The organism is Acidihalobacter sp. (assembly GCF_037381185.1).
Lineage (GTDB): Bacteria > Pseudomonadota > Gammaproteobacteria > DSM-5130 > Acidihalobacteraceae > Acidihalobacter_A.
Map to the genome: position 1 here is coordinate 1 of NZ_JARRQY010000028.1, position 57,671 is coordinate 57,671.

Annotated in this window: 49 protein-coding genes and 3 pseudogenes; 14 read left to right on the forward strand and 38 right to left on the reverse strand. The window is 63.2% G+C overall.

Annotated elements, in window-relative coordinates:
- The 3 genes from P8014_RS10625 to P8014_RS10635 form a co-directional block, all read right to left on the reverse strand.
- On the reverse strand, positions 1–1,616 hold a 1,616-nt coding region (locus P8014_RS10625), incomplete at its 3' end, for an efflux RND transporter permease subunit (protein ID WP_337817299.1).
- Positions 1,613–2,680 (reverse strand): efflux RND transporter periplasmic adaptor subunit, encoded by a 1,068-nt coding sequence (locus P8014_RS10630; protein ID WP_337817300.1) that lies wholly within the window; start codon positions 2,678–2,680, stop codon positions 1,613–1,615. The genes P8014_RS10625 and P8014_RS10630, both read right to left, overlap by 4 nt.
- A 59-nt stretch (positions 2,681–2,739) precedes the next feature.
- Positions 2,740–4,167: a TolC family protein gene (locus P8014_RS10635; RefSeq protein ID WP_337817301.1), complete on the reverse strand. Its 1,428-nt coding sequence runs from the start codon at positions 4,165–4,167 to the stop codon at positions 2,740–2,742.
- Between the two features lie 260 nt (positions 4,168–4,427).
- Here P8014_RS10635 and P8014_RS10640 point away from each other — a divergent pair, with 260 nt between their 5' ends.
- The 3 genes from P8014_RS10640 to P8014_RS10650 are packed head-to-tail and all read left to right on the forward strand — an operon-like array spanning position 4,428 to position 7,010.
- Positions 4,428–4,874, forward strand: a complete 447-nt coding sequence (locus P8014_RS10640) for a DUF4124 domain-containing protein (RefSeq protein WP_337817302.1) — start codon at positions 4,428–4,430, stop codon at positions 4,872–4,874.
- A gap of 30 nt (positions 4,875–4,904) precedes the next feature.
- The gene (locus P8014_RS10645) at positions 4,905–5,249 is read left to right on the forward strand and encodes a phenylpyruvate tautomerase MIF-related protein (protein WP_337817303.1); all 345 of its coding nucleotides are present in this window, start codon (positions 4,905–4,907) and stop codon (positions 5,247–5,249) included.
- 42 nt (positions 5,250–5,291) lie between these two features.
- Entirely contained in the window at positions 5,292–7,010 is a 1,719-nt protein-coding gene (locus P8014_RS10650; protein ID WP_337817304.1) for a proline--tRNA ligase, read from the forward strand.
- An 18-nt stretch (positions 7,011–7,028) separates the two neighbouring features.
- Here the strand turns inward: P8014_RS10650 and P8014_RS10655 are convergent, their stop codons facing one another.
- The 4 genes from P8014_RS10655 to P8014_RS10670 form a co-directional block, all read right to left on the reverse strand.
- Positions 7,029–7,301 (reverse strand): acylphosphatase, encoded by a 273-nt coding sequence (locus tag P8014_RS10655; RefSeq protein WP_337817305.1) that lies wholly within the window; start codon positions 7,299–7,301, stop codon positions 7,029–7,031.
- Positions 7,294–8,556 carry a YihY family inner membrane protein gene (locus P8014_RS10660; RefSeq protein WP_337817306.1) on the reverse strand — a complete coding sequence of 421 codons (1,263 nt, stop codon included), beginning with the start codon at positions 8,554–8,556 and terminating at the stop codon, positions 7,294–7,296. The genes P8014_RS10655 and P8014_RS10660 overlap by 8 nt, the downstream gene beginning before the upstream one ends.
- 85 nt (positions 8,557–8,641) lie before the next feature.
- On the reverse strand, positions 8,642–9,418 hold the full coding sequence (locus P8014_RS10665) for a LysM peptidoglycan-binding domain-containing protein (RefSeq protein ID WP_337817307.1): 777 nt from the start codon (positions 9,416–9,418) through the stop codon (positions 8,642–8,644).
- Between the two features lie 193 nt (positions 9,419–9,611).
- Positions 9,612–9,908 carry a DUF4398 domain-containing protein gene (locus tag P8014_RS10670; RefSeq protein WP_337817308.1) on the reverse strand — a complete coding sequence of 99 codons (297 nt, stop codon included), beginning with the start codon at positions 9,906–9,908 and terminating at the stop codon, positions 9,612–9,614.
- 154 nt (positions 9,909–10,062) lie between these two features.
- On the opposite strand from P8014_RS10670, the gene arsC reads away from it, so the two are divergent.
- Positions 10,063–10,425, forward strand: a complete 363-nt coding sequence (gene arsC / locus P8014_RS10675) for an arsenate reductase (glutaredoxin) (protein WP_337817309.1) — start codon at positions 10,063–10,065, stop codon at positions 10,423–10,425.
- Entirely contained in the window at positions 10,422–11,015 is a 594-nt protein-coding gene (gene wrbA, locus P8014_RS10680; protein WP_337817310.1) for an NAD(P)H:quinone oxidoreductase, read from the forward strand. Before arsC ends, wrbA begins: the two co-directional genes overlap by 4 nt.
- On the opposite strand, the gene hda is transcribed toward wrbA, so the two are convergent.
- The 3 genes from hda to P8014_RS10695 all read right to left on the reverse strand — a co-directional run bounded on the left by hda (position 10,999) and on the right by P8014_RS10695 (position 14,017).
- Positions 10,999–11,742 carry a DnaA regulatory inactivator Hda gene (gene hda, locus P8014_RS10685; RefSeq protein ID WP_337817311.1) on the reverse strand — a complete coding sequence of 248 codons (744 nt, stop codon included), beginning with the start codon at positions 11,740–11,742 and terminating at the stop codon, positions 10,999–11,001. The two genes, wrbA and hda, sit on opposite strands and share 17 nt — an antisense overlap.
- Entirely contained in the window at positions 11,735–12,802 is a 1,068-nt protein-coding gene (locus P8014_RS10690) for an AI-2E family transporter (RefSeq protein ID WP_337817312.1), read from the reverse strand. The genes hda and P8014_RS10690 overlap by 8 nt, the downstream gene beginning before the upstream one ends.
- Before the next feature lie 66 nt (positions 12,803–12,868).
- Positions 12,869–14,017 carry a DUF2066 domain-containing protein gene (locus P8014_RS10695; protein ID WP_337817313.1) on the reverse strand — a complete coding sequence of 383 codons (1,149 nt, stop codon included), beginning with the start codon at positions 14,015–14,017 and terminating at the stop codon, positions 12,869–12,871.
- 156 nt (positions 14,018–14,173) lie between these two features.
- Between P8014_RS10695 and purM the strand changes: the two genes are divergently transcribed.
- The 5 genes from purM (at position 14,174) to P8014_RS10720 (ending at position 18,585) form a co-directional block, all read left to right on the forward strand.
- Positions 14,174–15,229 (forward strand): phosphoribosylformylglycinamidine cyclo-ligase, encoded by a 1,056-nt coding sequence (purM, locus tag P8014_RS10700; protein WP_337817314.1) that lies wholly within the window; start codon positions 14,174–14,176, stop codon positions 15,227–15,229.
- Positions 15,226–15,915, forward strand: a complete 690-nt coding sequence (gene purN, locus P8014_RS10705; protein WP_337817315.1) for a phosphoribosylglycinamide formyltransferase — start codon at positions 15,226–15,228, stop codon at positions 15,913–15,915. The genes purM and purN overlap by 4 nt, the downstream gene beginning before the upstream one ends.
- Positions 15,890–16,648: a DUF3108 domain-containing protein gene (locus tag P8014_RS10710; RefSeq protein ID WP_337817316.1), complete on the forward strand. Its 759-nt coding sequence runs from the start codon at positions 15,890–15,892 to the stop codon at positions 16,646–16,648. Before purN ends, P8014_RS10710 begins: the two co-directional genes overlap by 26 nt.
- Positions 16,649–16,661: 13 nt before the next feature.
- Complete coding sequence (locus P8014_RS10715; RefSeq protein ID WP_337817317.1) at positions 16,662–18,068, forward strand: NAD(P)/FAD-dependent oxidoreductase; 1,407 nt, start codon at positions 16,662–16,664, stop codon at positions 18,066–18,068.
- Between the two features lie 88 nt (positions 18,069–18,156).
- Positions 18,157–18,585 carry a rhodanese-like domain-containing protein gene (locus tag P8014_RS10720; RefSeq protein WP_337817318.1) on the forward strand — a complete coding sequence of 143 codons (429 nt, stop codon included), beginning with the start codon at positions 18,157–18,159 and terminating at the stop codon, positions 18,583–18,585.
- 1,001 nt (positions 18,586–19,586) lie between these two features.
- On the opposite strand, the gene P8014_RS10725 is transcribed toward P8014_RS10720, so the two are convergent.
- From P8014_RS10725 to P8014_RS10780, 12 genes and pseudogenes are all read right to left on the reverse strand, one after another.
- A complete protein-coding gene (locus P8014_RS10725; protein WP_337817319.1) occupies positions 19,587–19,883 on the reverse strand; it encodes a hypothetical protein in 297 nt (98 codons plus the stop codon).
- 8 nt (positions 19,884–19,891) lie between these two features.
- Positions 19,892–21,235: a metalloprotease PmbA gene (gene pmbA, locus P8014_RS10730; protein ID WP_337817320.1), complete on the reverse strand. Its 1,344-nt coding sequence runs from the start codon at positions 21,233–21,235 to the stop codon at positions 19,892–19,894.
- Between the two features lie 43 nt (positions 21,236–21,278).
- Positions 21,279–21,466 (reverse strand): annotated as a pseudogene (locus P8014_RS10735) (hypothetical protein); the annotation flags it as partial.
- A 139-nt stretch (positions 21,467–21,605) separates the two neighbouring features.
- A complete protein-coding gene (tldD, locus tag P8014_RS10740; RefSeq protein ID WP_337817321.1) occupies positions 21,606–23,051 on the reverse strand; it encodes a metalloprotease TldD in 1,446 nt (481 codons plus the stop codon).
- Positions 23,048–23,884 (reverse strand): carbon-nitrogen hydrolase family protein, encoded by an 837-nt coding sequence (locus P8014_RS10745; RefSeq protein WP_337817322.1) that lies wholly within the window; start codon positions 23,882–23,884, stop codon positions 23,048–23,050. Before P8014_RS10745 ends, tldD begins: the two co-directional genes overlap by 4 nt.
- Positions 23,881–24,261 carry a hypothetical protein gene (locus P8014_RS10750; RefSeq protein WP_337817323.1) on the reverse strand — a complete coding sequence of 127 codons (381 nt, stop codon included), beginning with the start codon at positions 24,259–24,261 and terminating at the stop codon, positions 23,881–23,883. The genes P8014_RS10745 and P8014_RS10750 overlap by 4 nt, the downstream gene beginning before the upstream one ends.
- Before the next feature lie 69 nt (positions 24,262–24,330).
- Positions 24,331–27,801, reverse strand: coding sequence for a YhdP family protein (locus tag P8014_RS10755; protein ID WP_337817394.1), 3,471 nt, complete (start codon positions 27,799–27,801; stop codon positions 24,331–24,333).
- A gap of 51 nt (positions 27,802–27,852) precedes the next feature.
- A complete protein-coding gene (locus P8014_RS10760) occupies positions 27,853–28,053 on the reverse strand; it encodes a hypothetical protein (RefSeq protein ID WP_337817324.1) in 201 nt (66 codons plus the stop codon).
- A gap of 166 nt (positions 28,054–28,219) precedes the next feature.
- Positions 28,220–29,701 (reverse strand): ribonuclease G, encoded by a 1,482-nt coding sequence (rng, locus tag P8014_RS10765; RefSeq protein WP_337817325.1) that lies wholly within the window; start codon positions 29,699–29,701, stop codon positions 28,220–28,222.
- Entirely contained in the window at positions 29,698–30,324 is a 627-nt protein-coding gene (locus P8014_RS10770) for a Maf family protein (protein WP_337817326.1), read from the reverse strand. The genes rng and P8014_RS10770 overlap by 4 nt, the downstream gene beginning before the upstream one ends.
- Before the next feature lie 31 nt (positions 30,325–30,355).
- A complete protein-coding gene (gene rlmH, locus P8014_RS10775; protein WP_337817327.1) occupies positions 30,356–30,826 on the reverse strand; it encodes a 23S rRNA (pseudouridine(1915)-N(3))-methyltransferase RlmH in 471 nt (156 codons plus the stop codon).
- 419 nt (positions 30,827–31,245) lie between these two features.
- Positions 31,246–32,037 (reverse strand): IclR family transcriptional regulator, encoded by a 792-nt coding sequence (locus tag P8014_RS10780; protein ID WP_337817328.1) that lies wholly within the window; start codon positions 32,035–32,037, stop codon positions 31,246–31,248.
- Between the two features lie 231 nt (positions 32,038–32,268).
- On the opposite strand from P8014_RS10780, the gene P8014_RS10785 reads away from it, so the two are divergent.
- Entirely contained in the window at positions 32,269–34,494 is a 2,226-nt protein-coding gene (locus P8014_RS10785; protein ID WP_337817329.1) for a phosphoketolase, read from the forward strand.
- A gap of 833 nt (positions 34,495–35,327) precedes the next feature.
- Complete coding sequence (locus tag P8014_RS10790; protein WP_337817330.1) at positions 35,328–36,656, forward strand: four-carbon acid sugar kinase family protein; 1,329 nt, start codon at positions 35,328–35,330, stop codon at positions 36,654–36,656.
- 3 nt (positions 36,657–36,659) lie between these two features.
- Here the strand turns inward: P8014_RS10790 and ptsP are convergent, their stop codons facing one another.
- The 6 genes from ptsP to glpD form a co-directional block, all read right to left on the reverse strand.
- Positions 36,660–39,101 (reverse strand): phosphoenolpyruvate--protein phosphotransferase, encoded by a 2,442-nt coding sequence (gene ptsP, locus P8014_RS10795; RefSeq protein WP_337817331.1) that lies wholly within the window; start codon positions 39,099–39,101, stop codon positions 36,660–36,662.
- Positions 39,098–39,727 carry a dihydroxyacetone kinase subunit DhaL gene (gene dhaL, locus P8014_RS10800; RefSeq protein ID WP_337817332.1) on the reverse strand — a complete coding sequence of 210 codons (630 nt, stop codon included), beginning with the start codon at positions 39,725–39,727 and terminating at the stop codon, positions 39,098–39,100. Before dhaL ends, ptsP begins: the two co-directional genes overlap by 4 nt.
- A 3-nt stretch (positions 39,728–39,730) precedes the next feature.
- The gene (gene dhaK / locus P8014_RS10805) at positions 39,731–40,732 is read right to left on the reverse strand and encodes a dihydroxyacetone kinase subunit DhaK (protein ID WP_337817333.1); all 1,002 of its coding nucleotides are present in this window, start codon (positions 40,730–40,732) and stop codon (positions 39,731–39,733) included.
- Positions 40,733–40,800: 68 nt separating this feature from the next.
- A complete protein-coding gene (locus P8014_RS10810) occupies positions 40,801–41,718 on the reverse strand; it encodes an MIP/aquaporin family protein (protein ID WP_337817334.1) in 918 nt (305 codons plus the stop codon).
- Positions 41,719–41,788: 70 nt separating this feature from the next.
- A complete protein-coding gene (gene glpK, locus P8014_RS10815) occupies positions 41,789–43,288 on the reverse strand; it encodes a glycerol kinase GlpK (RefSeq protein WP_337817335.1) in 1,500 nt (499 codons plus the stop codon).
- 73 nt (positions 43,289–43,361) lie between these two features.
- Complete coding sequence (gene glpD / locus P8014_RS10820) at positions 43,362–44,885, reverse strand: glycerol-3-phosphate dehydrogenase (RefSeq protein WP_337817336.1); 1,524 nt, start codon at positions 44,883–44,885, stop codon at positions 43,362–43,364.
- Positions 44,886–45,219: 334 nt separating this feature from the next.
- Here glpD and P8014_RS10825 point away from each other — a divergent pair.
- Positions 45,220–45,972 (forward strand): annotated as a pseudogene (locus tag P8014_RS10825) (DeoR/GlpR family DNA-binding transcription regulator); the annotation flags it as partial.
- A 260-nt stretch (positions 45,973–46,232) separates the two neighbouring features.
- Here the strand turns inward: P8014_RS10825 and rsfS are convergent.
- The 7 genes and pseudogenes from rsfS to P8014_RS10860 form a co-directional block, all read right to left on the reverse strand.
- Positions 46,233–46,598, reverse strand: coding sequence for a ribosome silencing factor (gene rsfS / locus P8014_RS10830; RefSeq protein ID WP_337817337.1), 366 nt, complete (start codon positions 46,596–46,598; stop codon positions 46,233–46,235).
- Positions 46,595–47,266: a nicotinate-nucleotide adenylyltransferase gene (gene nadD / locus P8014_RS10835; RefSeq protein WP_337817338.1), complete on the reverse strand. Its 672-nt coding sequence runs from the start codon at positions 47,264–47,266 to the stop codon at positions 46,595–46,597. Before nadD ends, rsfS begins: the two co-directional genes overlap by 4 nt.
- A gap of 44 nt (positions 47,267–47,310) precedes the next feature.
- The gene (locus tag P8014_RS10840; protein ID WP_337817339.1) at positions 47,311–48,591 is read right to left on the reverse strand and encodes a glutamate-5-semialdehyde dehydrogenase; all 1,281 of its coding nucleotides are present in this window, start codon (positions 48,589–48,591) and stop codon (positions 47,311–47,313) included.
- 130 nt (positions 48,592–48,721) lie between these two features.
- Positions 48,722–49,762: a DNA polymerase III subunit delta gene (gene holA, locus P8014_RS10845; protein WP_337817340.1), complete on the reverse strand. Its 1,041-nt coding sequence runs from the start codon at positions 49,760–49,762 to the stop codon at positions 48,722–48,724.
- A gap of 12 nt (positions 49,763–49,774) precedes the next feature.
- Positions 49,775–50,302 (reverse strand): LPS assembly lipoprotein LptE, encoded by a 528-nt coding sequence (gene lptE / locus P8014_RS10850; protein WP_337817341.1) that lies wholly within the window; start codon positions 50,300–50,302, stop codon positions 49,775–49,777.
- A 74-nt stretch (positions 50,303–50,376) separates the two neighbouring features.
- Positions 50,377–52,761, reverse strand: a pseudogene (leuS, locus tag P8014_RS10855) (leucine--tRNA ligase); the annotation flags it as partial.
- A 149-nt stretch (positions 52,762–52,910) separates the two neighbouring features.
- A complete protein-coding gene (locus P8014_RS10860) occupies positions 52,911–53,384 on the reverse strand; it encodes a hypothetical protein (RefSeq protein ID WP_337817342.1) in 474 nt (157 codons plus the stop codon).
- A 150-nt stretch (positions 53,385–53,534) separates the two neighbouring features.
- Between P8014_RS10860 and P8014_RS10865 the strand changes: the two genes are divergently transcribed.
- Entirely contained in the window at positions 53,535–54,047 is a 513-nt protein-coding gene (locus P8014_RS10865) for a zinc ribbon-containing protein (protein ID WP_337817343.1), read from the forward strand.
- A gap of 152 nt (positions 54,048–54,199) precedes the next feature.
- On the opposite strand, the gene P8014_RS10870 is transcribed toward P8014_RS10865, so the two are convergent.
- The 3 genes from P8014_RS10870 to ugpC all read right to left on the reverse strand — a co-directional run bounded on the left by P8014_RS10870 (position 54,200) and on the right by ugpC (position 57,486).
- Positions 54,200–55,096, reverse strand: coding sequence for a sugar phosphate isomerase/epimerase family protein (locus P8014_RS10870; protein WP_337817344.1), 897 nt, complete (start codon positions 55,094–55,096; stop codon positions 54,200–54,202).
- Positions 55,097–55,098: 2 nt separating this feature from the next.
- On the reverse strand, positions 55,099–56,070 hold the full coding sequence (locus P8014_RS10875; protein WP_337817345.1) for a sugar-binding transcriptional regulator: 972 nt from the start codon (positions 56,068–56,070) through the stop codon (positions 55,099–55,101).
- A 306-nt stretch (positions 56,071–56,376) separates the two neighbouring features.
- A complete protein-coding gene (gene ugpC, locus P8014_RS10880) occupies positions 56,377–57,486 on the reverse strand; it encodes a sn-glycerol-3-phosphate ABC transporter ATP-binding protein UgpC (RefSeq protein ID WP_337817346.1) in 1,110 nt (369 codons plus the stop codon).
- Positions 57,487–57,671: the final 185 nt, after the last annotated feature.

Below are 57,671 nucleotides of genomic sequence, written 5' to 3' on the forward strand. Positions count from 1 at the left end.
AACCAGTCCTTGGCCTGCGGCTCGTCGTCCAGCGTCGGTACGGCAGCCAGCGACTTGAGCGCCTTGCCCTTGAGCCAGCGGTACGCAGTCCACGGCACGACGATGTAGGCCAGCACCAGCGAAGCGACCATCGCCACCGGCACGTTGATCGGGATCGGGCGCATGAACGGCCCCATCATCCCCGACACGAAAGCCATAGGGACGAAAGCCAGGATGACCGCGATGGTCGCGATATTGGTCGGATTGCCGATCTCGTTGGTGGCGTTGACCAGCAGCGCGCCGAAATCCTTATTGCCCTCGCCGTGATGCAAATGACGGTGAATGTTCTCGATCACCACGATCGCCGCGTCCACCAGCAGGCCCAGCGACAGGATCAGCGCGAACAGGGAAATGCGATTGATGGTCTGCCCCACCATCCAGCCGACGCCCAGCACCACGAACAGCGTCAGCGGGACCGTGAGGGTGACGATGATCGCCTCGCGCCAGCCGAGGAAAAACAGCAGGATGAAGGCCACCACGGCGATGGCGATCGCCAGATGCTCCATCAGCGTGTTCACCGCATCGTCGGCGCGGCTGCCGTAGTCGCGTGTGACGGTCACGTGCACGCCCTGCGGCAGGGCCTCGCGCTCGAGCTGGTGCAGCTTATCCAACACGCCGTTGGCGACGGTGACCGCATTGGCCCCGGAGCGCTTGCCGATCGCCAGGGTCACCGCGGGTCGCGGATCGCCTGCGCGTACCCCCTGGGTCGCCGGCCCGAAAGCCAGGGAGGCGTACTGGGTATCGTGAAGCGGACCCATCCTAATCGTCGCGACGTCCTTGAGGAACACCGGCTTGCGATTGGCCTGCCCGACGATGACGTCGCCTAGTTGCTCGACGCCGCTGAACGCAGAGTTCACGCGCAGCTCATACTGGCGGTTGTTGTTCACCAAATCGCCTGCAGGCATAACCACGTTGGACGCCTTGAGCAACTTGATCACCTGATCCAGGCTCAGCCCGGCGTTGGCCAGGCGGCGCGGATCGATATCGATCCGGACCGCGCGCTGCTGGCCGCCGATCACCGAGCTGTTACCCACATTGGGCACGCTGCGCAGCTGTTCCAGGAAACGCAGTCCCAGTTCGCGCAACTGCATGCCGTTGAGCTTGCCCGAACTCAGCGTGACCGTGGTCACCGGCACGTCGGTGATGCCGATGCTCTTGACCAGCGGCTGCATGGTACCCGCCGGCAGGCTGTCCATATTGCGCATCAGCTGGTTGTAAAGCAGCAGCAGGCTCTGCTCCTCGTTGGCTCCGACCTGGAACTGCACGGTGACCACACCCATGTCGTTCACGGCATAGCCGTAGGTGTGCTCCACGCCCTTCAGGCCGGCCATCAGCGACTCGAGCGGCTTGACTACCGTGTTCTGGATTTCCTCCGGCGTGTTGCCCGGCCGCATGACGAAGATCGACGCCGCAGGCACCACGATCTCGGGGTTGTAGAGACGCGGCGTCACGCTGATCGCCAGGGCGCCGAACAGCGTCAGCGCCAGCATGATCAGGGCAGTAATCTTGGAGCTAAGGAAACCTTTGGCGAGCCGCCCGGCAAGATTGAGCGGCGTTGCGTTGTCCTCCGCGCTCATGCTCCGTCACCCTTGATCTGGACGCCGTTGTACAACTCGCCCTGGCTGCTCACCACGACCCGATCGCCCGGCACCAGGCCGGCCAGCACCACGACGCCGCCGTCCATGGATTCGCCGGCCTGCACCATGCGGAATTCGGCGCTGCCGTTCTTGTCCACGACGAACACCCCCTGGATGCCGGCACGTCGCTGCATCGCCGATGCCGGCACCACGATACCGGGCTGATCGCCGAGCGGAACCTGCACGCGTGCGTAGTCGCCGCTGGCCGCACCACTACTGTCGCTCAAACCAATCTTCACGGTGTGGGAGTGCGTCATCGGATCAGCCGCGTTGACCAAACGCTCGACCACGCCCTGAACCGTATGTCGCTTGAAATCGCTGCCATCGAAGGTAACCCCGACCTTCTGACCGAAGCGCAGATGATCGAAAGCGCGCGAGTCGATCTGCACCTGCACCTGCAGATGGCCCGAACTCTGCAAGGTCAGCAACGGCTGACCAGGCGTGGCCAATTGTCCGGCATCAATAAACTTGCCGACCACGGTTCCGGCGAAAGGCGCACGCACATCCGAGTAACTCAACTGCGACCGTGCCGTACGCAAAACCGACTGGGCCGCGACATAGTTGCCCTGCGCGACCTTGTAGGCCATCTCGATCTGCTGGAAGCGCTGCTGCGGCACCGCATGTTGCTCATACAGCGCCTGATAGCGTTCATAGTTCGCCTTGGCGTCGGCCAGCGCGGCCTCGGCCTTGCTCACCGCCGCGCGGGCCTGCTCGATACCGCCCTTGACGTCGGTCGGATCGACAGACAGCAGGAGTTGCCCCTTCTTGACCGTCTGCCCCTCGTGCACATACAGCTTGCGCACATAGCCGGTCAGACGCGAGGCCACCTGCACCTGGTCCGCCGACACCACGCTGCCCGGGAAGGTCGCATACACCGGCAGCGCCTGCTGCCGAACAGTCTCCACCTCGGCCGCGACCTCTCCAGCGCTCGCCTGCGCATGCTCGGGGGGCGAAGAATGGCCGCAACCGCCCAACAGCGCGGCGAGGCCCGTGGCGATGAACACTCCGTGAATCCTTTTAAACATTGTCTTATTTTCCAGCCAATTATGATGAATACCGTTATTTAGGGCGTCTGTACGCCGCCGGCGCTGGCAACGATCGCATCCGGCGTCAGGCGTCCGAGTCCCAGCAGCAAACCCGCGCGCTGCATGACCTCCTGATAGCGTGCCGCGACCAACTCGCTGCGTGCCTTGTCCAGTTCGGCCTGTGCGGCAAGCAGCTCAGTCATGGTCGCCACGCCCTTTTCGTAACGCAGGCGCTCCAGGCGTCTGGCCTCCTCGGCCTGTGTGATCGCCAGTTCACGTACCTGCACCCGCTGCTGCGCGAGGCGCACGTCACGCCATGCCGAATCGATCTTCAGACGCAACTGGTCGCGCGCCTGACGCAGCTGCGCGATCTGCTGCGTGACCTGGGCATTGGCCTGATCCAGGCCCCCGCTACGCGCGCCGAAGTCGAACAGATTCCACGACAGCACGCCGGCCACGGTATTGGATGGCCGCCCTCCCATACCGAAAGAAGGATCGTTCCACTCCCGGCTGACCACGACATTGAAATGCGGCAGATAGTCGGCGCGGGCCACGGTCACGCCGGCCCGCGCGCCCTGCAACTGAAGCTCCAGCGCTCTGAGCCCCGGATTGTCGGCTTGCGCCTGACGCTGCAGATCCACCAGCGACGCATCGGGCAGTTTCACGCTGAGCGACTGCGCAACCTTCAACGGCTTGCCCTCGGGCATTCCCACCAGCACGCGAAGCTGCTCCACGGCTTTGCCCAAATGCGCCTGCGCCTGGCTGCGGCGCAGTTGCACATCACCCAGATTCAGCTGCGCCCGGAGCTGGTCGTTACGCGAAACTACTCCGCGGGAATACAGCTTGTCGGTAATATCCACGTACGACTGTGCCGCCGCTTCGGCCTTTGCGGCCACACCTACGAAGGCCTGCGCCGCACGCACGCCTTCGTAGGCCCCCAGCACCTGCAGCGTCAACTTCTGACGCGCAAACTGATCGCCCTGGCGAGCCGCGCGCAGATACGCCCGAGCCTTGTCCAGATAACCCCAGACCTTGCCGCCGTTGAATACCGGAATCTGTAGTTCCAGCTTACTCTGGTAGTTCCGGTACCAACCCGGGTTGTTCAGATTGTCCGGGGCAATGAAGAGGCTTGAAGGGTTCGTCGGATTGAACTGCCCTGCCCCGAAGTCATTGAATGTGGCCACGCCCTGGTTGAGCTTCATGCCGAACACGTTGAGCCCGCCGTTCGAGCCACTGCCCGTCAGCGAGGCCTGCAACCTGGGCAGTAGATGCCCGCGCGCAGCCTTCACGGCGCCCTGCGCCTCGGCGACCTGCGCCCGCGACTTGAGCAATTCCGGCGTCTGCTGCAAGGCCTGCTGCCAAGCCTGACCGAAGCTCAAAGCCGTTACCTGCTGCTGCGCGAAAGCCGCACTGCTCCATCCCAGCAGCGCCAGCAGACCGATCAATGCTAACGTTCGCTGGCTCATTGCCGTATCCCGCATATGCTTCAAACCTCTGGAGAAACGTTTTCTTGTTGGTGTTTTCCCGTCTGCCGATATCGCCACGGTAAAGTCTAGATTAGCTCGACAGAGAACATATTAGAAATTAATAATATTCTTATAGTCAAGTCCGGAGCCGAAACCCACGACTTTCGCCAGGTAACTACAGGCAGTGCCAGAACCCGGACTTTGCTACACTCGCCAGAATATTCGATCCACGCTCGGAATCGCATCAGGTGACTCAGAGAATGAGACCAAGTTCAATTGTTGCGAGCCTGCTCGGCCTCACCCTCGGTGCATGCCTCGTCAGTTCTCATGCGGCGGCCTATCGCTGGACCGACGCCGACGGCGTCGTCCATTTCTCGCAGTTTCCGCCATCTGATCAGAAAAACGCTCAGAAGGTCACGGACTCGCCGATCAGCACGGTGTCGGGCGCCAGCGCCACTTCTGCAAACAGCTCGGCCAAACCAGCATCAGGGGCGGCTCCCGGTAAAGCTCCGCAGCCTATCAAGCAAGAGGTTCCTCCGGCCAGCAAGCAGGATTGCAATACCGCACGCACCAATCTGGCGGCGCTGAAATCCGGCCAGAGGATCAGGGTGAAAATGCCCGGCGGCAGCACACATTGGCTAAACGATGCCGAACGCGGCAAATGGCTCAAGCAAACCCAGGACTTCCTGGCCCAGCGCTGCAAATAGGGCCTGTCCGCACTACTCAGGCCCCAGACCATGCCGCTGCTCAGCATCGAAACCAATCAGGCGCTCGCTCCGGAAAGCGCCCAGGCGCTTCTCGACGATGCCTCTGGCACCGTCGCCGAACTGCTGGGCAAACCCGAGCACTACGTCATGCTCCGTCTGACGCATAACCCACACATGCGTTTCGGCGGCACCGCGGCGGCACTCGCCTATGTCGAGTTCAAGAGTTTGGGGCTGCCCGAAGAACGTACCGCCGAATTCTCGGCCGCGCTGACCGAGCTGCTCGGGCGGCACACCGACATACCGCCCGGACGCATATATATCGAATTCGCCTCGCCGCAACGCCATCTCTGGGGTTACGACGGCGGTACGTTCTAACAGCCTGCCTCCCTCAACTACAGGATCTGAAGGACCCTAACGATGCGCGTATCCGCATTCCCGCTCTGGACACTCAAGGAAGTTCCGGCCGAAGCCGAGATCGTCAGTCATCAACTCATGCTGCGCGCCGGCCTGATCCAGCGCCTCGCCTCCGGCTTGTATACCTGGCTTCCGCTGGGCCTGCGCGTATTGCGCAAAGTCGAACACATCGTACGTGAAGAGATGGATGCCGCCGGCGCGCTTGAGCTGATGATGCCGTGCGTGCAGCCCGCCGAGTTGTGGCAGGAGTCCGAACGCTGGGTCAAATACGGCCCCGAACTCCTGCGCCTGAAGGACCGCCACGAGCGCGATTTCTGCTTCGGCCCGACGCATGAAGAGGTCATCACGGACATCGCGCGGCGCGAGCTGCGCAGCTACAAGCAGTTACCGCTGAATTTCTACCAGATCCAGACCAAGTTCCGCGATGAGATCCGTCCACGCTTCGGCGTCATGCGTGCCCGCGAGTTCATCATGAAGGACGCCTACTCCTTCCATCTGGACGACGCCTCTCTGGACGAGACCTACCAGCGCATGTACCAGGCCTACACCAACATCTTCAGCCGCCTGGGGCTCGACTTCCGCGCCGTGGAAGCCGACAACGGCTCCATCGGCGGCAATGCCTCGCATGAATTCCATGTCCTCGCCGACACTGGTGAAGACCCCATCGCCTACTGCGATGAAAGCGGCTACGCAGCCAACATCGAACAGGCTGAAGCCATCCCAGACGAGGCCCAACGCCCCGCCCCGAACGAAGAATTGCGCAAGGTCGACACCCCTAACGCCAAAACTATCCAAGCGCTGGTCGAGCAGTTTGACCTGCCTGTCGAACGCACGCTCAAAACCTTGATCGTCCAAGCCAGCGAAGCAGTAGGCGGCGGACTTATCGCCCTGATATTGCGCGGCGACCACGAACTCAATGAAATCAAGGCGGAAAAACTGCCTGAGGTCGCCAGTCCGCTGCGCTTCGGCGAGGAAGACGAAATTCGCGCCGCTATCGGCGCCGGTCCCGGTTCGCTAGGTCCGCTGGGTTTGCCACTGCCCTGCATCGTGGATCGCAGCGCCGCATTGGCAGCCGATTTTGCCGGTGGCGCCAACATCGACCACGTGCACTATTTCGGCATCAACTGGGAGCGCGATCTGCCGCTGCCGGCTGTCGCCGACATCCGCAACGTACGCGAAGGCGATACCAGCCCCGACGGCGCCGGCAAGCTGCGCATCGTACGCGGCATTGAGGTCGGACACATCTTCAAACTCGGCCGCAACTACAGCGAAAAGCTTCAGGCCAGCGTACTCGACGAACAGGGCCAACCCGCTTCCATGACCATGGGCTGCTACGGCATAGGCGTCTCGCGAGTAGTGGCTGCTGCCATCGAGCAGAATCACGACGAGCGGGGCATTATCTGGCCGGAGCCTATATCACCCTTTCAGGTTGCCCTTGCGCCGATCAATCTGCACAAGTCGCAGCGCCTGCGCGAGGCGGCCGAGGCACTTTACGCCCAACTCGCGGACGCCGGTTTCGAAGTGCTGTTCGACGATCGCGAAATACGTCCCGGCGTGATGTTCGCCGATCTTGAACTAATCGGCATCCCGCATCGCATCGTGCTCGGCGAGCGCGGCCTCGATGCCGGTCAGGCGGAGTACAAGGGACGCCACGACGAAAAGGCTCAGAACGTCAGCCTGGACGGCCTGATCGAGTTTCTGCGCGAACGCTGTGGACGCTGAGCGCACGATCCCGACCTGTCAATAGCGAATCGAAAAACCGCTGACGGACTCGGGCTGCGCCTCGGCGCATTCGAGTCCGTCCACCCGGGCCAATGCAGGTCCTTCCGTCAGCCAGCGGCGCAACGCCACCAAGGCCTCGGCCGCACCCTGCGCATAGACCTCCACTCCACCATCAGACAGATTACGCGCGTAACCCCGCAGGCCAAGCTCTTCAGCTCTGGCACAAGTCGCGGCGCGAAACGCAACGCCCTGCACCCTGCCGCGCACCACGCAGCGCATAGCCTCATGCATCGCCAGCCTCTCCACCGTCACCACTACGCTCCTCAGCCGCAAGCATTTCACTCAGAGGCACGTCGAGACGGCTGGCCACATCGGCCTGCACCTCGCCCAGCCGCGCCTCGAGCCAGGAATCCCAGGCCTCACTCTCGTGACCTCGCGCACCCTGCGGATTGAGATCGAAATCACCCAGACGGTAAAGCTCGTTCAGACTCAGCGAATGCAGGTCACGTGCCAGCACCCAATCGCCCCCAACCACCTGACGCACCACATGCGCTGTCGCCAAACGCTGCAGCATGCCTTCGACCTGCCCCTCGCTGAAGATCGGCTCCGCAGCTCGCAACTGCGCCAATCGCAGCGTAGCGCCTCGGCGCTGCGCCGCACCGAGGCGCACGACCAAGCGCGCCGCCAACCACAGCGAACGCCGGGCCCGCGTATCGGCAATATTCCTTCGATGGCAATTGCCGCCGAGGCAGGCCGTGACTTCAGCCCCGACCAGCACGATCAGCCACGACAGATACAACCAGATCAGAAAGATCGGTATGGCGGAAAATGCGCCGTAGACCAGCTCGTAGTTCTTGAACTGGGACACGTACATCGCAAATCCGCGTTTTGCGATCTCGAACAGTACGGCCGTCAGCAGCGCGCCGATCAACGCATCACGCACGCGCACACGCACACGCGGCACCAGCACGAACAGCATGAAGAAAACCACTGTTTCCAGCAGCAGAGGAATCATGCGCAGCAACAACCAGTCGGAGTAGTGCGCCACTCCCTCGTAGACATGCGCCTTGTAGACCGCATACAGATAGGTCGAACCGGCGATCGCCGCGCCCAGCAGCAAAGGCCCCAGCGTAAGCAGCGCCCAGTACACCATGAACACCATCACCGTATTGCGATGGCGCCGCGTACGCCAGATGCCGTTGAGCGCACGATCGATGGTCGCCAGCGTCATTACGGCCGTCACCAGCAGCCACAAGGATCCGAACAGGGTCAGGCGTGAGGCCTTTTCGCTGAACTGCAGCAGATAGCGCTGCACCAGCTCCCCGGAAGTCGGCATCAACTGCCCCATGAGCAGGTTGCGCAGATCCCCGGTCAACTCCTGGAAGGCCGGAAACAGGCTGAGCACACTGAGCGTAACCGCCACCAGCGGTACCAGCGACAGCAGCGTAGTGAAGGTCAGGCTGCCGGCGGTCTGCATGCAACGGTCCTCGACGAAACGCCGCATGACCGCAAACGGCAGGTCCGCGATGGCTCGCAGCCATGGCACGAATCGCTGCGCAAAGAAAAAGGGAGCCTTTCGGCTCCCTTTTTCCCGGGTGCTACCCCAGCCCTGCATCAACGGAACCGCGTGTCTACTGGGCGGGGCCGCTCATCAGGTAATCCAGATCGCTGGAGGTCGGTTCACCGAGCTTCCAGGCACCGCGGGTCTTGGCGTGATGAATCGCAGCATCGATCTGGGCCTGGCTGGCCTGACGGTTGATGGTGAAATCCTGACCGGGATAGATCAGATCCGGGTCGTGGATCTTGGCGGCATTCGCCTTGTAGATCAGCGGCCACTCGAAGGGATTGCCGTAGATATCGGTCTTGCCGGCGATGCCCCACAAGGTGTCGCCCTTGACCACGCTATAGCTGCTCATCTTGGCGCCCTTCATTTCCGCCAGCAGCTTTTCGGTCAGGTCGTACAGAGGCTTGCCCTTCGACTCGCTGTAATACTGCTCGGCCTGTTTGAGCTGAGCCAGTTGATCGGAGTTCATCATGCTCTTCATCTTCTGCAACTGCTGCAGATTGGCCAACCCCTTGGCAAGGTAATACTGATTGATGCTGGCCTCGGCCTCGGCCTTGGCCTTGTTCGCCAGCTCCGTAGCCTTCTGATAGTCACCGGCCTTGAATGCCTTCTCGGCCTTGGCGATAAGCGGCCCCGTCGTAGTCCAGGCATAACCCTTGGCCTCGGCTTCAGCGTAGGCCGCCTTGGCATCTGCGATTGCTTGGGCGGCGGCATCCTTGGCGGCGGTGTTCTGCTCGGCAGCCGGGGGCGCAGACTGTTGAGAGGTGGTCGCGCAACCGCTGGCAAGGCCAAGCGAGAGTACGGCACCCGTAAGAAGAATCACGCGGGTCATACCGAGCTTCATAGTGATACTCCAAAGGATTGTTTTTTCATTGAGATTTATGGAGCTTCAGCGCCTTCGGAAAGGCAGCCGTCACACCTGCTAGGCATCTATCCATAGTCCCGGCGAAACTAGCATTCGGCCCAGGGAGTGTCAAGAAAGCCCGCGGCGCATAGCGGGCGAATCAGCCTCCGCCCCAGCCCCTGGCACTGCGGCCTCAGGGCGTTTTATTTTCCTTCTTCAAAGCCCAGTCTCGAGCCTGCTGTGCAGCGCTCTTGGCCTGTTCGGCCAGCTTGCGCGCACTCTGATACCCTCCGACGCCAAGCTGATCCTCTGCACTCTGCATCAGAGCTTTCGCCCGAGCGAATTCCTGTGGTGCGTCCTGCTGCGCTCCGGCCTGCTGCGCGGCCTGCAAGGCCTGCCTGGCATCGCTCATCTCCTGCACGGGCGCGGTCGCACACCCGGCCAGCAGCGTCAGCAACAGCGAAACGGCAGCGATCCGATATTTTCTCATCGGCAACCCAAATCGTTATGCTTGTGCCTGTGCGGCATATCGCGGCGATACACGACGACTCCAGCATCGCATCGTTAGCCCTACACTATGTACCGCACACCGCCGCGAAGCAAGCATTCGATCACCCACCGATTACCAGAGGCCCGAAAAACCCATGAGCGCTGCCGACGAAGTCGTCATCTATCACAATCCCCGTTGTTCGAAGTCCCGCGCCACCCTCGAACTGCTGCGCGAGAACGGCATCGAGCCCAGAGTCGTGGAATACCTCAAGACTCCGCCGACCAAGGAGGAGCTTGAGCGCATTCTCGAACTGCTCGGCAAGGAACCGCGTGAACTCATGCGCCGCCAGGAGGACGAGTACACAGAAGCCGCGCTGGACGACCCGGGCCTGACACGCGACACCCTCGTTCTGGCCATGATCCAGCGCCCGAAACTGATCGAACGTCCTATCGTGATAACCGCCAGCGGCGCCGCCATCGGACGCCCGCCGGAAAGCGTACTGGAGCTTATCCAGTGAAGAACGAAGTCCTGATTCTCTATTACAGCCGACGTGGCGCCACCTCCGAGATGGCCCGCCGCATCGCGCGCGGCGTGGAGGAAGTCGCAGGTGTCGACGCCAAACTGCGCACGGTACCGCCGGTATCGGCCACCTGTGAAGCGGTCGCAGACAGCATCCCGGACAGCGGCTCACCCTATGCCTCGCTGGAAGACCTTCGCGAATGCTCGGCGCTGATCCTGGGCAGCCCCACGCGTTTCGGCAACATGGCAGCCCCCCTGAAATACTTCCTCGACCAGACTTCGCCCCTATGGCTCAGCGGAGCACTGGAAGGCAAACCTGGGGCGGTGTTTACTTCCACCGGGAGCCTGCACGGCGGTCAGGAAAGCACGCTGCTCAGCATGATGCTGCCGCTGCTGCACCATGGCATGATGTTGCTCGGTCTGCCATTCACGGAACCAGCCCTGCTCGGCACCCGTAGCGGAGGTACTCCCTACGGCCCCAGCCACCAGGCGGGCGCCGACGGATCGCTGCCGCTCAGCGAAGACGAAGCACATCTATGCCGCGCACTCGGACGCCGCGTGGCGGAGGCCGTCAAACGTCTGTCTTGACCCGTTCCGGCGCCATAGGCGCAGGAGGAGGGCCGTCGGCGACCAGCACCGAGCGGATGAAAGGTACGGTCACCCGCCGCTTGGCCCGCAGGCTGGCCTGATCGATCCGCTCCAGCAACTCGATCAGTGCACGCGGCTCGCGCGGCCCGTGGCGCAGCAAGTATTGCACTTCGTTGACGCCGAGCGCGAAGCCGCGCGCGGCCGCCGCCCGTCCCGCAAGCACCTGCAAGCCATCGTCTTCCAGACGCTGCAACTGGTAGACGGGGCCCCACAGCAGCCGTGAACGCAAATCCGGCAAAAGCGCCTGCGCTGGCCGTTCGGCCGCGGTGAAGAGCAGCCTCCCGCCGTGCTCCCGCACCGCGTTGACCAGGCCGAAAAGACTTCTGGCCCATTCCGAATCCAGCCACACCCGGTCGACGTCGTCGATTACCAGTAGGTCCAACCGGTCCATGCCCTCGAGCAAACCGGCGCCATGCGCACCGAGTTCCGCCAGAGGCAGATAGGCAACCGCGCCCCCGGCATCACCCGCAGCATGGCAGGCGGCCTGCGCGAGATGCGTCTTACCGGTCTGCGGCGCGCCCCACAGATACCACTGCTGCTCGCTGCCTTGCGCACAGGCAAAAGCCTGCAGCGCGCCGCCGAGTTCCTGCTGCGACGGCGCCGGCACGAATGTCTCGAAAGTCGCGTCGGCACGCAGACTCACGTTCAGCGCCAACTGGTCAGACATCCTCATCATGCTCCCGGTAAAACGCGCTGCCCCGGTAGCGCCGATGAAGATGACGCAGAAACACCGCCAGCACCGCCGCCACCGGCAGCGCCAGCAACACGCCGATGAATCCGAACAACTGGCCACCTGCCAACACGGCGAAGATCACGGAGACCGGATGCAGACCGATGCGGTCGCCCACCAGCAGTGGCGTGAACACCGCGCTCTCCAGCACCTGCCCGACCCCGAAAACCACCAGCACCGGCCACAGCGCGAGCAGCTCGTGGGTCTGGAAAAACATCGCGGCCACGGCGGCGACGATGCCCAGCGTGAAGCCCAGATAAGGGACGAAACTGACCACGCCGGCAATCACGCCGATCAGGATGCCGAGCTTGAGGCCGATCAGCCACAGACCCACCGCATAAACCACCCCGAGCGCCAACATCACGGACAACTGGCCTCGCAGAAACGCCCCGAGCACTTCGTCGGCCTCGCGCGCCAGCGCGACAGCGGAAGACTGTACACGGGTCGGCAGCAATTCCCCTATATAGGCCACCAGACGATCCCAATCGCGCAGCAAATAGAACGTTACGATGGGGATCAGTACCAGATTCGCCAACCACCCGAACAGCACCAGCCCCGAACGGCTTAATGTATCCGCCAGGTGCGCGGCGAAGCCCCCGGCCTGCTGCCAGTGCTGTGACAGCAGATGGGCCATCGAGTTGAGATCCAGATAGCGGGGATCGATACCCAGACGCGACTGCAGCCAGGGCAGCACGTGCGCGTTCAACCAGGCCAGGTATCCGGGCAAGGCCTGGATCAACGCCGCGACCTGGCCTTCGAGCAACGGCAGCAACAACAACACGCTGCCCAGCAGAATCAGCCCCATGACCACGAACACCACAATCACAGCCAGCGTTCTGGGCAGGCGCCAAGCTTCCAGCCTGTCGGCCAGAGGATCGCCCAGATAGGCCAGCAGGGCCGCCACCAGAAAAGGTGTCAGGATCGGCGACAGGAGATAGATCAGAAATCCAGCCAGCGCCAACGCCGCCAGACCGAACCAGAGCATGCCCAGGCGCATGTCAATCACTCCGCACGAAGTGACACACAAAACCCGCAACGCGAACCACAGTGGAAGTCGTCGGCATCATGGATTGTAGCGGAAGTACAGCGTCTTGGCCGAGTTCCCAACCGGCTGCGCGACCGTCGCCGCCTGCATGGACTGCAGCCATTTGATCAAGCCCAGGTTGCGCGCAACGTCGTCCGCCTGGCCACGCGGCACCACGCGAAAAACCAGCTCGCCGCTGTCGGCGGACACCAATTGTGCAGACTTGACCGGCGCCAGTTTGTCCAGCAGATGCTCGATGCGAGCGAAGGCGGCCACCTGCTGCACACCATCGATCCGCACGAACACGACCTGCCGCCGACCGCCACTCGGCAAACCTGAAACCGCCAACATCGCGGCCAGGCGATCCGCCGCACCGCCGATACCGCCGGCCAGCGCCTGTGCTTCGCTGGCGCCATCGGAACCCCATTCCTGCCGCTGATTGCGGAATTCCAGCTGCCATTGTCCACGCCATTGCCCGCCGCTCGGGCGCACCGCCCCGGCGAGCACCGCATTCGCATCGTAACGCGCCGAAGCCTGCAACACCGGCCCCATGAAGCCGCCGCTCAGGTCTGAAAAACGCACCGCGCTCTGATCCTGAAGATCCATCAGCGGCAGGAAGATCGGCAGGCCACGTATCCGAGCCGCCTGCTCCACCGCCTGACTGGCGGCCGGATGCGGCGAGTCGCTTTCGCTGCCGAGAATGAAGCGCCGGCCGTTGCCCCGGCTGACACCGATCCAGAGAATGACCAACGGACGCTCGCGCCCCCACAGCGGCAGGCCATTCGAACTCAGCAAACGGTCGATCGCGACCGGGTCGAAGCGCACCTGCAAGTCGAGCTTACCGGATGGGGCATCCGCTGCAGCAGCGCCCACCGCACCGGACGTGGGCTGGGTTTCGTGGTAGGCAAACTGCTGGACATAGTTCGCCGAATTCTTCATCGCCTCCTGAACCGGCGGCTGGGCAACTACTTGAGAGTTACCGGAGACCTTGATCAAAACCTGGCCCAACGCCTGCTGGAAAGCCGCATCGCGCGTCTCCGGACTGCGGTCGGCGACCGGCAGCGTAATGCGGTAAAGCCCGGCCGCCTCCACCGCCGCGGCCGGGCGCGTGAACAGCGCCGCCGCAAAACCGGTCAGCAACAGAATAAACAGGACCGGGGCACGCAGCCCGGTCATCGACGAGTTCACTGCCGGAGGCCCCTGCATGCGTATGCCCATCGGGAATATGACGAGGCGCAACGATAGCACAGATCGCCTCTTTCCCGGGGCCGCGAGACGCGTTTCGGTTTACACGGGAGCCCCCTGCCCATACCATTCTGTCCTCGCACGTCCCCGGGCCACACCATGACCGACACCCCCCCTGCTTCCGGCTTGAGTTACCGCGACGCCGGCGTCGACATCGACGCGGGCAACGCCCTGATTGAACGCATCAAGCCGCTTGCCGCCCGCACCCGCCGTCCCGAAGTGATAGCCGGCCTGGGCGGTTTCGGCGCACTCTTCGAACTGCCGCTGGAACGCTACCGCCGCCCCGTTCTGGTATCAGGCACCGACGGCGTCGGCACCAAGCTGCGCCTGGCGCTGGAACTCGGCCGCCACGACCAGATCGGCATCGATCTGGTCGGCATGTGCGTCAACGACATCGTCGTGCAGGGTGCCGAACCGCTGTTCTTCCTCGACTACTACGCCACCGGCCGCCTCGACGTGGACATCGCCGCTACCGTGGTCGGCGGCATCGCCGAAGGCTGCGCGCTCGCCGGCTGCGCCCTGATCGGCGGCGAGACCGCCGAAATGCCCGGCATGTACCAGGGCAGCGAATACGATCTGGCCGGTTTCGCGGTCGGCATCGTCGAACGCGAGCGCCTGCTCGACGGCAGCCGGGTCGCACCCGGCGACGTGGTCATCGGCCTCGGCTCCTCGGGCCCGCATTCCAACGGCTACTCGCTGGTCCGCAAGATCATCGAGCGCAGCGGCGCGAACCTGAACGAATACCTCAAGTCCTATCCGCTCGCCGAGCACCTGCTCGCGCCGACGCGCATCTACGTCAAACCGCTGCTGGCTCTGATCGAGGCCGAGCCCGTACATGCCCTCGCGCACATCACCGGCGGCGGCCTGACCGAAAACCTGCCGCGCGTGCTGCCGCAGGGCACCCAGGCGGTACTCGACACCACGACCTGGCCGCGCCCGGACATCTTCCAGTGGCTGCAGACTCAGGGCGACGTCGCCGAGAGCGAAATGTTGCGCACCTTCAACTGCGGCGTGGGCATGACGATCGTGGTTCCGGCCGAACGCGCCGAGGCGGTCATCGAGCACTGCTACGACCACGATCTCGCCGCCTGGGACATCGGACGCATCGAAAGCAGCGACGAGCCCGCCCCGCGGGTTGTCTACCAGTCGCGATGACCGGGGCAGCAACGGCGCGCATCGTCGTCCTCGTTTCCGGCCGGGGCAGCAATCTCGAAGCGCTGATCGCCGCCACCGAAAACGGCTCGGTCGACGGACGCGTGGTCGCCGTGATCAGCAACCGCCCCGACGTCTTCGCCCTTGGGCGCGCACGCCGCCACGGCATCGCTGCGCAGACCGTCGACCACACCACATTCGCCGATCGTGGCGACTTCGACCGTGCCCTGATGGAGGCGATCGACGCACACGAACCGACACTGGTCGTGCTGGCCGGCTTCATGCGCATCCTCACCCCGGAATTCGTCGCGCACTACGCCGGGCGCATGCTCAACATCCACCCCTCACTGCTGCCGGCCTACCCCGGCCTGCGCACCCATGCCCGCGCACTGACCGACGGCGTTGCCCGCCACGGCGCCAGCGTACACTTCGTCACCAATGAACTCGACGGCGGCCCGATCGTGCTGCAGGGCGAAGTGCCGGTATGCGAAGGCGATGACCCCGAGCGCCTGGCGACGCGCGTGCAGCGCATCGAACACCTCATCTATCCGCAGACCGTGGCCTGGTACGCAGCCGGTCGCCTGCGACTGACCGGCGACCACGTCGAACTGGACGGCCGCCGCCTCGACGCTCCACCACGCATGCGCCTGGAGGACACAGTCCATGACACTGAGATCACCACCGAATAGACGCGCCAGCGGCATAGCCACCGCCGCACTCGGGCTCGGCCTGCTCCTGCTCGCGCCTCTTGCCCACGCTGAGGCCTTCGGCATCCCGTTCTTTACCGCCGAGTACTCACTGAAGAAATTCGACATGACGGTCGCGCACGTCACCATCAGCTTCCAGCCGCGCGGCAACCGCCTGATCTACAAGCAGGTCACCGAAGCCGCCGGCATCGTGCGCCTGTTCCGCAAGGACGTGATCACCGAGGAGAGCATACTTCCGCGCAACACCCTCGTACCGCTGCCCATCGAGTATCGCTACAACCATACCGGCGGCGACCACGATCAACACGCCGTGCTGCACTTCGACCGCAAGATTCTGCGCGCCAGCGGCCAGACTCCCAAGGGCGACGCCGTGCACGTGGCGATCGAACCCGACACGCTCGACCGCCTGTCGCTGCAGCTCGCCCTGATGCAGGCCGTCAGTCAGGGCCGCAAGCAGCTCGAATTCACCACCGTGGAAACGGCTGACAAGCTCAGCCACTACGACTTCCACGACCTCGGACACACCCGCATCGACACCGCTTTGGGCAAGCTCAACGTCGTGCATATCCAGCGTCTGTGGAAACGCAAGCAGATCCGCTTCGACTTCTGGCTCGCGCCCACGCTGCACGAAGTGCCGGTCAAGCTCGAACAGACCGAACTGAAGAACGGCTCCACGCTCAGCCTCTACCTGGAATCCATTCACTGGAACAAATAGCCGAGGAACCCGCATGAATGACCGTTTCGACCTGGCCGTCATCGGCTCCGGCCCCGGCGGCTATCGGGCCGCCACCCTCGCCGCGCTGCGCGGGCTGCACGTCGCCATCATTGAGCGCGGCGACTGGGGCGGCTGCTGCCTGAACCGCGGCTGCGTGCCGAAAAAAGCCTGGCACCACACCGCGCGCCTAGTCGCCGCCAGCCGCGACTTCGCCAAACGCGGCATTCGCGGCGAACTCAGCGCCGACATGAACGACGCCTGGCATCATCAGGAAGAAGTAGTCGCCGGGATACGCGACAGCTACGTCGACTACATGCACCGCCTCAAGATCACCGAGTTCTCCGGCAGCGCGCGCTTCGCCGGTGCCCACGAACTCGATATCACGGATGCGAGCGGCGACGCCCGCCGTATAGAGGCCGATTCGATCATTATCGCCACCGGCGGCACGGCGTACGTGCCCGAACCGTTCACGCCCGTGCCCGGCAAGGTGCTCACCAGCGACATGCTCTACGACCACGAGCCACCCGCCGGCAAGCGCGTCGCCATCATCGGCAGCGGCGTGGTCGCCACCGAATTCGCTTTCATCTTCGCCATGCTCGGCAAGGAGGTCATCTGGCTGGCCCGCTCGCCCGCGCTGCGCAAGATCCCCTTCAGCCCCCAGGCGCTGGGCAGCCTGCGCGACGCCCTCGCCCGCTACGACATCACCCTGCGCAAGGGCGAACACTTCGAACGCGTGGACACCGACGGCGACGGGGTGCGCATCCACCTGGGCTCAGGGGAAACCGTCGAAGCCGACTGGATCTGCCTCGGCACCGGCCGCACGCCGCATACCGATGACCTCGGGCTGGAAACCGCCGGCATCGAAACCGACGCCGAAGGCTTCATCCGCCGCAACGCCCACCTGCAGACCGCACTGCCGCACATCTACGCCATCGGCGACGTGGCCAGCCCGGAAATGACCGCCAACCACGCCATTTCCGACGCCACCATCGCGGTGACCAACATCATCGACGGCAATACCCGCGAGCAGGACAGCCGCTGGGTGCCGATAGTGGTCTACAGCGCCATCGAACTCGCGCGCCTCGGCATGGACGAAGACGAAGCCGAAGACGAAGGCTTCGAACCCGCGGTGGGCTTCGCCGCGTTCGAAACCTCACCGCGCGCCCAGGGCCAGGACGACATCGAAGGTTTCGTGCGCCTGCTCGGCGACATGGACGACGGCCGCCTGCTCGGTGGGGAAATCGTCGGCGCCGAAGCCGGTGAACTCGTACACATGCTGTCGCTCGCCCCAGACCACGAAACCGCGCTCAAGTGGCTTGCCCACGGCACCTACAACCACCCTGCGCGTGCCGAGGAACTCTCCAACGCCACCGAAACCCTGGCCAGCAAATGGGGCTTGTCCGACACCATCTTCGGCTGAAACCGGGTACCCCGGAGGTTTAAACCAAGTGCCCGAGTCAGATATATTAGAGCTTTCTAATTTTAAGCCGCACAAAGGAACTCACTCGATGTACGACCTTTTCAAACCCGAACAGCCCGCCGGCCTGATGGACTTCGTCAAGGCCGCCAAGTCCTGCATAAAGGAAATCGGCCCGACCGAACTGGAGCAGTTTCAGCAGGACAAATCCAACCTGATGGTCATCGACGTGCGCGAATCCGCGGAGCATGAGCGCGAAGGACACATCAAGGGCGCGATGTTCGTCCCTCGCGGCATCCTCGAGGCGGCCGCCGATCCCGAGTACCCGAAGAAGCTGCCCGAGCTGGTCGCCGCCCGTGAACGTCCCGTGGTCCTGTACTGCGCCACCGGTGGCCGTTCCGCGATGGCCGCTGCCGTGCTTCAGATGATGGGTTTCAAGGACGTCTACAGCTTGGCCGGCGGCTTCAACGGCTGGGTCGAAGCCGGCAAACCGGCGGCGACAGAGGCGAGTTACGTCTGAGGTTGTGCTGTTTTTACAGCCCTCGGCAGTTGTTAACGCCGAGGGCGCGTTCTGATTGCTCTTTAGACAAACACGATTCGATGTTTGGGGTTTCTGCTGGCGACGCGCTGAAATCTTCCCCCATTGTTGGCGTGGAGGCCCGTTTCGGGGGCGGATCAGCGTTTGCCGTTTTGAGTTTGCGTGAGTAAAAGCGACGTACTTGCTGGCCTTGGTGGCCTGTTTCGGGCGCGATTCGCCGTTTGCGGCTTCGATCAATCGAGGTGACGCGTCCGAGCCGATTTCTTTGAAATGCGCAAAGAAACCGGCGAAAGAAACGCACCCCACGGATCGCTTGTCCCTGTCGGGCAACCTCGCGAACGTACCCCTGAACGGGGCCCGCAGCCATTCGCATCCTGCGAAGGGCTGCTTGGCCGGCGTCCTGCCGGCCATCCCCGCCCAGGCGCACGTTCGCAAGGCAAGCGATCAGGGGGGACCGAACGTCAAAACAGCGCGAGTCCGAAGCGAACTTGTTCTGAGTTAGCTTGGTGGTAGATCAAACGTTTGGGATACGTTCTGTTTTGACTCTCCGGTTCCCGTGTGGTCTTGCCTCAAGCGTGCGCCTCGGCGCGGGGTCGGGCGGCAGGACGCCGCCCGAGCAGGCTTTGCCAGGAGGGCAAGTGCCTGCGGTGCCCCGTGACGGGGTGTACGCTCGAGGTCTGCCCGTCAGGGACAAGGCCTTCGGGTGCCTTTCTTTCGCCTCTTTCTTTGGGCATGCAAAGAAAGAGGCTCGGGCGCGTCACCGATTCAGAACAAATCCCCGCACCTTGAATCGCGCCCGAAACAGAACACCAAGGCCAACCAGCACGTCGCCTTCAAACACACAAAATCAAAGCCACAACCGCTAATTCGCCCCCGAAACGAACCCTAATCCGCGAAGGATTTGACCCGCTGAGCTTATCCCCTACCCAGGACCGAATCGGTTCAAAACCGGCGTTATCGTCGAAGAAACACGATGGAAACAGTCAGCCACCAGCCCCAGACGCCCCGCGATTAACCACCTCATCCGTTCTCTCGACCAAGGCCGCCCACTCGGGCAGAAGATTGGCCTGCTGCGCATGAAGCTCCATCAGGGCATACACAAGCGCGCGCGTATCCGCATCGAGCATGCGCAAGCGCACAAGCGCGAACAGACAGCCCCGCTCCTCCATTTGCATGCTCTTCAGCAAACCGTAGAGCAACAGCGAAACCCCGCCCTCCGGTGCCGCCTCGATGCGCTCGCAGATATTCTCCAACGGCGCGAGATCCGGCTGCGTCGACACCACCGTGCCTACTCGCCGGCCACGGTCAAACGGTCGAGCAGTATCGAACCGGTACGGATGTTGCCGCGCAGGTCCACGTCGCTGCCCACCGCCCGGATACCGCGGAACATATCCTTGAGATTGCCGGCCACGGTGATCTCCTCCACCGGATACTGGATCTCTCCGTTCTCCACCCAGAAACCGGCCGCGCCGCGCGAATAGTCGCCGGTGACCATGTTGATGCCGTGACCGATGAGTTCCGTGACCAGCAGGCCGGTGCCCATTTCGCGCACCAGACCGTCCAGGTCGAGTTCACCGCTGGAAACGTTCAGGTTGTGTACGCCACCCGCATTGCCCGTGGTCTGCATGCCGAGCCGGCGAGCCGAGTAGCTGTCCAGCACATAACCCTGCAGCACACCGTCGCGTACCACGTCTCTCGCCTTTGTCGCCACACCCTCGCCGTCGAACGGCGCGCTGCCCAGCGCACGCGGCAGATGCGGCTGCTCCTGCAGGTTCAGGAATTCGGGGAAGACCTGCCGGCCCAGGTGGTCGAGCAGAAAGCTGGACTTGCGGTACAGCGCCGCACCGCGGATCGCCGCCACGAAATGCCCGATCAGGCCGCGCGCGATGTCCGCCTCGAACACTACCGGCACTTCGCACGTGCCCAGACGGCGACCGCCCAGGCGGCGCACCGTGCGCCCGGCCGCGCGGCGGCCGATGGCCTCGACGTCGCCCAGCGCATCCGCCATACGCGAGCTGGCATACCAGTAATCGCGCTGCATGGCGCCGTCCTGCTCAGCCACCACCGAACAGCTGACGCCGTGGCGAGTGCCGGTATAGCCGCCGACGAAACCATGCGTATTGCCGTAGACCACGGTGCCGCGATAGCTGTTGACGTTGGCGCCTTCGGAGTTGCTGATACGCGGATCATGGCCACGGGCGGCGGCTTCGCAGCGCTGCGCCAGTTCCACCGCGTCCTGCGCCTCGATACCCCAGGGATGATCCAGATCCAGATCCGGGTAACTGCCGGCCATCAGCTCCGCCTCGGGCAGCCCGGCATAGGGATCCTCGGCGGTATGCCGCGCGATCGCCGCCGCCGCGGCGACCGCTTCGGCGATGCCCGCGTCGCTGAGATCCGCGGTGCTGGCATTGCCCTTGCGCTGACCAAAGAACAGCGTCAGTCCCAGGCCCTTATCGCGGTGGTATTCCAGCGTCTCCACCTCGCCGAGCCGCACGCTGACGCTCAAGCCGTTGTCGATGCTGACCACCGCTTCGGCCGCACTCGCACCGGCCTTGCGTCCTTGTTCGAGGGTACGCGCGACGACCGCTTCGAGCGCGCTTTGGTCAAGGGCCAGGGACTGTCCGTGTTGCATCGTGTCTCCTTCAATCAAATCGGTGCTCGGGCCGAAACCCGGTTCAATCGCTGGCCGCGTGCTTGTTCAATGCCTGCACATTGCCCCAGCGTTCGACGTCGTCGACGCGCACGCCAGCCACCAGAGCCGGCCCACGCTGTCGTTCGTGGTTCCGCCCACCAGCGACTGCCCTTCGCCCAGGCGGATGCAGGAAGTGAATTCCCGCGCCTGCTCAAGACTGCGGAACACGTGTTCGAAGATCTCTTGTCCGCTCATGCTACCGCCTCCTGCCGGTCCACGGTGAGTACCCGAGCCGGCCGCACGGGCCGCGCGAGCGGTCCACAGGCTTATAGCATCCGTCTCGCCATTCCGAGCGACAGCCCGAATCCGGTCAGGCCTGGGTGCCGCCGACGGTCAGTCCGTCGACGCGCAGCGTCGGCTGGCCGACGCCCACGGGTACCCCCTGCCCGTCCTTGCCGCAGGTGCCGACGCCCTCGTCCAGCTTCAGATCGTTGCCGATGCGCGAAACGCGCGTGAGCACATCCGGACCGTTACCGATCAGCGTCGCGCCCTTGACCGGACGGGTCACCCTGCCGTTCTCGATGAGATAGGCCTCCGAGGCGGAAAACACGAACTTGCCGGAGGTGATATCGACCTGCCCACCGCCGAAATTGACCGCATACAAGCCCTTGTCGACCGAGGCGATGATCTCCTCGGGCGCTTCGTTGCCGGGCAGCATGTAGGTGTTGGTCATGCGCGGCATCGGCAGATGCGCGTAGGACTCGCGCCGGCCGTTGCCGGTCGGAGTCATGTTCATCAGGCGTGCGTTGAGACGATCCTGCATGTAGCCGACCAGCACGCCGTCCTCGATCAGCGTGGTGCACTGGGTCAGCGTGCCTTCGTCATCGACGTTGAGCGAACCACGCCGCTCGGGCAGCGTGCCGTCGTCGACCACTGTGACGCCGGCGGCGGCCACCTTCTGGCCCATGCGACCGCTGAACGCGGAGGTACCCTTACGGTTGAAATCCCCCTCCAGACCATGACCGACCGCCTCGTGCAGCAGCACGCCGGGCCAGCCCGGCCCCAGCACCACATCCATCGTACCGGCCGGAGCGGGCACGGCTTCGAGGTTCAGCAGGGCCTGTCGCACGGCTTCACGCGCATAGCCCAGCGCGCGCTCCTCGTCCAGAAAGAAGCGGTAGCCAACGCGGGCACCACCGCCGGACGAGCCGCTTTCGCGACGCCCGTCCTGCTCGACGATCACGGACACGTTGAGCCGCACCAGCGGCCGCGCATCAGCCGCCAGCGTGCCGTCGCTCGCCGCCACCAGCACCAGATCGTGGCCGCCGGCGAGGCTGACCATCACCTGCGACACACGCGGATCGATGCGGCGCGCCTCGGCGTCGACACGCTGCAGCAGCGCAATCTTGTCCTCGGCCGTGAGATCGGCGGTCGGGTCATCCGGCAGATAGAGCGCGTGCCCGGCATGGGCCCTCCAGGCCTGGATGCGCCCGCTGTCACCGCCACGGGCGATGGCGCGCGCCGCCTGTCCGGCCTCGAGCAGCGCCGGCAGGACGATCTCGTCACTGTAGGCGAAACCGGTCTTGTCGCCGCTCATGGCCCGCACGCCGACGCCCTGGTCCACGCTCCACGAGCCCTCGCGCACGATACCGTCCTCCAGCGACCAGGACTCGTGTCTGCTCAACTCAAAATACAGATCTCCGTTGTCGATCGCGCCGCCCAACAGACCGGACAGCACGCGATCCAACTCGTTCTCACCCAGCCCCGAAGGGCCGAGGATGTGTTCGCGGGCCAGATCAAGAGCCTTGTTCGTCATGAAACCTCCACGACCGCCGTATCTGATAAACGGCGGTGATCGATACTGGGAAAGGAGCGGCGCACACGCCGCAGTCGCGCAAGGTCGATTTCGGCGTGTGCCGCGCCGACGCCACGCTCGCGCTCGGTCACCACCACGCCCCACGGATCGACGATCATGCTATGGCCGTAGGTTTCACGGCCGCTGACGTGATAGCCGCCCTGCGCAGCAGCAACGAGATAGCTGAGATTTTCGATGGCTCGGGCCCGCAGCAGCGGCTCCCAATGGGCACGGCCGGTGGAGGCCGTAAACGCTGCCGGCAGCGCCAGAATCTCCGCGCCGGAGTCCAACAGCGCCCTAAACAACTCCGGAAAACGTAGATCGTAGCAGACCGCTAGGCCCATGCGCCCCAAGTCGGTATCCACTGTCACCACGCGCTCGCCGTGCACGGTGGAGGCCGATTCATGGTAACTCTCGTCAGTCTCGTCCAGATGCACATCGAACAAATGAATCTTGTCGTAGCGCGCCACGCGGTTGCCGTCCGGCCCGTACACCAGGCATGCGGCGTAGACCCGCGCAGGATCGGGCGAACGCAACGGAATGGTGCCTCCGACCAGCCAGATCCCGTAGCGCGCAGCCTGCTCGGCGAGAAAGTCCTGCGTCGAGCCGCTGCCATCGGCTTCGGCCGCGGCGACGCGCTCGCAGTCGTCCTTTGGCATCAGATTGAAATTTTCCGGCAACACGACCAGCCCTGCCCCGATATCGGCGGCCTCGGCGATATGCCGGCCTGCCTCGAGCAGATTGGCCGACAGGTTCGGCCCGGATGCCATCTGCACCGCGGCAACGCGCTTCACGCATCACCTCCGGCCGACGCATTCTGGAGACTGAGCGTCAGTGCGTTGGGACCGCCGCCACCCGGCGACAGCTGCGTGGACGAGCGCGGAATGCCGAAAGCGACCAGCCAAGCCTGCATACGGCTGGCCCAGAGTTCGCCCTGCTCTCCGGCCTGGTATTCGATGCGCAGACGGCTTCCGGGCTGCGCCTCCCAGGCCTGCACGAGCGTGCGCAGCGCCGGATCGCTCAGCAGCGCATGATTGCGGTCGGTGCTCTCCCATTGCATCAGGGAAATGGAGCAAATAGGCTGCAGCGTCTGCCCAGCCTGGGCGGACGCGGACAATAGTGGCACCAGCGGAATGACGGCGAGGACCGTCCACAGAGTCAGGCTTCGCATAGGTCCATGGTACCGCACTTTAGCGGCCGCATACCCTTGCCATACGAATGGTTTCGTCACCACGGCCGATCAGTACGGATTCACCGATCTGTTGCGCCGGTTCGTTGGATTGGAGGCATTCTGCGGAGCTTTCTCCACCGTGATCTTCGGCGCGTCCCAACTACCCCCGACGTGATATTTGATTTCGGCCGCCTTGTTGATCTGCTTGCCGATACCGAATACACGGTCGAGCAGGAAGACGACAGCGCCCGCGGCAGGGCCACCGATCGCCGCACTGGCGATCGGCAACGCCGAATCGACCTGCGGCACCACGGTGACAGTGGCGTCGTAGTCGCGCGCCGCAATACCGACCCGCCCTTTCACCCCGATATCCGCCGAGGCTCCCGCAATCGCCAGATTCTGCGTATACAGATCACCACTGCGGAACTGGAAATCGCCTTTTATGGAGTTGAAGGCAAAGCCCTTCTGGAACAGATCTCCAAAACCGAGCGTCAGGCGCTTAGGCAGCTGAGAGAGATTGAAAAGCCCCAGCAGACGACCGGTCTGCCCCGGATCGATCTCGTTGAGACGCCCGTTGCCAAGCGACAACGAGGCCTGCCCCGTCAACCGCTTCCAACTCAGGTCGAAGGGCGTCCCGGCCCAGTCCAGCGAGGCCGTTGCCTGCCCCTTGCCTCCGTTGAGCGCAGAGGAGAGCTTCAGACGCTGCAACACCTTGCCCGCATCGTCGGTCTTCAGCTCGATCCGCACTCGAGTGCGCTCCCGGCCGCCGGTCCTGCGCCAATCACCGCTGACACGGGCTTGCAGATTCGGCTCGTCGATCTGCAACTGATGGATCTGCAGACCATCGCTCAGGGGCGTGGTGGTGAGATTAACACCGTCGATCAGGCGTCCCGCGATGTCGAGCCGGGCGATATGCCCGGAAAGCGGCGGCAGTTCGGCTGGATTGAACGACACCCCGCCGGACGAAGACTCTGATGGCGCGGCATTCGCCAGCACCACCCGATCGAGATCGAAACGCAATGGCGCCCCACCGCGCAAATCCACCGGGATCTGCAGGCTTCCCGTCAGCACGTTCGACTCGACCTTGGCCTGCCACTCATTGTGGGCGCGCTGCGCACCCAGGCTGACGGAACGAAAATCGCGCCCGAACAAGCGCATCCGTCCGGCTTGCACGTTCACCGAACGTACCCTTTTCAGAACGTCATTCACGCTGGCGGGACAATCCGCGGACGTGGCAGTGGGTGCTGCCGCCCCTCCGGTCTGCAGCGTGCGCCACGCATCGACGTCGATATTCGGTACCGTGGCCTCGAGCGTAATCCCCTGCGCCGGCAGCCTTGGCGTGCCGCGGTCATAGCGCACATCCGCCGCCGCCAGATAACGGCACGTTCCCTTGCCCGCCACGCGCAGCACTGCCTGCAGCGCATCACCGTAACGCAGCCACACCGGCGCGTCGGGGCGGGCGACCGAAAACCGCAGCACGAAACCGCGCTGCTGTCCCGCCTTCTTGCCGAGCGGCGCCGGCAGGTTCACGGCGACGTTGCGCAGATCGGATGCCAACAGGATGCCGGTGCCGTAGCGGCGGAACGTTTCGGGGGTCATCGGCATGGTAAACGCGAGTCTTACGTCCGCCTCGCCGTGAGCGAACTGTGTGACCGGAGAACTCTTGCCCAGCAGACCGGCGACCGTATAGTGCCCGTCCAGCGTCAATGTCGCCAGCCCGTCCGGACGCGTGGTGGCGGCCATCCGTACCGGCTGGCCGCGGAAGCGGGCCGCCACGTTCTGCGCAGTCAGACTGCGCTGGGTGAAGTCGAAACGCCCATTGATCGCATGCAGGGCGAAATCCTGCTCCGGCAGGGCAAAGGAGCCGTTGCTCACCTGGGAGGTCCCTTGCAGGCGCCAATTCTTCAGGTCGCCGCCGCTCAACGGCAGCACGATGTGCAACGACACGTGTTCCCGGCCATCGCTGCGGATTTCCTTGAACAGTTGCTGCCGCCCGTCGCCCAGCGGCGTATAGGCCAGATAGGTCGACATGTCGGCCAACGGGCCGCTGCCGCTGCCGCTGATGTCGAGCCGGGCCTTTTCGATGTCGGGAATGTCGAGCCGGGCCGACTCAATACGCGTGCCGAGCACCTTTCCTCCGGTGGCATCCACATGGAGGCTCGGACCGTCGAACACCACCTCGCCCTGCAGATCGCTGAGCTGCGGCCAGTTCTCGAAGTAGGCGAGCACGCCCTTGCGCACCTGCAGGCGGGCCTCGAACACGCCGTCGTGATTGCGGAAGGGGAAACGCGTCGGGTCGCCGCGCAGGATGAGATTGCCATCGGTCACCTCCCCACCCACCAATGCCGTACCCAGCCAGTGATCGAGCCTGCCGTCGAACAGCCGAGAGGGCAGATAACGATGCGCCGCAGCCACATTCCCGCGGCTCATGTGCAGCAACAGAGTCAGGTACGGCCTACCGCCTGACGGCAGCCAGAGGCCGAACTGACCGTGCGCGCTGAAGTCGGCGTTCGACATGTCGAGATCATCGCCATGAACGACGATCCCGCTGGGGTGCAGGGCCCACCGCACTAGCCCCTTCGCAGCAGCCGCGGGAGGCGTCGCCGTAAACAACTGCGGTGCATCGAGCACCAGAGAGGAACTATCCAGCGCCAACGCGCCGCCCTGCGACGTGGCGCGCACCATGCCCGACGCGCCACGTACGCCGGGAACACTGTCCTGGGGATTCACCGCGACGTTTGCAAAGCGTGCGCTTGCCGATATCTGTGGCATCCCCTCATGCGGCAGCAGCACGTCGAAACGCAGTGCCGAAACATCGCCGCTCGGGGCCATGCCCCGTAAACGCCGGCGCAGCTCCTCCGGCAGCACGGACTGCGCCTCCAGCAAGGGCACCACATTCTGGATACGCAGAAAATCCGACCAACCGTAGAAACGCCGGCCGTTTGACGTGCTGCTCTCGGCAACGCTAAAAGCGGACCCGGGCCATGCCCGACGCGCATTGCCCGCCTGCACCTGTTTCGCGGCGAGCTGCCAGCCCGAGGCTGTCTGCTTCCAGGAGAAATCAGCACTCAGCCACGTCAATGTCCCGGCCGCAGCCGAAGCGTTGCGAACAGCCGGAGTGGAAAATGCGAAACGAGTCAGCCCTGCATGCCCGCTTACCGTTTCCGGCAAACCGTCTTTCCAGCTCGTCCACAAGCGCGCGTCGAGCACGCCCTGCACCGCCGGCAGTTGCGGCAGGAACTCACGCAGCAACGGCGTATCCAGGCGCCCGCCCTTGAGATCCACGTAGACCCGACCGCTCCAGCGCCGCTCCGGCGCCAGCACGCCGCGCAGTTGGGCAACGAAATCCACGCGCCGCCCGATCTGCGCCGGCAGCTGCGCACCGCCGGCCATCCGCAGTTCGCCCTGGCTGTTCACACGTGCCGCCAGGGCCATGTGACTAAGGCGGTAATCAACGCCGCTACGCGCGTCGCTGAGCTGCACGCTGGCGTTTTCCAGCTCGAATTTCGCCCCGTAAAGCCCCTGTAGCCAAACCGACAGAGCTCACATGCATCCCACCTATACCCAAACCAAGAACCATGCACACAGGCTTCATACCTGCTGCATACCATGAACCAAACCAACTAGACCCAGGTAATCCGCCGAACTCGCCGCCTGTTCGATCTCGGCCTTGTACTGGGGCACCAGCGGCAGCATCTGGCGCGCAGTGACCGTGGCCACGGCGGCCAGAATCACCGCTATCGCAGCGAGCAGCCAGAGCTTACCGAACAGCCATCGCAGAGCGCGCAACATGGCGCCTCAATGACAGGCGCCGCAGACGCGCCGAATCGATGAGCGAGCAGGATGAGCTGCCAGGCGCGCACGGTGCAGCGACCGAGACATTTCAAATGGATAGGCGAGGGAGCGAGCAGCGTGCAGCGCTGCAGATCGGCTTCGTAACCATTTGGTCAGCGTGTCCCTAGAGCGGCACCACATCGAACTGCTCCTGCGTATACAGACCCTCGACTTGCAGCCGCACTGGACGGTTGATGAACTCCTGCAACTCGGCAAGGCTCGCCGACTCCTCGTCAAGCAGCCGGTCGACCACCGATTGCGAGGCCAGCACCAGCACCTCACGGGCCTCGAACTGGCGCGCCTCGCGCAGGATTTCGCGGAACAGTTCATAGCAAACGGTTTCCGAGGTCTTCAACGAACCACGGCCGGTGCAGGTGGGACACGGTTCGCACAGCACGTGCTCCAGGCTCTCGCGGGTGCGCTTGCGCGTCATTTCCACCAAACCGAGGCTTGACACCTCCAGCACCTGGGTGCGCGCATGGTCGCGTTCGAGCGCCTTTTCCAACGCACGCATCACTTGGTGCTTGTGCTCATCGTCGCGCATGTCGATGAAATCAATGATGATGATGCCGCCGAGGTTGCGCAGGCGCAGTTGCCGCGCCACCGCCTGCGCGGCCTCGAGATTGGTCTTGAGAATGGTCTCCTCGAGGTTACGGTGGCCGACGAAAGCGCCGGTGTTGACGTCCACCGTAGTCATCGCCTCGGTCTGGTCGAACACCACATGTCCGCCCGACTTGAGCTGCACCTTGCGTTCCAGCGCCTTCTGGATTTCGTCCTCAACTCCGTACAGGTCGAAAATCGGCCGTTCGCCGGCATAATGTTCGATGCGCGAAGCCATGTCCGGAACGTAACGGGCCGCAAAGTCGTTGACGATGGCCAGGTTCTCGCGCGAATCGACGCGGATCTTGTCGACCTCGTGACTGGCCAGGTCGCGCAGCACGCGCAGCATCAGCGGCAGATCCGAATATACCCGCTCGCCATGCACCGCGCTGCCGGCGCGCTCGCGGACGGTCTGCCACAGGGTACGCAGGTAGTACATGTCGCGGCGCAAGGCCTCTGGCTGCACGCCCTCCGCAACGGTACGCACGATGAAACCGTGCTGCTCGTCGCAGATACTTGCCACCAGTTCCTCGACCATGCTGCGCAGGCGTTCACGCTCGTCTTCGTCTTCGATACGCGTCGATACGCCGATGCTGCTGCCGCCCGGCACCAGCACCAGATAACGCGACGGCACGGTCAGATGCGTGGTGAGCCGCGCCCCCTTGGTACCCAGCGGATCCTTGACCACCTGCACCAGCAGGTGCTGCCCTTCCTTCAGCAATGCGCCGATCGGCTGCGGCGCCGGGGTTTCGGTACTGGGCGGCGTGTCGTCCTTATGCAGGTCGCGCAAATCGGAAGCGTGCAGGAACGCGGCGCGGTCCAGGCCGATGTCGACGAATGCCGCCTCCATTCCCGGCAGCACCCGGCTGACCCGCCCCTGATAGATGTTGCCCACCAGACCAAGGCGACGCGTACGCTCGATAAACACCTCCTGCAGCACGCCGTTCTCGACCAGGGCGATACGCGTCTCCTGCGGCGTGACGTTGATCAGCAACTCAGTACTCATGCGACCTCATCCCTGTCCGGCAACGTTGCGGGCACCGCGATACCGAATTCGGCGAGCAGTTGCGCGGTTTCGTACAGCGGCAAGCCCATCACTCCGGAATAGCTGCCTTCCAGACGTTCCACGAACACCGCACCCATCCCCTGAATCGCATAGCCACCGGCCTTGTCCAAAGGCTCGCCGCTGACCGCGTAGGCGGCGCGCTCAGCCGCCGTGATTTCACGCAGGCTGACATGAGAGCGCGACAACATGGCGCACTCGCACGCGCCCTGAACCACGGCCACTGCCGTCAGCACCTCGTGCGTGCGGCCGGACAGCCGGGCCAGCATGACCTGCGTCTCTGCAGCATCGACCGGCTTGCCGAGTATCTCCCCGTCCAGCACCACCGTCGTATCCGAGCCCAGCACCGGTAAACCATCACCCTCGGCATGGCGCTCCCAGGCGGCGCGCGCCTTTTCCCGCGCCAGACGCCGTACGTACGCTTCCGGCGCCTCGGCAGCGCGTGGCGACTCGTCAATGTCCACCGGACGCACCTGACAGACGAGGCCGAGTTGCGCCAGCAGTTCGCGTCGCCGTGGCGAGGCGGAAGCGAGCGTCAACAGAGGCGTGATCGTTTTCGAATCCATTGAAACCTGTACGAATGCACGCCGAAACGGGCTATTCGCGGTGATAAGGGTGATTGCGGATGATACTGGATGCCCGGTAAAGCTGCTCGGCAACGAGGACCCGCACCAGCGGATGCGGGAAGGTCAAGGGCGACAGCGACCACAGCCACTCCGCCTGCGCGCGCGCCTTGTCCGTCAGGCCTTCAGGCCCGCCGACCCACAGCGCCACGTCGCGCCCGTCCTGCATCCAGCGTTCCAGCCGTCCGGCCAGCGCTGGCGTGTCGACCATGCGTCCACTCGCATCCAGCGCGACGATGCGCGCGCCGCGCGGCGTGGCCGCCTGCAAACGCTCGGCTTCACGCTCCGCGATGCGGGCAAGATCGGCCTTGCGCGTACGCTTCTCCGGCGGGATATCGACCAGTTGCAGCGAAGACTCCGCCGGCATACGCGCGGCGTACTCCTCGTAACCCATCTGCACCCAAGCCGGCATGCGCTGGCCGATGGCGATTAAGTGGATACGCACGAATACACTGTCCTTGGTAACCGGGCACAGTGTAACTGCACGCTGCCGGATAAGCCGAACGAGAATCGAGCGCTACGCTCGAATTCAAACGGTTCGATTCGAACCGGCGAATAGTCAGGGCGGCGAGGCATCGTAGTCATTATGCGCCGCCTCTCTTGCTCGAAAGGAGTCGGGAGCCGGCTTTTACATGAATTTTCACGGCACGGCCAAGATGTAGGGCGGCACAGTGACAATCCCGCACTCAAGCGATACCGGCTCTACCTGACGAGCTCTACCTTCAAATTCCGAAGTACTGTCCGGCGTCCGGAAGCTGAAGCTCACGCAGCATCGATTGTGCACCGCCTACTCTGGATGCACAGGGGGAAATGAAAATCGACTGCGTACCATTCACCTTGCCGCCCATCCTACCCGCTCACTATTCAGCGCGCTCCCGACTCACCTGGAATCCCCCTATAACCCAAACGCTCCGAAATTCGCGCCGCAGCTTGCTGCAACAACTCCGCCCACTCGTTCCGCCGCCGCTCGATCGGCGCCGAAATCGAAAGCCCTGCAACTACTGCACCCGAGGCATCACGCACCAGGGTCCCAATGCAGCCCACACCCAGTTCGGCCTCTTCGTCATCGAAGGCATAACCCAGCGCAAGCGCCGCCTCGCCGGCGCTAATCAGACGGCCCTCGTCGTCGATCGTGTTCGGCGTAAACGCCCGCAGGCCGGTTCGGCGAGCGTACTCGCGAATAGCGTCACCTCCCTCGAATCCGAGCATGATCTTGCCCACGGCGGTGACATGCAGGGGAGCACGGCTGCCGATGACCTGCTCCACCCGCATCATGCGGTTCGGCACGGCGCGCTCGACATAGATCACTTCGTCACCCTCGCGGATGGTCAGATTGACGCTCTCGCCGATCTGGTCGCGCAGCCATTCCATGGCCGGCAGCGCCTCCTGCCGGATATCCACATCCGAGCGCACGCGCGCGCCCAGCTGCAACAGGCGACGTCCCAACCGGTAGCCGCCGCACTCATCACGCTCGACGAAGCCGTGGCTGACCAGCGCTCCCAGGATGCGAAACACCGTGGACGAATGCAGGCCTGTTTCCGCCGACAGGATCTTCAGGCTTACCGGCCCGGTGTAACGGGCAATGGCGTCCAGCAATTGCGTCATGCGGTCTATGACCTGAATGCCGGATACCGATCTCCTCACTGTTTTTTTCATATAGCGAAGTCTCCTCCACCTCGCGGATCAATATTTTCATATTATGAAATATAGACTGTATTGTGAAATATTCATCCATCGACTAGGGTTCCAAACAAGCCAATGCCTGCACCCGCCGATAACCCGCTCAACGTCTATGCGGATCGGTCACAGCACATCGCCAGGCACAGGCACCGCGCGCGAAACGCTTCGCCGCGAATCGTTCAGCAACTCCAGCCCCAGGACATCATCATGAGCACCGCCGCCAACGACCTCAGCGAACACCTCGACGCACCGGCCTTTTGCGAAGGCATTGAACATCTCGGCGAAGCCTGGCCGGAATTCGACGCGCTCGGCGCCACGCCGGTCATCGCCGAAGGACAGCAGGCGATCGCCGACACCTCCGCCCCGGCCGCCGCCTACCAGACGCTGCAGATGGCGGACGCGCTGCGCTACCTCACGCTGCAGGTCACCGGCGCCAAAGGCTCCGGGCACCCCGGCGGCTTCGCCTCCGCAGCCGACGCCTATGCCGCACTGGTGATGCTCGGACATACCAACATCGTCACCGAGGTCGGACACCACGCCCCCGGTTTCTACAGCGCCATGTTCCTCGACACCTCGCTGGAGGCGATGGGCATCAAGACAGTCGCCGAGCTGTGCGAACGCTTCCGCGAACGCGAAGGCCTGCTCGGTCATCTTTCCGGGGCCATTCCCGGCCTGCTCGCCCCGGCCGGCCCGCTGGGCCAGGGTCAGCACTTCGCCATGGCCGGTGCGCTGCTGCATCCCGACAAGCTGTTCCCGGTAACCATCGGCGACGGCGGCATGGGCGAACCCTACGTGCTCAATTCCCTGCTGCACTTCAACACCGCCTATCCGCAGACCACCAACTTCCTGCCGGTGCTGGTGTGGAACGGCTACAGCCAGGAACATCACTCCATGTGCTCCACTTGGAGCAACGACGAAATGCTCGCCTACTGGCGCAGCCACGGCTTCGAGGAGGTCGTGCTGATCGACGCCAAGGACTACGACGATGCCGGTCAGAACGGTACCTACGTCGACAGCACGCTGTTTTCGAACACCCAGCGCCTGGCCTTCGCCGGCGCAGTGCTGAGCGGCATCGAGCTTGCCGCCTCATCCGCCATGAACGGCCATCCGACCGCCTTCATCATCAAGCAGCTCAAGGGCGCCGGCGTGCACACGGTGGGTGCCAAGTCGCACAACCTCTACCCCAAGGACACGCTGGACCAGCCACACATCATCGAAGGCCTGCAGCGCCGTGCGCTCAACGCCGGTGCCTGGGCGACCGTGCGCGCCAACTTCGTGCGCGCCGGCGGCGGGCCGGCCGCCAAGACCGCGGTCACGGAACACGAACTCGAACTCGCCCCCCTCGGCGCTCTGCCACTGCAGGCCTTCGCCCCCGACGGTGACAAGCAGGTACCCGCCACCGCACTCGGCGCACTCGCCGCCCACGTCGGCCGTCAGGACCCGCGCTTCGTGGTGACCAACGCCGACGGCAACGAAGCCTCGGCCATGAAGAACATCAACGATGCGCTCAAGATTCGTCACCCCACGACCGACCCGCTGTACAACCAGGAACCGGGCGGGCAGGTCTACGAACCGCTCAACGAGGACGCCTGTGCAGGCCTTGCCGCCGCGCTGGCCCTGTTCGGCTCGCGTTCGCTGTGGCTGTCCTACGAAAGCTTCGCCATCAACGGCTGGCCCATCGTACAGACGGTCGCCCAGGCGATGGCCGAGCTGCGTCGCAAGACGCCCGCAGTGGTCTGCATGTTCACCGCCGGCGCGCTCGAACAGGGTCGCAATGGCTGGACCCATCAGCGTCCTGAAATCGAGAACTACTTCGCGGCCATGATGCGCAACGGCAACACCTACCCGCTGTTCCCCTGCGACGCGAACATGATCCAGGCTGCCTACGCCTGGGCGCTGGACTCTCACAACAAATGCGTGCCGATCGTCGCATCCAAGAGCCCCCTGCCGGTCTACACCACGCCCGAGCAGGCCCGCGAAGGCGTCGAGCAGGGTGCGACCGCGCTGTACGAAAGCGCCGGCAGCAAGGGCACGGCGGTGTTCGCCGTCACCGGCGACATGGTGCTGCTGCCGGTGTTCGCCGCACGCGACGCCCTGGAGGCCGAAGGCTACGGCGTGCGCGTGGTCGCGGTCGCCAATCCGCGCCGTCTGTACCGCCCGAGCGACGTTTCCTGGGACACCGTGTCCCAGCCCGACAACGCGTTCATGGACGACGACCGCTTCAACGCATTGTTCGACGGCGACGTGCTGATGGGCGTCACCGGCGGCGCCAGCGGCTCGCTGGAGCCCGTGCTGTTGCGCTCACGCGCGCCGCGGCGCGACGTGTTCGCCTGGAAGCGCGGCGAGACGACCGCCTCGCCGAGCGAGCTGTTCGAATTCAATGGGATGACCGGGGAGGATATTGCGGGACGGGTCAGGGGTTTGGTCGGCTAACGCTGCCGCGCCTGGAACAGCTGCCCCCGCCTTAGAAATTCAAGGTCTGTGGTTTCTTCTAGCAATGTACTGAAACCGCGTTCTTCGAGGACTGGGGTCGTTTCGGACGCGAATCAGCGTTAGGTAGAGCTGGTTTTACGTGAGTGACGCGCCCGAGTACCTTTCTTTGCACGCCCAAAGAAAGGTACGAAAGAAAGGCGCCCGGAAGGCCTTGACCCTGGCGGGCAAACCTCGAGCGCACACCCCGGCCCGGGGCACCGCAGGCACTTGCCTTCCAGGCAAAGCCTGCTCGGGCGGCTTCCCTGCCGCCCGACCCCGCGCCGGAGCGCACGCTCGAGGCAAGGCCACACGGGAACCGGAGAGTCAAAACAGCACGGCCCCCAAACGTCTGAGCTACGAATCGACCAATACAGAACGGTTTCGCTTCGGACTCGCCCTGTTTTGACGTTCGGTCCCCCCTGATCGCTTGCCTCGCGGACGTGCGCCTGGGCGGGGATGGCCGGCAGGACGCCGGCCAAGCAGCCCTTCGCAAGGAAGCGAATGGCTGCGGGCCCCGTTCAGGCGTGCGTTCGCGAGGTTGCCCGACAGGGACAAGCGATCCTGGGGGTGCGTTTCTTTCGCCGGTTTCTTTGCGCATTTCAAAGAAATCGGCTCGGGCGCGTCACCTCGATCGAGCGAATCCCCATACATCAAATCGCGCCCGAAAGAGGCCCCAAGGCCAGTAAACAAACCGCCTTCAACCACACAAGATCAAAACTGCAAACGCTGACTCGCGTCCCCACACCCCAGCCCACACAACGGTAGTTGTGAACACACAAACGAAGACCAGCCCCATGACCGAAACCAAAATCATCGCCCTCGACGACGACCCCACCGGCTCCCAAACCGTCCACGGCTGCCTGCTGCTCACCCGCTGGGACGTCGATACGCTCAAAGAGGCTTTCACCGACGCTTCGCCGCTGTTCTTCGTGCTCACCAACACTCGCGGCATGGGCAGCGCACAGGCCGCAGACGTCACCCGCGAAGTCTGCCGCAACCTCAAGCAGGCGCTCGCCGCACTGGAACACGAAGGCCGTCCGATCAACCCGCTGATGATCAGCCGCTCCGACTCGACCCTGCGCGGCCACTATCCGGTGGAAACCGACGTCATCGCCGAAGAACTGGGCCCCTTCGACGCGCATTTCATGGTCCCGGCCTTCATCGAGGCCGGACGCATCACCCGCGACAGCGTGCACTACCTGATGGTGGACGGTAAGCCCGTACCGGTGCACGAAACCGAATTCGCCCGCGACTCGGTGTTCGGCTACAAGCACAGCTACCTGCCGGACTACGTCGAGGAAAAGACCCGCGGGCGCATCCGCGCCGAGGACGTCGAACGCATCACGCTGGACGACCTCGGAACCGACCTGCGTCCGCGCCTTTCAGAACTACACGGCAACGTCTGCTACGCAGTCGACGCCGAAACCCAGGCCGATCTCGACCGCTTCGCCGAGCAGTTGCTCGAAGTCGCCGCGCAAGGCAAGCGCTTCCTGTTTCGCAGCGCGGCCAGCATCATCACCGCGCTGGCCAAACTGCCGCCGCAACCCGTCCCCGCGGAAACGATGTCGGACTACGTGCGCGGGGGGCGCGCCGGAACCGTCATCGTCGGATCGCACGTGCGCAAGACCACGGAGCAGCTCGAACAGCTGTTGCAGCAGGACAGCACCGTAGCGCTCGAAATCGACGTCGCCCGCATCGACCCCGAACGCACGGCGCTGTTACAGGAAATCACCGCACGCGCCGCGCAGGCTCACGCCCAAGATCTCACGCCGGTGATCTACACCAGCCGCGCCGAGCTGACCTTCGACGACCAGCAGACGCGGCTGGCCTTCGGCGAGCGCGTGTCGGCTTTCCTCATGGACGTGGTGCGCCGGCTGCCGCCAAGCATCGGCTATCTGATCAGCAAGGGCGGCATCACATCGAACGACGTGTTGTCGAGCGGTCTCGAACTGCGCGCGGCACGTGTACTCGGCCAGATCATGACCGGTTGTTCCGTGGTGCGCTGCCCTGCCGACCACCCCCGCTTCCCGGACCTGCCGGTGGTGATTTTCCCCGGTAACGTCGGCGATACGCAGGCGTTGGCCGAAGCGTATCGTCGCCTCAGCGGCACCTCTTGCCAATAGACCTCAGGCCAACCGCCGCAACGCCGCACGCGCCTGCTGCGCACCAGTCATTTCCAGTGCACTGGCGGCTGCCGAGCGGGCCGCCATACCCGACAACCCGGATAGGCCTGCTCTCACAGCTGCAAGTGCCGGAGGGGTCATAGACAACCGATTGATACCAAGCCCGACCAGCAGCCCGGCCACGACCGGATCGCCCGCCGCTTCGCCGCAGACCGACACCGGACGGTTCGTTTTACTGGCACCGTCGGCGACCATTCGGCACAGTTGCAGCACAGCAGGATGCGCCGAATCGTTGAAGCCGCCCAGTTCCCCATTGTTGCGCTCCGCGGCCAGCGCATATTGCGTGAGGTCATTCGTGCCAATGGAAAAAAAGTCCGCAGGGCCGGCGAAAGTCTCCGTCATCAGCGCCACCGCAGGCACCTCGATCATGATGCCCAACGGCACTGGCCACAGATGATCGACAGCGCGTTCGACCAGGTTGCGATGCGCCCGCTCCAGAACTTCGCGCGCCGCGCACAATTCAGCAACCTCCGTAACCATCGGCAGCATGATACGCAGGTCAAGCTGATACCCAAGGCGCAGGAACGCACGGAGCTGTGTCTCGAATACATCCGGCGCGTTCAACAACGCCCGCAGACCGCGCACCCCCAGATAGGGATTTTGCTCCGGCGCCAGATGCATGAACGGCAGCATTTTGTCCGCCCCGGCATCCAGCGCGCGTACGATAACCGGCTGCTCCTTCATCGGTTCGACGATCTCCGCCAGCGCCTCTACCTGCTCGTCTTCCGACGGTGGAATGTCGCGATCGAGATAGAGCATCTCGGTACGCAGAAGCCCGATGCCGTAGGCGCCCGCCTCGACCGCCGCCTGCGCATCCCCGCGGCTTGCCACATTAGCCCACAATTCAACCTTCTTGCCGTCCTTCAACTTGACCACGCTGACACGGTCCACCGTGGAGACCTCATCTCTGCGGGCGGCTTCCCGGCGCCGCAGCGGCGCCAGCATGGCCTCCTCTGGATCGCACCATATTTCGCCGGTTCCACCATCTAGGGCGACTTTTTCCATGGATACATCCAGGTCGAAATCGCTCGCACCAACCACAGCGGGAATACCTGCCGCCCGCAGTACGATGCTCGCATGCGAGGTCGGGCCACCGGCTCGGTCGATCACTCCCAGCACCCGGCGGCGATCCAGCGCCGCCGCCTCCGATGGAGCCAGATCGTCAACCAGCAGGATTGAAGGCGATCCACTTGCAAATTGCACAGGCCCATCGCCCAACATCACGCGCAGCACCCTGTCGCCAACATCGCTCACATCCCTCGCTCGTGCCCGCAGATAGGGTTCCTCAAAACCAGCGTAGATAGCGACGACCTCATCGATCGCCCGCTGCCAGGCAAGAGCGCCGTTCAAATGCTGTTCGCGAATAGCGCGTTCGGCGCGGCCGAGTAGCTCCGGATCCCTTAGCAAGGCCAACTGAGCGAGCATAATGTCGCCACCGGCCCGCTCACGGGCCATGCGCCCAAGCTCGACCTGGACCTCGTCGACGGCGCGATACAAACGCGACCACTCCCTCTCAGGATCGTCGATGTGATGCTCCGGCACTTTCGGAACCGAGCGCAGCAGTCGTTCCGGCCGCCCGATCGCGATACCGGGGGACGCCGGCAAACCAGCCCCGGCTCTCGGTATCGACTGCTGGCGGCGCGGCTCTACCTCGACTGGTTCCGAAAGCAGCTCATACAGCGCGGCGACAGCCTGCCCTGCTTCCGGCCCCGATGCCGCCAAACGGACCGTGTCTCCACCCCGCGTGCCGAGCGCAACCAGCGCAGTCATGCTATCGGCCACAGCCTGCCTGGGCCTGTCCCCGGAAACGATGACGGAGACCCTGGCATCGAAACCTCTGAGCAGTGCAACCACCCGTGCTGCCGGGCGCATATGCAGTCCATTGGGATCCCGTAGTTGCACATCCAGCGTCGCGTCAGCGACAAGTTCGGAGTCCGTCCTCACCGAGGGTCCGTCAGGGACACCGCCGACCTGCTCGCGCTTACCCTCAAGCGCAGTCTCGGCTTCGGCCTTCACACGCTCCAACGGAGCCCCAGCCGAAGCAGCCACTGCGGCAGCGATCGCCCCCTCGACGAAAGGAGCGGCACACAGGACCACACGGGCACAGATGTCGTCCGGCAGTAGACTGCAGGCAGTCTCGGCACTCAGAACGGCACTGCCCATGTCCATCAACACCAGGGTGCCCACTGAACTGTCCAGCGACTCTATCGCCTCCATGATGGCAGTAGCGTCGGTGCCGAGTTCACCGTGGTCAGTACCTACGCCGGCTGCGCACGCGATACGCGCCCGTGGTCCCGTCACCTGTCTGATCAACTGCTCGGTCGCTGCGGCGAGGATTCGGCTGTGCGACACCAAAACGATACCCACCTCTTCTGCCGCACTCATGCCTCTAACTCCGCAACTTCTTGGGCCAAACTCGCAAAAAGCAACACGCTTGACGCTGCACCCGGGTCCTTGTGGCCAATGGCACGCTCGCCGAGATAGCTCGCCCGGCCTTTGTGCGCCACCAACGGCCTGGTCTGCTCGGCTCCGTCTGCGGCAGCCACAGCGGCAGCCTCGAGAGCTTTACGCAGATCACCATCGCCGACCAACGCGTCGACGGCCGGTGTCAGGGCATCGACCATTGTCTTATCCCCGGGCACCGCTTTACCGCGCATGCGCACTCCTGCCAGACCGGCAGCGAGAACCGTGTGCAGGGATGCAAGGTCCAGCGCCCGCGCATCACCAGCCGCCTTTGATGCCTCCAGAAAAAACGTCCCGTACAGCGGCCCCGAGGCTCCACCCACGGTACTGATCAGAGTCATCGCGACCAGCTTGAACAGATCGGCAGGTGTTTCCGATTTCCCCTGCGCAATCTTCTCTCTAACTGCTTTGAAACCACGCGCCATATTGGCGCCATGGTCGCCATCGCCGATAGCGGCATCGAGTTCGGTCAGATGCTCTTGCTCGCGTTCAATCGATCCCGTCAAGCGCTCGATCCAACCGGCAAGCACGGAGACATCCAGCATCATGGGCTACGCCCCCCAACGTAATGCCGGCGTCAGCACTGGCGCATCCCACGCCTGGCGCATGGCACCGGTCAGTCGCAAGAGCGTAATGGAAGCACCGGCCATTTCCAGACTGGTCGTATAGGAGCCCACCAAATGGCGACTTACCTTCAAACCATGCTGCTGAGCGATTTCATACGCCTTGCGGTAAAGGATATAGAGTTCGAGCAGCGGCGTTCCGCCCATGCCGTTGACGAACAGCAGAATCTCGTCACCTGCGCTGAATGGTAGGTCCTCCAGAATCGGCTCCATCAGCATTTCTGCCACGCGATCGGCGGGTTCGAGTTTGACCCGAGCCCGCCCTGGTTCGCCATGAATGCCAATGCCGAATTCCATCTCGTCCTCGGCAAGCGCAAAGCTCGGCTTGCCTGCGTGCGGTACCGTACATGGCGTCAGTGCAATCCCCATCGAGCGTGTCCCAGCGTTGACCTCCGTACACAGTGCCGTAAGCGTTTCGAGATCGGCTCCTGCTTCGGCCGCGCCGCCGCAAATCCTTTCTGCCAGCACGGTACCCGCGACCCCGCGCCGTCCGGCGGTGTACAGACTGTCCTTGACGGCAACATCGTCGTCGATGATCACCTGACGGACGTCCACACCTTCTGCCTGCATCAGTTCGGCGGCCATTTCGAAATTCATGACATCGCCGGTGTAATTCTTGACGATGTGCAATACGCCTGCACCACCATCGACCGCTCTGGTCGCCGCCAGAATCTGATCCGGAGTCGGACTGGTGAATACCGCACCTGGACAAGCCGCATCGAGCATGCCGCGCCCGACAAACCCACCGTGCAGAGGCTCATGCCCGCTGCCGCCACCCGATACCAGCGCGACCTTGCCCCGTACGGGGCCGTCGGCACGCATGATGTAGTCCGGCTCGCGGCACACCTTCAGCAGGTCGGCATGCGCAATCGCCATACCCTCCAGCGCATCGGTAACTACGTCTTCCGGAGAATTGATGAACTTTTTCATATGCACTCCTCCCAATGGTCAGACCGACACTGAAAACCCGGGCAGCCTGTCGCTGCCCGGCCATATCGCTACGCATCCTTGGCAACGGATGCGTCGGCGACCATATCGTCGTCCTTGGTTTCCGGCGCAGCCGCCATCCTCGCCGCTAACGTATCCGCAATGAAGAACTTGTAGAGCACCACAGCCAATGACCCGCCAACAAGCGGCCCCGCGATGGGCACCCACCAATAGCCGTGAGGTGCGGGGAAAGCATTCGCCCCCCACCCTGCCAGCCAGCAGAACAATCTGGGGCCAAAATCACGTGCAGGATTGATCGCATACCCCGAACCGGTACCGAAAGACATCCCGATCGCAGCCACGGCCATACCGATCATGAACGGCGCGAGATTGGCTCTCACGCCCACGTTCATGGAATCAATAATCGCCAGCACGGACAGCAACAGGAAGAACGTTCCCACCACTTGATCGAAAAAAGGCCCCAGCATGTTGGCACCGTAGTAGTTCGCTGGAAAGGTGGCAAAAATGCTGAATGTCGTCATTCCACCCGGGTCCGCGCGCGAAATCACCTTATGCGCCTGGTTCCACATATTGATCGCCGGAAAGTAGTCGGCGTAGACCAGCGCAGCGCCCGCAAATGCACCGGCGATTTGCGAGCCCCAGTAGGGCAACACCTTACTCCAGGGGAAATCTCCCTTGACGGCGAAAGCGAAAGTCACAGCCGGGTTAATGTGTGCTCCGGTTACACCACCCGCCACATAGACGGCCATAGCGACGGCCATCGCCCAACCCCAGGTGATCAGCAGCCAGCCTGCGGCGCCGGCGAATATCGTCGGCGTTCGCCCGGACTCTGGAAGACCGACCACAGCTACGGCCACTACACCGGCTCCAAATGCCAGCAGAACGAAGGTGCCAAAGAACTCGGCTAGCAGTTCGCTCCAAATGCTCTGAGCGCGCCAACCCGATTTAACGCCCATTTTCACAGCCATGAGAGTCTCCTCCACTTCACTATTCGTAACCAAGCATTCGAACAGGCCGGCCCCTCAGTCAGGACAGTCATCACTCAACCCACTCGAAGGAGCGTGTGACGGCCTTTTTCCAAGACTTGTAGTAATGCTCGCGCTGCTCCTGAGCCATCCCCGGTGTCCAGGTGTGATCGATCGCCCAGTTGGCGCGCAGATCCTCGGTGTTGTCCCAAAATCCGACCGCCAGCCCCGCCGCGTAAGCGGCACCCAGCGCGGTGGTTTCCGTCACCCTGGGGCGTACAACCGGCGCATTCAGAATGTCGGCCTGGAACTGCATAAGCAGGTTGTTGGCCACCATGCCGCCGTCAGTCTTCAGGCTAGACAAAGCGATGCCGCTGTCCGCCTGCATCGCCTCCACCACATCACGCACCTGATAGGCCGTGGATTCCAGCGCCGCGCGCGCGATGTGCGCACGGGTCGCATAGCGCGTCAGACCGGCGATCACGCCGCGTGCGTCATCTTTCCAGTAGGGTGCGTAGAGGCCGGAGAACGCGGGCACGAAGTACACATCACCGTTATCTTCGACGCTGGCCGCCAAAGGCTCGATCTGCGGCGCGACGTCGAACAACTTCAGGTTGTCGCGCAGCCACTGCACCAGCGCGCCGGTGATTGCGATCGCTCCCTCCAGCGCGTAGCACGGCGCTTCATCGCCGAAACGGTAGGCCAGCGTAGTAAGCAGACCGGCCTTGGACTGTACCGGCTCGGTACCGGTGTTCATCAGCAGGAAGGAACCGGTGCCATAGGTGTTTTTGGCCTCCCCAGGAGAAAAACATGTCTGCCCCACCAGCGCTGCCTGTTGATCGCCGAGAATCCCGGCCAGCCGAGTGCCTTTGAGCGGCGCGGTGACCACCTCGCCATATATCTCCGAGGAGGAAACGATGCGCGGAAGACAGGCCTTGGGAATGCCGAAATCGGCCAGCATCTCGTCGTCCCACTCGCAACTGGCGATGTTCATCAGCTGCGTGCGACTGGCATTGGTGACGTCGATGATGTGCGTACCACCGTTGGTGCCGCCGGTCAGATTCCAAATCAACCAGCTATCAACGGTACCGAACAGCGCTTCCCCCGATTCAGCCTTCTGCCTTGCGCCCTCGACATTGTCGAAAATCCAGCGCAATTTGAGACCGGCAAAATAGGTGGTGAGAGGCAATCCCGTCTTGTCGCGGAAACGATCCTGCCCACCATCCCGAGCGTAGCTGGCCACCAGCTGGTCGGTTCGGGTATCCATCCAGACCAGCGCATTGCATAGCGGCTGTCCGGTCGTCTTGTCCCACAGCAGTGTGGTTTCACGCTGATTGGTAATACCGACGGCTGCCAAGTCCCCCGCGCTCAAGTTGGCGCGCGCGAGCGCCGCGCCGATCACCTCGTTGGTATTGCTCATGATTTCGAGCGGATCATGCTCAACCCAACCGGGTTTCGGATAAATCTGCTGGTGTTCCTTCTGCGCGGCGGAGACGATGTCTCCCTGTTTGTCGAACACGATAAAACGTGAGCTGGTCGTTCCCTGGTCGATGGCGCCAACGTAGCATGACATAGCAGATCTCCTCTGATCCTTGTAATGGTCAAGGGCCTGTTTACAGGCTCCAGTGCGGCCGACCGGCCGACTTTCAGGCTATTTCCGACTTCCTCCCCTGCCCGATGCCCGACACAAACTCATCGATTCTGACGATCGTGTTCTCGGAGCAATGCAGACCGCGTTTGCTGCGTCGCCACAGAACGTCCGCGGCATCGCACGCCCATTCCTGGCGCACGAGATATTCGACCTCGCGTTCGGTCACGCCGCCACCAAGGTCCGCCCCAAGATCTGCGACACTGCGCGCGCCATCTAGCACGACCTCCGCAACGGAACCGTAGGACCGCGCGAACCGCTCCAGCAGATCCCCCAGCAAATGCGGATGGCGTAGTTTGAGTTCGGAGGCGTATTCCCACGGCGTCAATCCGCCCATGTCTCCACCTGGCAGGGGAGACGTCGCCGTCCAGGAACTGCCCACGGACCGCCCCAACAGCGGCATCAGCTTTTCCAGCGCATGCTCGGCAAGACGTCTGAAAGTCGTGATCTTGCCGCCGAACACCGAAAGTAGCGGAGGCACCCCATCACCGCCCTCGGTGTGCAGAACGTAGTCGCGAGTAACAGCAGACGCGTTCGCACTGTGGTCATCGTAGAGAGGACGCACACCGGAATAGCAGTGAACAACGTCTTGCGCGGACAGCTGCGTGCGGAAATAGCGATTGACGCTCTCGCACAGATAGACGACCTCATCTTCCGATGCTGCGACGTGCCCGGGCTCACCATCGAAGGCGATGTCGGTGGTGCCGATCAAGGTAAACGCAGATTCGTACGGAATGGCGAACACGATGCGTTTATCCGCATTCTGAAGAATGTACGCGTGCTCACCGGCATACAGGCGGGGAACCACGACATGGCTGCCCTTGATCAACCGCACCGACTGCGTCGAACTCTTGCCCAGCCCATCCCTCAGGACCGTTTCGACCCAGGGGCCTGCGGCATTGACCATAGCCCTGGCCGCCACGGACTCGCGGCGGCCGGTAAAGCGGTCTTCGAGTTCGGCAACCCAGACGTCCCCCTGTCGCCTCGCTGACACCAGCTTCGTGCGTGTGCGAATGAGCGCTCCGCGCGCAGCCGCATCCCGGGCATTCAGAACCACTAGCCGACTGTCGTCCACCCAACAATCTGCGTAGGTGAACCCCTTGCTGAACCCAGGGTTCAACGCAGCCCCGGCATCATGCGTCGCAAGCCGCACCGCCTTGGATGCCGGCAGTCTGTTGCGACGTGCCAAATGATCGTAGAGAAACAGCCCCGCCCTGATCATCCAGGCCGGGCGCATGCCGGCATCATGGGGCAGAACGAATTCAAGAGGCCAGATGATATGTGGCGCAATCTGCAGCAGGCGTTCGCGTTCCATCAATGCCTCGCGTACCAGCCTGAATTCGTAGTACTCGAGATACCGCAAGCCACCGTGGATCAGTTTCGTGCTAGCGGACGAAGTATGAGACGCGAGGTCATCCTGCTCGACCAACAGAACCGAGAGTCCGCGTCCCGAAGCGTCTCTCGCGATACCGGCTCCATTGATACCCCCGCCTACGACCAGAAGATCGATCACAGAGTTCATCGCCACCTCGAATGTTCGATTTCGAAAATTCCACTCTCAAAACGAAAACCTTGGAATTCTGCAACACCTCTTGCTGAAAGCGCTTGTACGGCAATAGGCGAGGACAAGGTAGAGTGAAAAAAGAACGTAGTACGAAAAATATATTTTCGTAAGCGAACATTTATTTTTCGTACTCAGTCTAAAATTTAGTAGCGAATCAATATAAACTGATACGGCGCGACCAAAACCAGACAAAATCAGACCAAATCGTTGCAGAACCGCACGCATTTAGGCCACTCTGCGGGAATGAGATATACGAGAAACACGAATGAAGGGGATGCCGTTGACTGAAACTCTGAACACCGGCAGGCGGCTGGACAGAATAGTGGAACTGGTCAGCAGTCACGGCTTTCTTACCGTGGATGCTCTTACCCGCCACTTTGAGGTAACTGCGCAGACCATTCGCCGCGACCTGAACCTGCTGGACAGCCAAGGAAGAATAAACCGCTACCGCGGCGGTGCAGGGCTTCCGTCCAGCATCGAAAACATGGAGTACACGCGCCGCCAGGTAGCCAATCTGGAAGCCAAACAGCGTATTGCCGCCCGAGCGGCGCAGGACGTACCCGAGCGCTCATCATTATTCATCAACATCGGCACTACCACCGAACAGGTCGCACGCGCGCTGACCCGACACGCCAATCTCAGCGTCATTACCAACAACCTCAATGTAGCTATTACGATGAGTCAGCGTTCCGACTGCCGCGTGGTGATGGCTGGAGGCAATGTGCGCAATCGAGACGGAGGCATCGTCGGCGCGACAACACGAGAGATGCTGGAACAGTTCCGCGCGGATATCGGCATCATCGGAATATCAGGAATCGATACCGACGGCTCACTATATGACTACGACATGGATGAAGTGGCCTGCGCCCAGGCCATCATAAGCAACTCACGGCGCGTGTTCCTCGTTGCGGACCATTCGAAGTTCGGCCGCCCAGCCCTCGTGCGGGTCGGTAGCCTCGGCCAGATCAGCGCGCTATATACCGACGCCCCGCCTCCGGCCGGCATCCGCGCCATACTCAACGCCCATGACGTAAAGCTCCACATTGCCACAGAAGAAGAGTCGAGCGACCATTTACCGCTCGACTCAAAGAAGAGGAACAAAACCGAGCAAACATACTGAGACGATATTTGCGCCGAAGCTCCGCCACAGCGCCAATCAAGCCCCCATGCCACGCTAGGAATGGCGCTCGGCGATAACCTAGAAAAACAGCTTCGCGGAGCGATCGTGCCGCCCCAGGCCGCAGACTCAGCCCGCACCCACCTCAATCGGTCACGCATGAATCCGGCAACCGACCAAGCCGATCATCAGCCCGCGCTTTCTCCACCCACCTCGATGGACCACAACTTCTCCAGATTGTAGAAGTCGCGGACGCGCGGCAGCATGACGTGCACCACGATGTCGTCCAGGTCGACGAGCACCCACTCCCCCTCTCGTTCGCCCTCGCTGCCGCGAACCTCGAACCCCGCATCCTTGGCCCTGCGTGCAACATTGCCGGCCAGCGATTTCACGTGGCGGTCCGACGTCCCCGTGGCGATGACCATGAGGTCCATCAGCGGGGACTTGCCTCGCAGGTCGATGCTACGCACGTCCTGTGCCTTGAGGTCGTCCAGCGCCTCCAGCACGACGGCGTGCAGGCGCTCGACGTCCTGCTCCACTACTTCGTTGTTCATGCCTCTCCTATATCCACTGCCTCGGAGGCAGTTTCCTCCCACCCGTACAAACCCGACTCACGGATCATGTTCCACACACCGTCGGGTACCAGAAAACGCGGACTCTGCCCGCGCGCCAAACCTTCGCGGATGGCCGTCGCCGCAATCGCCAGCTGTGTCACCTCGACGAACACCACCTTGCCCGCCGGTTCCCTCTCCAGCTCCGCCAGGCTCTCGCTGACACGCCCGGCGATCATCCGCGCCAGCGCCTCCTCGGGCTCACCCTCCTCGCCGGGGCGCTGCGCCACCACGATGTGCGCAAGCTTCAGCAAGGCTTCGGCGTCGTGCCACTTGGGCAGACCGTTGAAGGCATCACGCCCCAGAATCAGACACAGCGCCACCTCATCACCGAGTTCGGCGCGCAGCGAACGCAAGGTGTCTGCGGTATAGGATGGCCCCTCGCGCTCCAGCTCTCGGCGGTCGAGCACGAACCCGGGCTCGCCTTCCAGCGCGCGCGCCACCATCGCCGCGCGCGTCTCGGCCGTCTCGCGCGGCGTGCCGCGATGCGGTGGAATACGGCAGGGCAGAAAACGCACCGAGTCCAGGCCCAGAGCGTCGCGGATTTCCAGCGCCGGGCGCAGGTGTCCGAAGTGGATGGGATCGAAGGTACCGCCGAGCAGGCCGATCATGGCTCTGCGTCCGGCCCACCCGGCGTGATTGTGGGACGAACTCACTATTCGCGGATCTGACCGTCGCCGAGCACGACGTACTTGAGGCTGGTCAGGCCCTCGAGACCCACCGGGCCACGGGCGTGCAGCTTGTCGGTAGAGATGCCGATCTCGGCGCCGAGGCCGTATTCGAAGCCGTCGGCAAAGCGTGTCGAGGCGTTCACCATCACCGAACTGGAATCGACCTCGCGCAGGAACCGCCGCGCCCGGGTGTAGTTCTCGGTGACGATGGCGTCGGTATGCTGCGAGCCGTAGGTGTTGATGTGCTCAATCGCCTCGTCCAGGCCGTCGACCACGCGGATCGCCAGGATCGGTGCCAGATATTCGGCCAGCCAGTCCTGCTCGGTCGCGGGCACGACGTCGGGCAGAATCTCCCGGGTACGCGCGCAGCCGCGCAGCTCGACGCCCTTCTCGGCATACAGCCCGGCCAGTTCCGGCAGCAGTTCGGCCGCCCGCGCAACGTCGACCAGCAGAGTTTCCATGGTATTGCAGGTGCCGTAGCGCTGAGTCTTGGAATTGAACGCCACGCGCAGCGCCTTGGCGGTATCGGCCTCGGCATCGAGATAGACGTGGCAGACACCGTCCAGGTGCTTGATCACGGGGATCAGCGACTCGCCGCTGACGCGCTCGATCAAGCCCTTGCCGCCGCGCGGCACGATGACGTCGACGTAGTCCTTCATGCGCAGCAACTCGCCCACCGCCGCTCGGTCGTCGGTCTCGACCACCTGCACCGCGGCATCCGGCAAACCGGCGGCGGCCAGCCCCTGACGGATACAGACGGCGACCGCCTGGTTGGAATGCAGCGCCTCGGAACCACCGCGCAGGATCGCGGCATTGCCCGACTTCAGGCACAGTGCCGCCGCATCGACCGTGACGTTCGGGCGCGACTCGTAGATGATGCCGATCACGCCCAGGGGCACGCGCATGCGCCCGACCTGGATGCCGCTCGGGCGGTAGTTCAGGTCGCTGATTTCACCCACCGGATCCGCCAGCGCCACGATCTGGCGTACGCCTTCGGCCATCGCCGCGATGCGCGCATCGGTCAGCTCCAGCCGATCGAGCAGCGCCGGCTCCAGGCCGCGTGTACGTCCGCCCTCGAGATCCTTGCGGTTCTCCGCCTTCAGGGTTTCTGCCGCAGCCTCGATAGCATCGGCGATGGCCAGCAGCGCGGCATTCTTGTCTCCGGCTTCAGCCCGCGCCAACACGCGCGAGGCCTGACGCGCGCGGCGCCCCACGCCGTCCATATACACCGCAATTTCGTTTACGACACGCTCGTCAGCGCTCATCGTTTCATGCTCCGTCGCCACTCAGTGTGATGCTTATCATTTCCAGAGCCCGTTCGCACAACGCTCGCAGCACCTTGCAAGCCACGGAAAACGGCTCCGGCAACGCACCGCTCAACAGTGTGAGCAGGCTCTAGCGAACGAGTCCCTTGCTCTCCACCGCCAAGCCCACCCCCGGCGGAAACAAGGCCCGCCCGCTCAACACCATGCTCAATTGTAACAACTCATCCCAGGGATCACCCGCTGCCTGCCCCTTGACCACGCGGTCAGCCCGCGCCGCAAGGCGGATCAGCCAAGCGGCGCGCGCCGCAGGCCAGCGCCGTGCGGCACGCTCCACCAGGGAACGCCGGCGCGGCGGTACTCCACGCCATACGCCGTCGCCCGCCGTTCCACGGGCCAGCTGCGCCAACAAACGAGCCTCGCGCACCAATGCCCAGGCCACCAGGGTCGGCTCCACACCCTCCCCTCGCAAGCCGTCCAGTATGCGCACCGCGCGGGCACCATCGCCCGCCAGCGCCGCCTCGGCCAGATCGCTCACTTCGTAGCGCGCATTGCCCGAGACCGCCTCCAGCACCGCCTCGCCGCCCAAAGGCCCCGGCGGCTGCAACAGGGCGAGTTTCTCCACTTCCTGCGCCGCGGCCAGCAGATTGCCCTCGACCCGCTCCAGCAGCAGCGCCAAAGCCGCTTCGTCCGGCTCCAAGCCTCGCGCACGCAGACGCACCGTGAGCCATTGCCGCGTTTCACCCGGTCCCAGCGGCCAGACCGCAACCCAGCTGCCGACACGCTCGACCGCCTTGACCCAGCGGCTCGAGGTCGTTGCGCGCTCCAGACGGGCGGACTGGATCAGCAGCACGGCATCCTCGGGCGGACGCTCCAGATAGCGCAACAGTGCGGCGGCGCCGGGCTGACCCGGCTTGCCGTTGCCGAGGCGCAGCTCGATCAGGCGCCGTTCGGCGAACAGCGACATCGAATCGGCCTCTTCACCGAGACGCGCCCAGTCGAAACCGGGCTCGTGCGTCAGCACCACGCGCTCGCTATAGCCCCGCTCGCGTGCCGCGCGACGCACCGCATCCGCCGCCTCGCCCAATTGCAGCGGTTCGTCGCCACTGACCAGATACGCCGGCTTCAGGCCGGAACGCAGCTGGGATTCGAGTTGCTGAGGCTTGAGCGGCATGGCTGAAACGCCTCAGGGCTGGCTGTGCGCCCGTGCCTGCAAGCGCAACAGAGCGAGACTGGCAAGGTCGCGGCTCATGCTGTCGCGCAGCTGGTTCACCTCGCTGCTCTTGGCAAGCACCTGCGAATCGCTGTAGCTGTAGTGGCGCCGCGTCTGCAATTCCTGCGTTGGAATATGCCAGTCGCCCTGCGTCGCGCGCACCGAATACGCCAGCTGCATGAGGAGCTGATAGGCGGCCACCGTGCCGTCGGCATTCACGCTGAGCACGCTGCGCGAGGTCTTCAGAGATTCGATCTGCAATATCGCAGTGGCATTGCGCGCGTCGGAGACGACCTGCACGCCGTTGGCTTGCAGCGTGCTGCGCAACGCGCGCACCAGCGTATCGTCGGACGCCGCGCCGCTGATGTAGGTCCGCGCCATCTGCGGCGGCAGCTGCACCTGACCGCGCAGATGAAAACCGCAGGCAGCAAGCGACCGCATGAGGCCGGCGAGGAAAACCGCCCGCAGCCCCCCCTCGATAGCCCTGACTGCCGAATACATGACGCGCCTGCAGCGCGAAGCTCTCGCCGGCACGGGAGGCGAGCCCGCCGATCAGGCCGACGTAGAGCAGCAGCGCTAGATTGCCCAGCAGCGTCCTCGGGCCAGGCCGCGTCGACGATGTCGTCGCCATAACCCAACTCGCACCACAGATGATGAGTGACGTGCGGCGCAACCGGCGACAGCAGGCGCAGCAGGATGGACAGACCCTCGCGGCGCAGCTGCGCCGCACCCGCCCCCTCTCCCAGCCGGCTCAACGTGTTGAGCAGCTTCATGCAGGCCGAGACCACCGTATTGAACTGGTACTTGCCGAAGTCCACCAGAGCTTGGCGCAGAGTCTCGTGAATCTCGCGGCGAGCCGCGCGGACCTCCGTGGACGCATCAGCCGGCAATACTGAATCGGCCGAGGTGTCGCTCTCGGCAGCAAACGCCCACAGGCGCTTGAGGAAACGGTGGGCACCCTCGACGCCGGCGTCGTTCCACTCCAGCGACTGCTCCGGCGGCGCCGCAAACATCGCGAACACGCGCGCGGTATCGGCCCCGTAGTGCTCGATCAGCGACTGCGGATCGACACCATTGTTCTTGGACTTGGACATCTTCTCGATGCCGCCTATCGTAACCGGCTGACCGTCCGCCTTCAGGGTCGAGGAAACCGGCCGCCCCTTGTCGTCGGTCGCCACCTGGACATCGGCGGGATTGATCCACTGCTTGCGGCCATCCTCGCCCATGCGGAAGAACGTCGGCGCCACCACCATGCCCTGGGTCAGCAGGTTATGGAACGGCTCGTCGGCCTTGGTCAGGCCGAGATCCCTCATCACCTTGGTCCAGAAGCGCGAGTAGAGCAGGTGCAGAATGGCGTGCTCTATGCCGCCGACGTACTGATCCACGGGCATCCAGTAGTCGGCGCGTGCGTCGATCATGGCGCCGGCATCCGGACAGGTGTAGCGGAAGAAGTACCAGGACGAGTCGACGAAGGTGTCCATGGTGTCGGTCTCGCGCCTCGCCACGCCGCCGCACTTGGGACAACTGCAGTTGAGAAACGCATCGTACTTGTTGAGCGGATTGCCGGAACCGTCCGGCACGCACTCTTCCGGCAACACCACCGGCAACTGCTCGTCGGGCACCGGCACGTCGCCGCAGGCCTCGCAGCGGACCATCGGGATCGGAGTGCCCCAGTAGCGCTGGCGCGAGATACCCCAGTCGCGCAAGCGCCAGGTAATCTTCTTCTCGCCGAGCTGCTTGGTGGCGAGGTCGGTCGCAACAGCGTCCACCGCCGCCTCGAATTCAAGGCCGTCGTACTTGCCGGAGTTGATGCACATGCCGTGCTCCGCGTAAGCCTCCTGCCACGGTTCCGGCGTCGCGTTGCCGGCCGAGGTCAGAACGACCGGCTTGATCGGCAGGCCGTACTTGTGGGCGAAGGCGAAGTCGCGTTCGTCGTGAGCCGGCACCGCCATCACCGCCCCCTCGCCATAGCCCATCAACACGTAGTTGGCGACCCACAACGGCAACTCCTCGCCGCTCAGCGGATGGGTCACGGTCAGACCGGTGGCCATGCCCTTCTTTTCCTGCGTGGCCAGTTCGGCCTCGGAGGTGCCGCCGTGCTGGCACTCCTCGATGAAGGCGGCAAGCTCGGGATTGTCCTTCGCGGCGCTCACGGCCAGCGGGTGCTCGGCGGCCACGGCCACGTAGGTAGCACCCATCAGCGTGTCGGCGCGGGTGGTGAACACCCACAGAGTACCGCCCCCGTCGATGGCGTGAGGGAAGCCGACGCGCACACCATGGCTCTTGCCGATCCAGTTCTTCTGCATGGTGCGCACCTGCTCCGGCCAGCCGGGCAGATCGTCGAGATCGGCAAGCAGCTCCTCGGCGTATTGCGTGATCGCCATGTAGTACATGGGAATCTCGCGCTTCTCCACCGGCGCGCCGGTGCGCCAGCCGCGGCCGTCGATGACCTGTTCGTTGGCCAGCACGGTCTGGTCCACCGGATCCCAGTTCACCGTCCCCGTGCGCTGGTAGACGATGCCCTTCTCCAGCAGACGCAGGAACAGCCACTGGTTCCAACGGTAGTAGTCGGGTTTGCAGGTGGCAAGCTCGCGTGACCAGTCGATGGCAAAGCCCAGGGACTTGAGCTGGCCACGCATGTAATCGATGTTGTCGTAGGTCCAGGTAGCGGGCGGCACGCTGTTGTTCATGGCGGCGTTTTCCGCCGGCAGCCCGAAGGCGTCCCAGCCCATCGGCTGCAGGACATTCTTGCCGGTCATGCGCTGATAGCGGACGATGACGTCGCTGATGGTGTAGTTGCGCACATGCCCCATGTGCAGGCGCCCCGAAGGATAGGGGAACATCGACAGGCAGTAGAACTTCTCGCGCGCATCGTCCTCGCGCACCTTGAAGGTATCGTGCTCATCCCAATAGGTTTGGGCGGCCGCCTCTACGCTGGCCGGATCGTACTGCTCCTGCATGTTCACTCTTCACTTGGGGGGTGACTAGGGGAAATCAATCGGGCGCGAACGCCCCACGGCGGCGGCGCGCTCTTTCAGCGACGGCCGCCCGGCAAGACATTCGCAAGCGGGTTAGCTTACCAGCGGCGCGCGCACGCCCGCAATCGCGCCTAGAACGGGAACACCCGGGTCTCTCCGTTGCGGCCGTAGAGCACCTGCACCTTCTGTCCGACCCTTAGGCCCTGCCCCGCCTTCTGCGTGACCGCCACCATGCGGCCGCTGTCCAGGCGCACGGTGATCAACTCCCCGACGCTGCCCGTCATCTTATTGCCGGCCGACTGTCCAAGCATGCCGCCGATCACCGCTCCGCCAAGAGCGCCGAGTCCATGCAACACGAAGGAATCCGAATCCCCGCCGAGTTGCGAGCCCAGGATACCGCCTGCGATCGTACCGGCTGCCCCACCGGCATTGTCCGGCTGCAGTGCCACATTGCGGATAGCGATGATGGTGCCGAGTTCGACCCGCTGGGCGCTCAACCCTGTGCGATAAGTCTGCGCGTCGTAGTTCTCCGTCGCACAGCCACCCAACAGTGCCAGCACGCCGACCAAAGTGACGGCAACCACACCTGCTCGAACTCTAAGCATCGCAAACCTCCCTGATTCAACCACTTGGGACACGGCACGAAGTCTACTCCTTCAACGCCCGCGCACGATATAACGCGCGGCGCATTTCGTGCGCCGCGCCGATGCATCACACTGCTAGAATGAGCCCATTGAATATCCTGAGGACCGACCATGAGCAAGGACGAAACCCCGCCCCATCTGCATCAGGCCTACAACCGCATGATCGAGCGTGCGCGCGAAATCATGCAGAAAAGCGGCGAACGGCTCGACAACGCCGTCGACGAGGCGCGAGAAACCGCACATGAGCTGGGAGAGCTGACCCGCAACGAAGCCGACCTGCTGGCGCAATACGTCAAGCGCGACCTACAGGACCTGGGCGACTATCTGCGCGACCCCGACGGCGACCTGCGCGCCTGGTTCCACATGGACTCGGAGCTGATCGAGGCGTCGATCCGCGACCTGTTGTTCTCGGTCGCCGATCAGACCAGCGTGCAGCTGGCCGAGTTCGCGCGCAATGCCGGTCAACCCGCGACCTGGCATACCGGCGAGATGACCGCCCCCGGTGTGCTCGAGTGCACAAAGTGCACCGAGCAACTGCGCTTCACCAACGCGGGGCGTATTCCCCCCTGCCCCAGTTGCCACAACACCGAATTCCGGCGACTAAGACAGAACTCCGCTCAATAACCGCACATATGTCAGCGGCATGCGGCTTGGCAGGAAAGCCGCCGAATCAGGAATTGCCCACAGTCCTAAATGAGCTGCAAGTTCATACCCGGCACATGGGTCCCTGCACATGGGTCCCTGACACGAGAAAGATACTGTAAGACAGCCGCCGCCTATACGGAAGCCGGAATGCGCAGGCGATCAAGGACAAAGGCACGAGCCTGCTGCGCCAAATCTACGCTGTCTCGCCAGGGATCCCGCCAGATTGCCAGCGTATTGGACAGTACCGGATCGACAACTGCCGAGGAAAAACTCTCGAACGTAATCGTGCCCGAGTAGCCAATCTCGCGAAGTGCCCCGAAAAATCCTTCGAAGTCCACTGTTCCCGCGCCGAGGTATCCGCGATGACTTTCACCAACGTGTACGTAGCACAAGCGCTCGCCACACAGACGTACCGGCTCGATGAAATCTGCCTCCTCGATATTCATATGATAGGTATCGAGGTGCACCCCCACGCCAGTCTCCCCAAGATCATCTAGAAACTCGAGCGCCTGTTCCGCGGTGTTCAACATATTCGACTCATAGCGATTCACGACCTCGAGACCCAGGACCATATCCGATGCCCTGGCTCTATCCGCGAGTCGCCGAAGGACCTCAAGTGCGTTATTCCGCCCTCTGACCGAAATAGGCTGGGAGTACTTGTGCAACGCGCCGAAAATCACCCCGCCGAGATAGCCTGCACCGACATCTCGCGCCACCGACAAGGCCTCGTTCAGCAAACGCTCGCCACGAGCCGCGACCTCCGGGTTCTCACTGGAAATATCCGTATCCGCGCCGAGGCCCAACGAACACGTTGCGCTCAACCCAGCCTCATCGAGAACACGTCGGGTCATCGCCACATCCACCGAGGCGGGGTTCAATAACGGTATTTCAATCAAATCGTATCCGCACTCGGCGGTACGCATCACCGCTTTCCGACACTGCTGTGCATTCCAGCCTCCCGTCCACACCAGAGCATGAATGCCCAGACGGTTGCGCACCGCTTGATCAGCCCGCTCTTCGCAACTCATACTCAGTCCTCCTCGTCATATGCCAAGCGCCGAGCGTTCATCTCATCGGTCACCAGCATATTGGCGTAACGACCACGCAGCACCGCCCGGATGATTTTGAACTTGTGTTTGCCGCCCGCCGCAACCACCACGTTCGGTATCGCGCGCAGGTCATCCAGACCAACCGCAACGACCCGACGATTCAACTCGTGATCCACGAGCTGGCCATAAGCATCGACAAACTGCCCCAACACGTCGCCGACTGCACCCGCCCGACGCAAGCCCTCTATGTCCTGCTTGCGACCGATCCCGTAGGAAACGACCAGCGACTGAGTCATATCCCCGAGAGCGGCCAAGGCAAGATCGGCTTTACGGGCCCGAAGGCACGTCTCGTGGATGGTTTCCTGCTCGAGAAATGCATCCCTGATCGCCCCACTTGACGCGTATATCGGTGCCGCAAAATAGTGGCAGCTGGCACCGAGTCGGTTGGCGAACTCGGACACGATCTGAAATGTGTTGATCGAGGGGCAATACGACAATCCGCCCTGCATGGAAACAAGATTCATCTTTCTATAGTTGGCCCCATTAATGGCCCGCAGGGTATGCGCCATCGTTCGCCCCCACCCGATGGCCACGGTCTGACCGTCCGCAAACTGCGTATTCAAAAACGCGCCTGCGCCCGCACCAACCGCATTGCTGACATCGATATCGTCTGCAAGTACCGGCACCACGATCGCCTTCGCAAGCCCATAGCGCCGCTCGATTTCCTGCTCCAGAGAAACACATTCCGATAATTTGCTGTTGATTCGAATTTGAACGATTCCAGAGTGCCTGCTGGCAGACAGCAGGCGATTGATACGCACACGACTGGTGCGCATACGCGTCGCAATCTGCTGCTGTGTCAAATCGCCGAAGTAGTAGTACCAGGCCACACGCGCTTGAAGCTGTTCCTCTTCATCGGTCAAATCAAAACTCAGATCGGACTCGTCCATCATGTTTCCTTTGAAAATCCATCATTCATAGCAGTCAGCGCATTACCTAACTGTAGCTAGGACACCGAATCCGACGTGTTGGCGCGCGCAGGCGACACCCATCGGGATCACTATCCTCATCTCAAGAGGTTCGAAACCAGCGGAGTCGAAAACCGGCGCTATTACCGAACGACCATCGTCACGCGACCACTACCTATGCACCGCATTTTCGTATCGTTCCACCACCTTTGATTGACCGAATCCTCCTGGATCGAAGGCCTTAAAGTCTCAAAGATACAGCCCGGCAGTGCGACGCAACCACCCCATGACTTATCCGCACGTGCGTGTCAGCGCTTGCCCTTCAAGGTTGAACAAATGGCAGAGGTCGGCGTTGAGAACGATGTCCAAACGATCCCCACAGGAGATTTCGTCATGCGTCCCAGGACTCTTCAATTCAACGGTTGACTCGCCCGCGATCTGAAGATGCACGAGAATTTCCCCGCCCAGGTGCTCAACCACGACGACCTCTCCCGACACTGTTGCATCCACCTGCCCTTCCACGGCGGCTTTCAGGCCGACATGCTCGGGACGCACGCCAAATTTGAGTTCGTCGCCAGGAGCGAGGTTTTCACCGGCAACCGGCATCTTGAGCGAAACCTCGCCCGGCAATCTCACCGTAACACCACTTTCATCGACGGCGGCCACCGAGACGTCCAGGAAGTTCATCTTGGGCGAGCCGATAAAGCCGGCGACGAACATATTGTTCGGTCGGCGATACAACTCAAGCGGAGTTCCAAGCTGCTCCAGTCGGCCCTGATTGAGCACGGCGATTCTATCCGCCATGGTCATCGCCTCGACCTGGTCATGCGTGACGTAGACCACCGTGGTACCCAGGCGGCGATGCAGCTTGATTAGCTCAACCCGCATCTGGACCCTCAACGCCGCATCGAGATTCGACAGCGGTTCGTCGAACAAGAATACCCTGGGTTCACGGACAATCGAACGGCCAATGGCCACACGCTGACGCTGTCCTCCCGACAGTGCTGCAGGCTTGCGGCCAAGAAGGTGTTCGATCTGAAGCAGCTCGGCCGCCGCATGCACCGCACGTTCAACCTCTTCGCGAGGTTTCTTCGCCAGTTTGAGACCGAAAGCAATGTTGTCGAACACGGTCATATGCGGGTACAGGGCATATGACTGAAACACCATTGCGACGCCGCGCCTGGCGGGAGGGGCGTGGGTCACCTCGTCCGAACCGATTAAAACCTGACCGGAAGTCGCACGCTCCAGCCCGGCGATGGTGCGCAACAAGGTGCTCTTGCCACAGCCTGACGGGCCCACAAAAACCATGAACTCGCCATCTCGAATGTCGATATTGATGTCCGCGAGCACACTCTGCCCATCGAACTGTTTCGCAATGTGATTGAGCCGGACTTGCGCCATCGACCTCTCTCCTCATATTACCTATTGAATTTATTCGTATTTTTCAGAAAAAAGCCGACCACCACAGTGGCGAGCGGCGTTGACATCCATGAAGGCTTGAACTAAATGTCTAAGAACATATGTAGCATAGCTTGAACTAATGTTCACGATTTAGCGCTCCCGAGCACTCGAACATTCACGATGAG

Excerpts from the sequence above, each read along its gene's own strand:
- P8014_RS10635 (WP_337817301.1), bottom strand. The coding sequence starts at position 4,167 with ATGAGCCAGCGAACGTTAGCATTGATCGGTCTGCTGGCGCTGCTGGGA.
- P8014_RS10640 (WP_337817302.1), top strand. The coding sequence starts at position 4,428 with ATGAGACCAAGTTCAATTGTTGCGAGCCTGCTCGGCCTCACCCTCGGT.
- P8014_RS10645 (WP_337817303.1), top strand. The coding sequence starts at position 4,905 with ATGCCGCTGCTCAGCATCGAAACCAATCAGGCGCTCGCTCCGGAAAGC.
- P8014_RS10650 (WP_337817304.1), top strand. The coding sequence starts at position 5,292 with ATGCGCGTATCCGCATTCCCGCTCTGGACACTCAAGGAAGTTCCGGCC.
- P8014_RS10655 (WP_337817305.1), bottom strand. The coding sequence starts at position 7,301 with ATGCATGAGGCTATGCGCTGCGTGGTGCGCGGCAGGGTGCAGGGCGTT.
- P8014_RS10665 (WP_337817307.1), bottom strand. The coding sequence starts at position 9,418 with ATGAAGCTCGGTATGACCCGCGTGATTCTTCTTACGGGTGCCGTACTC.
- P8014_RS10670 (WP_337817308.1), bottom strand. The coding sequence starts at position 9,908 with ATGAGAAAATATCGGATCGCTGCCGTTTCGCTGTTGCTGACGCTGCTG.
- arsC (WP_337817309.1), top strand. The coding sequence starts at position 10,063 with ATGAGCGCTGCCGACGAAGTCGTCATCTATCACAATCCCCGTTGTTCG.
- hda (WP_337817311.1), bottom strand. The coding sequence starts at position 11,742 with ATGTCTGACCAGTTGGCGCTGAACGTGAGTCTGCGTGCCGACGCGACT.
- P8014_RS10690 (WP_337817312.1), bottom strand. The coding sequence starts at position 12,802 with ATGCGCCTGGGCATGCTCTGGTTCGGTCTGGCGGCGTTGGCGCTGGCT.
- purM (WP_337817314.1), top strand. The coding sequence starts at position 14,174 with ATGACCGACACCCCCCCTGCTTCCGGCTTGAGTTACCGCGACGCCGGC.
- purN (WP_337817315.1), top strand. The coding sequence starts at position 15,226 with ATGACCGGGGCAGCAACGGCGCGCATCGTCGTCCTCGTTTCCGGCCGG.
- P8014_RS10710 (WP_337817316.1), top strand. The coding sequence starts at position 15,890 with ATGACACTGAGATCACCACCGAATAGACGCGCCAGCGGCATAGCCACC.
- P8014_RS10715 (WP_337817317.1), top strand. The coding sequence starts at position 16,662 with ATGAATGACCGTTTCGACCTGGCCGTCATCGGCTCCGGCCCCGGCGGC.
- P8014_RS10720 (WP_337817318.1), top strand. The coding sequence starts at position 18,157 with ATGTACGACCTTTTCAAACCCGAACAGCCCGCCGGCCTGATGGACTTC.
- pmbA (WP_337817320.1), bottom strand. The coding sequence starts at position 21,235 with ATGCAACACGGACAGTCCCTGGCCCTTGACCAAAGCGCGCTCGAAGCG.
- tldD (WP_337817321.1), bottom strand. The coding sequence starts at position 23,051 with ATGACGAACAAGGCTCTTGATCTGGCCCGCGAACACATCCTCGGCCCT.
- P8014_RS10750 (WP_337817323.1), bottom strand. The coding sequence starts at position 24,261 with ATGCGAAGCCTGACTCTGTGGACGGTCCTCGCCGTCATTCCGCTGGTG.
- P8014_RS10760 (WP_337817324.1), bottom strand. The coding sequence starts at position 28,053 with ATGTTGCGCGCTCTGCGATGGCTGTTCGGTAAGCTCTGGCTGCTCGCT.
- rng (WP_337817325.1), bottom strand. The coding sequence starts at position 29,701 with ATGAGTACTGAGTTGCTGATCAACGTCACGCCGCAGGAGACGCGTATC.
- P8014_RS10770 (WP_337817326.1), bottom strand. The coding sequence starts at position 30,324 with ATGGATTCGAAAACGATCACGCCTCTGTTGACGCTCGCTTCCGCCTCG.
- P8014_RS10780 (WP_337817328.1), bottom strand. The coding sequence starts at position 32,037 with ATGAAAAAAACAGTGAGGAGATCGGTATCCGGCATTCAGGTCATAGAC.
- P8014_RS10785 (WP_337817329.1), top strand. The coding sequence starts at position 32,269 with ATGAGCACCGCCGCCAACGACCTCAGCGAACACCTCGACGCACCGGCC.
- P8014_RS10790 (WP_337817330.1), top strand. The coding sequence starts at position 35,328 with ATGACCGAAACCAAAATCATCGCCCTCGACGACGACCCCACCGGCTCC.
- ptsP (WP_337817331.1), bottom strand. The coding sequence starts at position 39,101 with ATGAGTGCGGCAGAAGAGGTGGGTATCGTTTTGGTGTCGCACAGCCGA.
- dhaL (WP_337817332.1), bottom strand. The coding sequence starts at position 39,727 with ATGATGCTGGATGTCTCCGTGCTTGCCGGTTGGATCGAGCGCTTGACG.
- dhaK (WP_337817333.1), bottom strand. The coding sequence starts at position 40,732 with ATGAAAAAGTTCATCAATTCTCCGGAAGACGTAGTTACCGATGCGCTG.
- P8014_RS10810 (WP_337817334.1), bottom strand. The coding sequence starts at position 41,718 with ATGGCTGTGAAAATGGGCGTTAAATCGGGTTGGCGCGCTCAGAGCATT.
- glpK (WP_337817335.1), bottom strand. The coding sequence starts at position 43,288 with ATGTCATGCTACGTTGGCGCCATCGACCAGGGAACGACCAGCTCACGT.
- glpD (WP_337817336.1), bottom strand. The coding sequence starts at position 44,885 with ATGAACTCTGTGATCGATCTTCTGGTCGTAGGCGGGGGTATCAATGGA.
- rsfS (WP_337817337.1), bottom strand. The coding sequence starts at position 46,598 with ATGAACAACGAAGTAGTGGAGCAGGACGTCGAGCGCCTGCACGCCGTC.
- nadD (WP_337817338.1), bottom strand. The coding sequence starts at position 47,266 with ATGATCGGCCTGCTCGGCGGTACCTTCGATCCCATCCACTTCGGACAC.
- P8014_RS10840 (WP_337817339.1), bottom strand. The coding sequence starts at position 48,591 with ATGAGCGCTGACGAGCGTGTCGTAAACGAAATTGCGGTGTATATGGAC.
- holA (WP_337817340.1), bottom strand. The coding sequence starts at position 49,762 with ATGCCGCTCAAGCCTCAGCAACTCGAATCCCAGCTGCGTTCCGGCCTG.
- lptE (WP_337817341.1), bottom strand. The coding sequence starts at position 50,302 with ATGTATTCGGCAGTCAGGGCTATCGAGGGGGGGCTGCGGGCGGTTTTC.
- P8014_RS10860 (WP_337817342.1), bottom strand. The coding sequence starts at position 53,384 with ATGCTTAGAGTTCGAGCAGGTGTGGTTGCCGTCACTTTGGTCGGCGTG.
- P8014_RS10865 (WP_337817343.1), top strand. The coding sequence starts at position 53,535 with ATGAGCAAGGACGAAACCCCGCCCCATCTGCATCAGGCCTACAACCGC.
- P8014_RS10870 (WP_337817344.1), bottom strand. The coding sequence starts at position 55,096 with ATGAGTTGCGAAGAGCGGGCTGATCAAGCGGTGCGCAACCGTCTGGGC.
- P8014_RS10875 (WP_337817345.1), bottom strand. The coding sequence starts at position 56,070 with ATGATGGACGAGTCCGATCTGAGTTTTGATTTGACCGATGAAGAGGAA.
- ugpC (WP_337817346.1), bottom strand. The coding sequence starts at position 57,486 with ATGGCGCAAGTCCGGCTCAATCACATTGCGAAACAGTTCGATGGGCAG.